Here is a 50,801-nt window from a genome sequence, read left to right as displayed (position 1 = left end):
ATAATCTCTTCCGGCTTCGGTCTCTTGTTTGCCATTCTTGGTCCTCCGTTTCCTAAACATAACGGTGGACCAGTTCAGTTGGGGAGGCTCACGCCTTGATGCCTTATGAATCAAAAGAATGTAAGGCTTCACGACTTCTACCAGCTCTAGGTACCTTCCCTGTGTTGCCAATCTGTCTGCTAGTATGTTCAGCTTGTTCAAAGACGAGGTCGTTGGCCTAGCCGTTTTGTAGAGAAAAGCGGCAACGAATGCCCAAAGAATCAGTATGATAAATGCAACCCCACCAGCACCACTGGCTGAATTATCGGCCCATTTGGCGAAACTGGCTATGGGGCCAGGGTAGTAGCTAGGAACACTTTTGGAGGGCTCTTCAGGCAGTAATAATGCACCGATCAAGGCGAACGAAAACAAAAACCACAAAACTTGCCGCTTCACGTGCAGCAGGAGCCGCAGCTTAGATACTTCGTCAAGCAGAGCAAAACCGGCTGCCAAGAATCCCAAAAATGTCAAAAAACCATCAATAGACATTTCTGCGAACCTCTCTCTTGAATCGCTGCGTCTTTTGCATTTCGATACGTCAGTTGACCATCTGAGTAAGGCCTAAGCTGCAACTACTCAACGGAAAGATGTTTGACCTCCGGCACCCACACGCAGCTTGGAGGGTGTACTATCCGGTATTGGCGCCTTGGCGATATTGGACTTCTTCACTATCCCAAGAACCAGTTAGTCCCCGTTAGTCTGCAGGTTCTCGATCAACTCTTTCGATGGTGCCATCTTCTTGAGGTAAAAGCGTTCCAGCTGATCAACCGATGTCCCCGCGTTCGTCGCCAGCGTGTGTATGTTCACCTTGCCCTTTGACCCTCTCAGCCGGGCTTGCAGGGAGTAGTGACGCAAGGAATAGGGTGAAAATTTCTGATCATCATCAGTCAGCCCAGCATTCTCCAAGATGTGGTTGAATATCCGCCGAGCTGTGTTGATCGCAGTTGTTCGATTTGGGTATTCTGGCATCCAGACATAGGCGTTCTTGTCAGGGCCATTCTCGTCAAATGGGTTCAACATGCCCTGATATAGCGGGACAGCAATCGGCATAGTTACGCTTGTTCGTTTGCCGGTCTTTCCGTCGATTTTCATCTCCAAGTGGGGCGGCTGACCTTTGACTTGGACATCCCTGTGCTTCAACCCGAACAACTCGGATTCGGTGGGGCGAAGGAAGCTGTGAACGATGAAGGTAAACATCCGTGCATGATGTTCTCTAACCTTCACACCGCGGACGACATCACCCCGCTTTGCGCACTCACGTGCCGACCTGATGAACTTCTTGTATTCCGAGTCAGTGAAGGCCAGCCGGGGCGTATCTACTGTCTTCTGCTTGGGCATAACCGGCAAGACGTTCAACACCCCGTCCTCAACCGCGATTGCCAGCACCTTGCGCATGATGATCGTGTGTTTGGCCTTCGTGCTTTCAGCCAAGGGCTTGCCGCGGTTGGCGTCGAGCTTCAGCAGATAGTCCCGAACAGCGCCGGTATTGATCTTCGACACATCCCACTTGCCAAAATACGCGATCAATCCGTCATCTGATCGGTTCAACAGCTTCGCGTCACCCCCGGACCACTTCCCGCCCTTCAGAGCTTGCATCTGGATCAACTGCTTCGCGTAGTGCTCAAAGCTGGTAGACTTCTTAGCAGCGTGGAGAGGGTGCCCACCGCTCTTGAAATTATCGGCGAACTCTACCGCGGCCTCAATGGCCTCAAGACGCACAGTTTCTTTCGTTGATCGCTGTACGTAACGCTTAGCCAGCGGATCCCAAAGCCGAAGCGTCCAGAACTTGCTGTGGCCATTCTTGAAGATAGCCAAGCCTTTTCGAATCTTCTTGAAGCTTTTGAATGCGCTCTTGGATTTCGCCATGTCGTCAGGCCCAGCTACGTAACACTACGTAACTATTCATAGCTGGATGACTGCATCGCAGCTACCACATTTTCACCAACCATTTCAGTGATTTAGTGGTGCCCGGGGGCGGAATCGAACCACCGACACGAGGATTTTCAATCCACTGCTCTACCCCTGAGCTACCCGGGCACGGGAACGGTGTCGACCGTTGGGTGGAGGCCTTCTATGACTTGCCACAGGCGGTGTCCAGAGGCTTTTTGACATTTTTTCAATGCGGACGTTCAGAAAGGGAATCGGCGATTTCGCCATTCTCTTCGGGGTCGTCCTCGCGCTCGGATGGTAAGGCATAGGATCCGTTCAGCCACTTGGCCAGATCCAGATCGGCGCAACGCCTGGAACAGAAGGGGCGGTATTTCGCAACCGTATCGTCACCGCAGATCGGGCAGCTCACTTCAGCACCTCCGTCAGAGGGATGCGTCCACGTTTGCGCTGCAATTCGAAATGGCCCAGCGGGGTCCAGCCCGCCAGAGTGGTTTCCTCGCTGTCCTGCTTGAACGCCGCGCGCAGGGCAGCTTCGAACCCGCGCCGGTCCTTTTTCGGCATCGGCGCCAGATCCAGCGTGACCTGCCCGCCAAGGCCCCGCACCCGCAGCGCACGCGGCAGGATTTTGGCGCAGGCGAAATTGGCCTTCTGACCGGCCGCCGGAGAGGTGTCCGCCCCAGTATTCACATCCACTGCCACCAGTGCACGGGTCGGCTGAATGAACAGCTGCCCGCCGCCGGGAAGCGGTTCGGCAATCCCGCGGGCCATGTCCAGCGCGTCCAGCACACCGTGGGTCTCGAACCCGCCCGGCCGTGTCACCACTTCGGCCGGATCGGTCCAGTCCCGCCAGGCAAGGGTGTGCGGGCCATCGCCTTCGGCAAGGGTTTCCGGCCCGTCACCAACGTCACCCAGAACCTTGTCTGCCAGGCCCGCCATCGCAACGATGTCTTCGGCAATCTCGTCCGCCTCGGCGTCCGCACAGCAGGATCGCAATATCAGGCCGAATGCACTGTCGCCCATCTGGTCATGGGCGATTTCCAACAGCCGGTCGCGCGCGTCTTCGTCGCGAATGCTGCGCGAGATGTTGAGGCCCGGCGCGTCCGGTGTGACGATGGCATATCGGCTTTTGAACAGCGGCCGTGCAGTGACCGGGATCGCCTTGCCCGGCTCGGCATAGCCGGTGACCTGCACAAGCAGTTGAGCGCCGGGCGCCAACCCCTTGACCTGCCGTAGAAAGGCGGGGCCATCGGGGGTGGACAGGAACATGCCGCCCTGCCCCTTGACCGGACGGTCGGCGCGGGCGCGATAGATAGTGCCGGGTGGCGGTGCATCGCCTGCGATCAGAAAATCGTCCAGCCTGCCATCCACCATCAGCGCCGCCGCCTCGCGGTCGCCGATATGGTCCAGAATTATTGTGCGACCCTTCATAACGCCCCCTGATACAGCGGCAGTCCCGCCGCCTGCAACAATCCGGCCGTCTCGGATAGCGGCAAGCCGACGATCCCGGTGAACGAGCCGCTGATCCACGGAATGAAAGCCCCCGCCGGGCCCTGAATGGCATAGGCCCCCGCCTTGCCCTCCCAGTCTCCGCTGGCCAGATAGGCGTTGACCTCCTCATCCGACAAGCGCTTGACCCTGACCTGGCTGACGACCTCGCGCGCTCGTACCTGCTCGCCGCGCCGGACGGCGACGGCGGTAATCACCTGATGGCGGCGGCCCGAGAGCGCATAAAGAAACTCGGCCGCCTGCCCCGCATCCACGGGCTTGCCCAGAATGCGGCGGCCCAGCGCCACGGTGGTGTCGGCACACAAAACGACGTCATCGTGGCCGGCCTGCACTGCCAGCACCTTTTCGCGTGCGATCCGCGCGCAATAGGGCCTTGGCAGTTCGCCCTTCTTCGGCGTTTCGTCGATGTCGGGGGGACGCACCGCATCGGGCCGCACGCCAAGCTGAGCCAGCAGGTCCAGCCGTCGCGGACTGCCCGATCCGAGGATGAACGCCATGTTGGCGGCGTTACTTGAAGCGGTAGTTGATCCGACCTTTGGTCAGATCATAGGGGGTCATCTCGACCTGAACCTTGTCGCCGGCCAGAACGCGGATGCGGTTTTTGCGCATCTTGCCTGCCGTATGCGCGATGATCTCATGGCCGTTTTCCAGCTCGACCCGAAACGTCGCATTGGGCAGGAGTTCCTTCACGACACCGGGAAATTCGAGCGTATCTTCCTTGGCCATGTTGTCTCCATCATTACGTTGCACCCGCAGAATCCGCGGGACGTGCGCTTAAATGAGCGCATTTTCCCCTTAATTCAAGGGCGGAATTGCCTGGATGTCACAGTTTGTGACGGATAAGACGCGCGGTTCCTGCTCGGCCCAGTGGGTCCGGTTCAACACCCGGCCATCTGCGCGCACATGGGCGATCGCCTCAAGATCGACCTCGGCATAGGTCCAGCCTGGCTGGTTCAATACCCCCTCGGCCAGAATGCCGGTTTCCGGAAAGCCCACATCCGGCGGACCAAAGACACCGCCCGCCCCGGTGTTCAGATCCACCGCCTCGGACCAGTCGTTCCGGCCCACAAGCGAGGCCATCACCGCAACGCACTGGTTTTCCAGCGCGCGCGCCATCGCACCGATGCGCACCCGCCAATAACCCGACAGCGCCTCGGTACACGAGGGAACGAGGATCAGGTCGGCCTCCTGCAGAGCCCTGCCCAGAAGCGGGAATTCACTGTCGTAGCAGATCAGAACACCGATCCTGCCCAGCGCTGTGTCAAACAGCTTGAGCGGCCCGCCCGGCGCGATATCCCACTGCTCGCGCTCGAACCGGGTCATGATCTGCTTGTCCTGGTGATCGCGCCCGCCCGCCGGGGTATAGAACCCGGCCCGGTTGACGGGGCGGTTAAAGCCCGCATTCACCGGGGCCGAAGCCCCCAGAATATGCACCCCGAATTCCCGCGCCAGTTTTTGATGAAGCGCGGCGGCATCCTCCATCCGGTCCGATACCGCGTGAATGGATTTCTCCAGATCGCCGGCCACATCGACCCCGTCCAGCGTCGAAAGCTCCATCGCGCCATATTCGGGAAAGACCAGCAACTCGGCACCCTGCCCGGCCGCATCAGAGACCCAATGCGCCAGCTTGTCCTCGTATTGCGCCCAGTTGTCGAACCAATCGAGCGGATAGGCGGCGGTGGCGATTTTCATGGCGGCGTCCCCGATTGCGAATGTCGCGCGACACTAATCGCGGATACCACATGCTGTACAGCCCAGATCAGCGGGCGGTGGTCGGGTCGATAATGGTCACGATCTCGGTGATCTTGTTGGCGGGAAACCCGCTGAGTTCCGCATGCTTGTGAATGGCGTCCTCGTTTTCCGCCAGATAGATGCAGAAGGTCTTGTCTCCGGCAACATAGGAATGCTGCCACTGCACCCCCGGTATCTTGTCCAGCGCCTCGTTCGACTTGGCTGATGCCCCGCCCAGTTCCTCGCCTGACATGCCTCCGACACCCGGCAGATCGCGTTCAATCACATATCTTTTCATGGCAATTCCCCCTCGAAAAGGACAAGATAGCACATTTCCGAGTGTTTGCAGAGCTTGCAAGGGCAATCACGTGCGCGGGATTGCTTTGTCGCCTTGCGCTGAAATTGGACGCCCTCGCCGCTCCTGGGCTAGAGTCACCCACGATGGAACCTTCATAAGCTCCGTTCTGCCTTGCCGTCCGTGACAGCGGCGCACATCGAATGAAGGTTCCGATACTGTCATCGCAAGCGGCAATCTGGGCTGGCGGCACCCGACATTAAGGAGGCTGACATGAAACAACGCGATCTTCAGCATTTGCGCGAGACCGTCCAGATCGCGAAACAAAGCCGCGAGGCCGGAAACCACCCCTTCGGCGCGACACTTGTTGGTCCAGACAGCGAAATCCTCATCCGCAGCGGCAACAGCTACACAAGGGACAAGGGGGTTGGACACGCCGAACTGAACGTCGCGCGTGAGGCCAGCCGCCGCTACGATCCTGAATTTCTTGCAAACTGCACCCTATACACTTCGGTTGAGCCGTGCTGCATGTGCGCGGGGGCCTGTTATTGGGCGGGAATCGGCACCGTCGTTTACGGCATGACCGAAAAACGGCTGGCGGCATTGACGGGCGACAATCCTGAAAATCTGACATTGGATTTGCCCTGCAAAACCGTTTTCAGGGCTGGTCAGCGTCCGGTTGCAACCCGTGGTCCATACGCGGAAATCGAGGATGAAGTAGCGGCGGGGCACAAAGGGTTCTGGTGACAAGAAACCGTGTGCCGCGTAGAAAACAACCTGCACTCAGCCTTCTGATTTCCAGTCCAAGTTGAATATGGCATGTTCTCCGTCAAGCCCCTTGAGCGGGACTGTGACCTGATCGGCAAAGTTGAAATCGGACGCTCCGCCAACCATTATCCTCGTCGCATCTGAAACGCGGATATCTCCCGGCGCGGCAAGCGCGGCGATGCGTGCGGCCTTATTGACCACTGTTCCAAAATGATCGTCTTCAGATGTGAAAAGCTCTCCGGTATGCAGACCGATGCGAATTTGCAGATGCGGCTCGTCGGTTTCCAAGGCATTGGCGCGCTGAATGGCCGTGGCCGTGGCAAGCGCCGCCCTAGCCGACGCAAAGGAGGACATCACTCCATCGCCAAGGGATTTTACAAGATGCCCCCCGCCAGCTTCTATCTGTGTTTCCACCAGCTTCAGATGGCGCGTGACCGTTGCCGCCCACAGCGCGTCGCCAAGAGTTTCGGCAATCATGGTGCTATCAGCAATATCGGTGAACATGATCGTCGCAATTCCGCTTTGACCAAGGCCGGATGACGCGGCAAGTGCAGCATCCAGAAATTCTTCGAAACCGCGCGCTTCATATCCCAATGCCTGGGTATTGTTTACTGGCAACGAGTGATGCACGTGCACAATGCGCCAAAAGCCTTTTTCAAGCGCCAGGATAACGGTAGATCGCATAAAAGCGACACGACCTGAATCGATCGCGTGGACTTCGCCTTCCCATTCGACCCAACCCAGCGATCCGCACTCGAAGCCTCGAACGGTCTGCGGCTTCCACTCAAATCTTGGGACATCGCCGATATAGGTCGCCAAACCACGGCGCAAAGAGTCATCGTGCCAGGTCTCATTTTCGGCGGATCCGAAATACGAAAGCGCCGGGTCGTCCGACAACAGGTTCGATATCATTTCACCATCGCCCCTGCCATAAGCTCTAACCCAACGCCCTACTATGGATTCAAGTTCCTGAGAGGGGCGGATCATGTCAGCCTTTCAAAAAATCGCATTCGCAGGCATCGAGAACGGAACGTTCGCCTTTATGAACCCGAAAAACAGAGCCCGCATTGAATTAGAAACAAAAGCAAACTGGCAGAAATTTAAGACGTAGGCAAATTCTGCGCCTAGAAACAGGAGAAACCGTACGCAGGCCAATGTGGCCTAAGTCAAAGATCTCGCATCCAGAACTGCAATGGTTTCAGTGTCTCGCCTTCGTCTCCCAAGTCCTTCCACGAAAACTGGGCAATCGCTCCCGGTAGCGGCACATAACCCCTCGCGCGCCAGAACGCATCGAGCGGGCGATAGGTTTCCGGTCGCATCGGGTGGTCGGCGGGGCGCTGAACCCCGCAAAAGGCGCATTTGGCATAGCCCAGCTTGCGGGCATGGGCCTCGCGCAGGTCAAAAAAGCGGTGGCCGATCCCCTGCCCTCGGTAGTCCGGCATAAGCACGGATTCAGCGCAATAGAAGATCTGCCCCATATCCAGACCGGCGCCCGCAAAGGCCGCGCCGAAATCATCGGCATGATCGGCCAGCGGCATGCCGGTCGAGGCCCCGACCAGCTTGTCACTGTCAAACGCGCCAACAACGATGGCGCCGTCGCTTTCGGCATAGGCGCGCAGGTAGTCCCGCTCGTAAGCCAGATCGCCGTCATAGAGATAGGGCCAGGCGCGGAACACCGCGATCCGCAGGCGGGCCACGTCGTCGAGCGCGGCCTCGAGCGCCGGGCCGGTCAGAGCCCGGACATCTGTCACCCTAGCCATTCGAAACCTGCTTTACCCAGTCGGCGAGGTTGTAGAACGTGGTGACGCGGGTGATTTTGCCGTCCCGCAGGTCAAAGAACGACCCGGCGGGCAGGCGATAGGTCTGACCGTGCGCCTCCGGCAGGCCCTCGTCGGTTTCCAGATAGGTGCCGTTGACGACGAATTCCGCTGCCGCACGGGTGCCACCCTCGGCATCGAATATCACCATATCGGTCAGGTTTTCCCGATAGCAGCGGTTCATATGGTCGCAAAACGCGGCGAATTTCTCGCGGCCCACGCGGATATGACCTTCGTTCACGTGATGGGCCACATCCTCGGACAGGCAGGCCAGCATGCCATCCACATCTCCGGCGTTGAAGGCGTCGAAATAGCGCTTGACGGTGTCGTTCATGATATCTCCCTGGGCTCGCCCCAACGATCCTTCAGATGCTGGATGATCTGATCGCGGGTCTGTCGATAGTGATGTAACTTCGATTCCCGCGTTTCGCCGAGCCCGGTAGGGTCCATTATTGGCCAATAATCGACATCGAGGTGAAAAAATCGCGTCAGTTCCAGCGCCTTTCTCTGGCTGGCCGGTGACAATGCGATGACCAAGTCGAACGAACTGAGGTCGTCACCCCATTGCTCCATCTCGTCGAACGAGCGCGAGCGGTGGCGTGAGAGCTCTACGTCGATCTCCTGACAGACAGCAATGCAGAAGCCGTCGATTTCCAGATCGTTATGAACGCCGGCGGACTGGACATAGGTGCCGGTGCCATAGAACTTTTTCATGATGCCTTCGGCCATCGGCGAGCGGACCGAGTTGTGGTCGCAACAGAACAGCACCGACTGCGGCAGCGGCCTCACGTGTCAGCCCCCGAAATGCAGCACGCAGATCAGCGTGAACAGGCGGCGTGCCGTATCGGTGTCGATCTCGGCCTTGCCCTCCAACCGTTCCTGCAACACGCGGCTGCCCTCGTTGTGGATGCCGCGCCGGGCCATGTCGATGGTTTCGATCTGGCTGGGCGGCAGTGTCTTGACCGCGTTGAAATAGCTTTCGCAGATCTGGAAGTAATCCTTGACCACCTGTCGGAACGGCCCCAGCGACAGGTGGAACTCGGCAGCCTTCAGATTGTCCTCGGTCTCGATGTCAAACACCAGACGCTTGTCGCGGATGGACAACTGCACACGATAGGGGCCATCCGGGATCGCCCGATCATCCCGCCGGGGCAGGTCAAAGCTGTTTTCCTCCAGCAGATCGAAGATCGCCACCTTGCGCTCCTGCTCGATTTCCGGCGTGGGCGGCGGAAGGTTGCGATCATCCAGTTCGATATGGCTGATGTGACTCATACTTTTGGCACTCGGGCGAAACTGCGTTCCGGCAGGGGTACAACAACGTGAAATAAGGAGCAACTGAATGTCGCCCCGCTGTTCCCGCAAATTTGACCGACACGCACCTAGAGGCCGCTAAGCCAATCGGTTGCCCGGCCTAGCTGTTCAGGCGATTCAACCGCGCCCGCACCGACAATCCATGCGCCTCCAGGCTTTCGGACACGGCCAGCCGTTCTCCCGCCGGGCCGATGGCGCGCAAGGCGTCAGGGGACATTTTGCTGATGGTGGTGCGCTTGAGGAATTCCATCACCGACAGCCCCGAGGAAAACCGCGCCGACCGGGCCGTTGGCAGGACGTGGTTGGGGCCACCGACATAGTCGCCGATGGCCTCGGGCGTATATTGCCCCAGAAAGATCGCGCCGGCATGAACGGTCTTTTGGCTCAGCGCCTCGGGGTCGGCGACGCACAGTTCCAGATGTTCGGGCGCCACCCGGTTGGACAGTTCCGCGGCCTCCTCCAGGTTGCGCACGGTGATCACCGCGCCGAAATCCCGCCAGCTTGCTGCGGCGATGGCCCGGCGTTCGAGCGTCTCCAGGCGCTTTTCGACCGCATCCACCACGGCCTGACCGAAACTGGCATCGTCTGTGATCAGGATCGATTGCGCGCTTTCGTCATGTTCGGCCTGGCTCAGAAGATCCAGGGCGATCCAGTCGGGGTCGTTGTCCTTGTCCGCGATCACCAGAATCTCGGACGGCCCCGCGATCATGTCGATGCCGACCTTGCCAAAGACTCGGCGCTTGGCGGCAGCGACAAAGGCGTTGCCGGGTCCGGTGATCTTGTCGACCGGCCTGATCGCGTCGGTCCCATAGGCCAATGCCGCAATCGCCTGCGCCCCGCCGATGCGGTAGATTTCGTCCACCCCGGAAATTTGCGCCGCCAAAAGCACCAGCGGGTTCACCTGCCCATCCGGCGTCGGCACCGAGATCGCCAGCCGTCCGACCCCCGCCACCTTGGCCGGGATCGCGTTCATCAGCACCGAGGACGGGTAAGAGGCCAGCCCGCCGGGCACGTAAAGTCCCGCCGCCGACACTGCCGACCAGCGCCAGCCCAGCGTCGCGCCCGCCGCGTCGGTCCATTCCTCATCCTGCGGCATCTGCCGTTCATGATAGGCGCGGATGCGCTCGGCCGCCAGTTCCAGCGCCGCCCGATCCTCTGCCGGGACCTGCGCGGTCGCCTGCGCAATCTCTTCCGGGGAAAACCGCAGGCTTTCAGGCGTCAGCGCGATGCGGTCGAACCGCTCGGTCAGCTCGATCACCGCCGCATCGCCCCGCGCCCGCACATCCGCGATGATCGCGGCGACCACCTCGTCCACATCCGGGCTGTCTTCGCGCTTGGCGGCCAGCAGCGTCAAAAAGGCGGTCTCGAAATCGGGCGATGTGGTATCAAGGAATACGGGCATGGCTGAACCTCCGGGCGTTTGCACGGGACATATCGCCCGCGCGCGGCGGCCTCAAGCCTCTGACAGGCACGTGCAGCGATCTGTGCCAGTTCGGCGCCGCTAGAGCCGCTTGGTCATTCTCCGGCAGGAGCCCGCCGGGCCGTGCTGCGCCAATTCGCCCCCGCGCCAACCCCGGCTTTCATAAAATGCGCGGGCCGTAGTGGTGCCGACCAGAAATCCGTTCCTGTGACCGGCTGCGCGCAGCCGATCCTCAAGCCTGTCCAAAAGGGCCGCACCAATTCCATGCCCCACAACCTCGGGCGAAACATAGAGCAGCGAAACTTCCCCTTCAGGTGAAACCGCTCCGACTCCGCAGGGTTGCCCGGCGCGTTCCGCAAGCCAGATTTCGTGATCCCCGTCGAGCCACTTCCGAATATCCTGCGGGGTCTTTCCAGCAGTCCACTCAGCCAAAGCGCCGGGGTCATCCCCGTGATCGGCACGGCACAGCCGGGTGATGGATTGCACTACAATCCGGCTGATGTCGAATACGTCGAAAACCGTGGCGCGGCGCAATGCGATGCCCGCAGCGGGGCTGGAAATCGCCTGCGATATGCCGCGCTTGTTCTGCACTATTCCGGGTGGTGCGGGGCTTGCCCGGACGGGGCGCGATACGGCCGGGTAACATCCCGCAACCGGGCTTCGACGGCTTCAACGTTCAGCCGGATCGCGCCGTCGCCCGCCAGCATCAGCAGGATCTGCCCGGCTTCGTCCTCTGACGGCTCGAACTCGACGGACAACAGCGACAGGATCGTGTCCTTATCCGACCGGTCGATCCCCTGGCTTGCCACCGACATCACCGAATCGAACACCAGCAGCGACTGAACCCGCTCGAACCCCCGCCCGCGCCGTTCCGCCGCGTCGCGGTCTTCCCAGCGGAACCGGTTGAGCAGCAGGGCAAAGCGCCGCTCGGCGGGACGCCACGACAATTCGGTCACCGGAAACACCGCATCCTGCGTCAGCGTGGCGATCACCTGCAGGTCATCGGCATCCTCGGCCCCCAGGTTCAGCGGGGCTTCGCGGCCCTCTTCGAAAGTTGCGTCTGTCATTGGCCCTTGATCCGTTCTATCCGCGCGCCCACGCCTTCCAGCTTGCGCACCACATGTTCATATCCGCGATCCAGATGATAGACCCGGCTCACCACGGTTTCCCCCTCGGCAGCCAGGCCCGCCAGAATCAGCGAGACCGAAGCCCGTAGATCGGTGGCCATAACCGGGGCGCCTTTCAGCGCCTCTACGCCGGTCACTGTCGCGGTGCCGCCATGCACGTCGATCTGCGCCCCCATGCGCATCAGTTCGGGGGCGTGCATGAAACGGTTCTCGAAAATGCGCTCTTCCAGAACCGAAACCCCTTCGGCAGTGCACATCAGCGCCATCATCTGCGCCTGCAGATCGGTCGGAAAGCCCGGGAACGGTTCGGTCACCACATCGACGGCATTGACCCTGCCGTTCCTGCGGGCCACCTTCAGGCCCGTTTCGGTTTCCTCCACCGCGACCCCGGCGGCATCCAGCTTTTCGACGAACGAGCCCACAAGCTCCATCCGTCCACCCAGCAATTCGACCTCGCCGCCACAAATCGCCGGTGCCAACATATAGGTGCCCAACTCGATCCGGTCGGTCACCACCTGATGCGTTGCCCCGTGCAGCCGGTCCACCCCCTGAATCTCGATGGTCGAGGTACCCTCACCCTCAATTTGCGCCCCCATCTTGCGCAGGCAGCGCACCAGATCGACGATCTCGGGCTCGCGTGCGGCGTTCTTCAGCACCGTAGTGCCCTTGGCGAGTGTTGCCGCCATGACCATATTCTCGGTCGCGCCGACCGACGCGAACCGCATCTCATGCACCGCACCTTTCAACCCGGAAGGGGCGCTGGCGTGCAAATAGCCGTCCTTGAGTTCGATTTCCGCCCCCAGCGCCTCGAGCGCCTCGACATGCAGATCCATTGGCCGCGCGCCGATGGCGCAACCGCCGGGCAGCGACACCACCGCCTGCCCAAACCGCGCCAGCAACGGCCCCAGCACAAGGTTCGACGCGCGCATCTTGCGCACGATGTCGTAATCCGCCGTGTGGCTGGTCAGATCGTGGCTCGACATCGCCAGCACCTGCCCGTCCTGCAGCAGCGACACTTCGGCCCCCAGCGACTGCAGCAAAAGGGTCATCGTCTTGATGTCGCTCAGCCGCGGCGCGTTGGTCAGCGTCAGCGGTTCTTCGCTGAGCAAGGTCGCCGGCATCAGCGCCAGGCAGGCATTCTTGGCGCCCGCGATGGGAATCTGGCCATTGAGCGGGCCGTTGCCCGTAACGAGAATCGAATCCATCTGCTCTTATTCCTTGTCCTCACCGGCCTTGTCCTCTGCCGCCGTGCGCGCGCGCGCCTGTGCCTTGCGCCGTGCAAGATTGGCCTTCAGCGCCGCCTTCAGCCGATCTTCGCGCGCGGCAGCGGATTTGCCGTGTTTCTTGGGTGAATTCTTGTCTGACATGACCTTTCTCTACAGGAGGTGAAAAAAACCGTCCAGACACCCTTGCGCCGCGTTTCGTTTGAGTCTAATCACCCGCTCACCGCGCTGCCGTAGCTCAGGGGTAGAGCACTCCCTTGGTAAGGGAGAGGTCGAGAGTTCAAATCTCTCCGGCAGCACCATGAATTCCCCTTGTATCTCAAAAACTTACAGCCCATCAAGGGCTTGCGCTAGATGAGTCCTGCACAGTGACCCTGATCATGCCCGCGCATGGCAAGGGCAAAACGAGTGGAATCCACTACCTCTACCCGAGACAATGATCAATTTCTGTCACCGGCAACGTTGGAAGCGGATCCTCAGAAAAGCTTGAGAAACGCGCAAGATCTTTGGGCGGCACAAGGCGATTACGAGCTAAGTTATTGAAGGTAATGGCAGGGGCAGCAGGGTTCGAACCCGCGACCTACGGTTTTGGAGACCGTCGCTCTACCAACTGAGCTATACCCCTGTGCTAGGCAACCAGATATGCCAGCGGCGCGGCGGACTCAAGAGGCTTTTTTACTTTCCTTGCCGTTTGCAAGCAGGACAAACAAGTTGCGTCGGGCGTCAGGTCGGGTAAACCGTTCCCGGCCTGAACGGAGGACGCGACAGGTGAGTTTACGCAGGAAAATCGCCGACAGCGAAGCAGTGCTGAACTGGCTGGCCCGGCGCATTGCCGGATATATCCGCATGGTTCACCGCAATACCAAATGGCAGCGGATCGGCTATGAAGAACTGGATCAGCTTGCCGCGCAAGGCGAGCCGGTCATCGTGGTGCTTTGGCACCAGCGGCTGGCGCAATCTCCGTATTTCTTCCCGCTCGACAAAGGGCGCATCTGCTCGATCACCTCAGCAGCCCGCGCCGGCTCCATGGTGGGTCGGGTCCAGAAGCTGTTTGGAATGGACACCATCGCCATGTCCAGTCACAAGCGCCACGTTGCGCTGTCGCGCGAAGTACTGGGCAAAATGAAAGAAGGCATTTCCATTGGCATTGCCGCCGACGGCCCGCGCGGTCCGGAACGCATCTCGTCGACCGTGCCTCTGATCTGGGCGCGCACCTCTGGAAAGCGGGTCTTCGGCATCACCTATTCCGCCCGCCACGGGCGCGAAGCCGGCACCTGGGACCGGTTGCTGATGCCCCGCCCCTGGCGGAACGAAGGTGTGTTTATCTGCCGGGAATGGACCGGGGAAGTTCCGCGCAAGGCGACCGAGCATCAAATCGAAGAACTGCGGCTGAACCTTGAGAAACACATGAACGACATCACTGCCGAGGCGGACAGAATGGTCGGGAGAGAACCTTGGAAGCCAGAGCAAAAATCCGGCGGCTGACCGAAGTCGCAGGAGTTGCCTGAATATCCGGCAATCCATGGCGCCCGGTTAGGTCACCAAGTGACTTTGGGGTACGGCTATGCGCCCTTCAATGAAGCCTGTTCACCCGGCTCTGCATCTTGGCGCAGCGTTCGAAAGAGCGATAAACGGCCCAGAAAATCGTCGTAGGTTGGGTCTTTTTCAGAAACGGCATCCGACTCACTCCGGCAACACGGTAACGTGAGAGATTGTGACGTAGCGTCAAGTTTTCGTCTGTGAAGCAGATCACATTGGCATTCCGGTCTGGTTGGAATGAACGTTTCGGTCTTCAATCTTGTCGGCATCGCGGTGACCGGGAAAATCCTCCAACGCGGTCAAGGAGGCCTTACGCCCCGGTGCTCGATCCCCGGGTTTGAAGGTGCTCTCCATTCGATGGAATGGAAGAATACCCTATCGCGAAAGCTTCAATCCGCGCTTTCATAGCGAGTTCTTGAACGGCGTGATCTCCTACAGCTTGCAGGAGGCCCAAATCCTGATCGCAAAATAGAGGGGGCGCTACGACACGAAGCGATCGACGCCTCCCCCTGAAACCTTCATCCAGATGGGCCAAAGGCCAGTCACACACCAGCTGTCAAGCCGGGCCAATCAGGTGGGGCTGATCAACTCATAAATGGGTATATGTAGATTTCAAAAACGGGTCTATATGATCTATCCAATTCTCAGTAGCATGAGTGCCGATCCGCAATCCCGCGCGCTCCGTTACCGGAGCGTCCAGCCACGAGCGACGCCATGACCAAAATCGAAGATTACGCATTCCCCAAAGGGCTTGACCTGTTGCGCCGCTGGCAGGCGGAGGACCCGGAGGCCAGGGCCGAGATGAAAAAGGTCTTTGACGCCGCGATTGCCGGAGAGTTCGATGAAAATTTCGCCGTCCAGGCCGAGCCGGACCGCGTCAACTGCGTAGCTTCGGTGCATATGCTGGCGCTGGCGGTTCTGAACGACCTCTACGGGATCGAAACCCGGGAATACTATCACGAGGACCCGTATCGTTATGTCCGCGCAAATCTGGCGGTCACCCGCCTGATGGGGGTGAACAAGTTCTACATCACTTGGGCGCTCTACGCCTGGACCTGCGAGCCGCTGGGCCAGACCATGATGTATCCCGACAAGTTCCCGCCGGGTGCCGATCCCGATGACATGCTGATCAACAAGGATAATTGGCGCGACCTCGCGACGCCGGATTTCACCACCGGCGTGCCGCTGGCAATCACCAATATCCTGCGGGTGCATGAGGAACTGACCGGATTGCCACCGCTGTTGCAGATCGCCGCGCCCTACAGCCTGGCCGCCGACATCTATGGGCAGGAACCGCTGCTGGCCGATGTGGTGCATGACCCTGAGGAGGTGAACGCGCTGCTTGACCATCTGGGCGATACGGTTCTGGGTCCCTGGATGGATCACCATATCGAAACCTTCCCAAATGGCTGGATTGAATTATCCGACGCCTCGGGGTCGCCGTTCTTCATCGGCCCCGACAACTGCAAGAACATGTCGATCCGCGCAATTCGGCACATGCTGCGCGACAAGCCCTATGCCGACCGGGTGTTCGACAACAACTATCGCGGCGACCACGTGGCGCTGGCGAAAAAGAAAGACCGCAGCTCGCGCCGTCGCGGCGGCAGGGCGGGCGGCGAAGCGGCAGCCCCGGTGCTTTCGCCGTCGGAAAATCCGGCATTGCTGGAACTGACCGAGGCCAAGGTCAGCGTGAATCCGGTCTTCATCATGCGGTTGGCGGCGGATTTCGTGGATATCTCGTTTTATGAAAGGCAGGCGATCGACCGGAACATGCCGCTGACTTCGGGCGTCGGCTCTCCCCAGATCGACCGCAACAGCATCGAGGATCTGGCGGCCGCCAAGACGGACGCCCGGGAAATGGCGCGGGCGCATGTGGCGGCGATCCGCAACGTCTGCGCCAACGTCGATCTGCCCGAAGACAATCATGTCGGGCAGCCCTGGCCGAGCCATATCTATTTCGAGGACGTCAACCTGCATACGCAGTTCGACCTGGTCGAAATCATCCTCGAAGAGGTTTTTAATTCCGAACCGCTCAAACGGCGCGAAGTGGCCGCAGTCTAGGCACTTCGAGATAGGATTGACCGAAGATGCCCGACCGGACAGGCCGGGCGTCTTTGTGTTGCGTCGGCTGCTCAGCGCGTTGCGATTTGCGCGGCGACGACTGCGGCATCCTCGCCTTCGCCGCAAAGCAACGCGGACTAGCGCTTTCGCATGAAATGTAACCCGACAAAATAGAGCCCCGGCACGACAGGGCTTGCACCATCGAGCTGAAGCGGAAAACCGGCGTCGTCAAAGGTGTCGGGCCACGGCAGCCAGTTGCCGGTATCGCGCATCGCCCCAAGCGACGCTTTCGCCAAGGTCGGGCGCGAAACGGGCATGGCCGCCTTCGGCCCCAAGGAAGCGCCCGACCAGAGCGATACTTTTGTTCGCAAGGGTCCGGTAGTGCAGGTCGTGGCCGCCGTTATGTCCGGATGCCAGAACATTGGCAAACAGCCTGGCCTAGGGCGGCAACGTTGCCGCCGCGGTATCGAGGAACCCGGATTCCAGATGCCACCATAGCAGATCGCGACCATCAATCCGGCGCGGCGCCCAGGGCGCCCGCCCGCAGGCGACAACGACCTTGCGGCCGGCATCACTCAGTTCCTCGGCCAGTTGGCACACTGTCTGACCGCGGCCGATGATCAGGACATCGCCCGGAGGAAGGGCCGAGACGTTGCGATATCCGGTGACATCCATCGCCGCCACCTGTGCAGGAAGCGTATCGGCCCCCGGCGGCAGATGCGGTTTCTGATAGGCGCCGGTCGAGATCACCAGATGTCTGGCGCGAAGCGCGGGCTGACCCGAAACGTCCAACTCGAACCCGCCGCCGCTGTCAGATCGCACACCGGTCACATGCGCTCCGATCCGGGCACCGGTTTTTGCGCCATGTACCGGGCACCTTGGCACAGGTCTGTCTAGTCGGTCATTTTGTGAAATTGAAACCCACCTCGCGCGGGAACGCGGATTGTAACCTGTGCGTCAAACGCCATATTGCATGAAACAATGCGACTCCGCGCCCTCTGGTACTTTCTGCACAAGCAGCGTAAAAGGAATGCTGCGCGAAACTTTTGGAGCCCCGCACCGATGAAGGAACATCGTGGCCGCCTGACCAAGGATGGCATCCGCATCTATGAGACGTCCGACTTTGCCGGCATGCACGTGGCAGGGGCGGTTGCGGCCAGAATTCTGGACGATATCGCGGAGCATGTCTTTCCCGGTCAGACCACCGGCGAGATCGACCGGATCATTACCGAGATGGTCGAGAACTTGGGCGCAAAATCGGCCACCATCGGATACAAGGGTTATCAGCACGCAAGTTGCATTTCGGTCAATCACGTGGTCTGTCACGGCATTCCCGGTGACAAGAAGCTGAAGGATGGCGATATCCTGAATATCGACGTGACTGTCATCGTCGATGGCTGGTTCGGTGATACCTCGCGCATGTATGTGGCAGGCAAACTGCCGCGCAAGGCCGAGCGTCTGATCCAGGTGACCCACGACGCACTGTTCAAGGGGATCGAGGCGGTCAGGCCCGGCAATACCTTTGGCGATATCGGCCATGCGATCCAGTCCTATGTCGAGGCGCACCGTATGAGTGTCGTGCGCGATTTCTGCGGCCACGGGCTGGGCCGGGTGTTCCACGCGCCGCCGAACGTGCTGCATTACGGCCGCCCGGGCACCGGTGCGAAGCTGGAAGAGGGTATGTTCTTTACCATCGAGCCGATGGTCAATCTGGGCCGTCCGGAAACCAAGACACTGGCCGATGACTGGACCGCCGTGACCCGCGACAAGTCGCTGTCCGCGCAGTTCGAGCATTCGGTGGGTGTAACCGCAAACGGGGTCGAGATTTTCACCCTGTCACCGGGCGGCAAGTTTCACCCGACCTATTCGTCCTGATCCCGCGCCTGCTCGCGCAACAACGCCAATAGTACGGTTTCGCGACCCCAGGGCGTGACGGCATCGTGGATGAACACGGACGAGCGGAGCGGTTTACGCTCGGGTCCCTGAGTTGTCTCTGCATCCTGATTGAGTGCCCAGAACGGGGCGGTCAAGGCGTGGTCCATGGCTTCATTCTAGCACGAATGCCCTGACAGCCCAACAGTCAGGTCCGACGCGGCAAGGCCTTTCGACAAGCCTTGTTCAAGCGGTTTCGAAGCCGCTCACAAGCGGCTTAGTTCACCCGTGAAGCCGTCAGTTTTTCCACATCAGCGTGATATGGGTGTCGCCATATTTCCGCGCGTTGTGTAAGTCGAACCCGTCAGGTGCGGTCATCGGAGTGTTCTCCTCCCACGCCACCAGCGCGCCGTCGGCCACCCAGCCACCGGCCACGGCGGCGGCCAGCGCCTTTTGCCCCAACCCCTTGCCATAGGGCGGGTCGAGAAAGACCAGATCATAGGGACCGCCGGGGTTTTCCGGCAACCGTGTGGCGTCGCGGCGGATCTGGTTGGTGCGGTCGGCGCAGCGGGTCAGGTCGATATTCTTGCGGATGAGCCCCTGTGCCACCCTCCCGTCGTCGACAAATGTCACATGCGCCGCGCCGCGCGAGAGCGCCTCAAGCCCCAGCGCGCCGGTACCCGCAAACAGGTCAAGCACGCGCAGGCCGTCGAAATCGACCTGGTGGGTCAGGACGTTGAACAAGCTTTCACGCACCCGATCTGTCGTAGGGCGCAGATGCGCCCCCGAATCCCCTCTGCCGACCGAGGCCAGGGCCCGGCCCCGGAACTGTCCGGCGATGATCCTCACGCTTTCAAAAGTGGTTTCAGGTCGACCTCCGGGTTCGCCACCACCGCCGGATCGGCGTTCTTACCCATTTCAATCAGGCGCTTGCCCACCATATAGGCGCGCGGGTCGTTCATTGCGTCGACCGCCACAAGCCGACCGTCGCGATAATACCAGAACGAGGTCGTCAGCCCCTCGCCCTCGCGGGTCACCACCCTATCATAGCCGCTGTTCAGCCCCGCGATCTGCAGCTTGACGTCATACTGATCCGACCAGAACCACGGCTGAGCGACATAGTCCTTTCCCGCGCCCAGCATGTTCTGCGCCACCACTTCGGCCTGGTCGATGGCGTTTGGCACGCTTTCCAGCCGGATGCGCTGCCCCTTGAAGGGAAACGAGGCACAATCGCCCGCCGCCCAGACCGACGGGTCAGAGGTGCGGCCCTGTGCGTCGGTCCTGATGCCATTCTCGATCTCCAGCCCCGCCATCTCGGCCAGCTGAACCGATGGCGTGATACCGACGCCGACCACCACAAAATCCACGTCCAGTTCGGTGCCGTCGCTCAGCACCGCGCCGGTGACCTTACCGCCGGTGCCGACAAGCCGGTCCAGCCCTACCCCCTCGCGGATATCGGCTCCGTGGCCGGTATGCAGTGCGCGGAAATAATCGCTGGTTTCAGGCGCGGCGACGCGTTGCAGGATGCGATCGGCCATTTCGACCAGCGTCACCTGAACGCCACGCTTGGCGCAGACGGCGGCGGCCTCGAGCCCGATGTAGCCGCCACCGACGATCAGCGCCCGCTTGCCATCGGTCACCGACGGGGCCATGGCATCCACATCCGCCAGATCCCGCACCACGTGCACGCCCTCCAGATCGCCGCCGATTGCGGCAGGCAGGCGACGCGGGTCGGAGCCGGTGGTCAGGGCCAGCTGATCATACGAAATCACCTCGTCCCCCAGCGCCACAGTCTTGGCCTGCGGGTCGATGCCGGTCACGCGGGCGCCCAGGCGCAGGGCGATGTTCTGTTCTTCATAGAAGCTTTCGGGCCGCAGAAAGAGGCGCTCCAGCTCCATTTCGCCCAGAAGATAGGCCTTGCTGAGCGGCGGGCGCTGATAGGGCAGCACCGGTTCGGCGCCGATCAGGGTGATTTCGCCGTCAAATCCCTGTTTGCGCAGCATTGCCACAAGGGACGATCCCGCCTGCCCCGCTCCGATCACAACAATTTTGCTCATAGTCCTCCCACCATGCCATTTGTCTGTGGTCACCTTCGATCACACAGCTATATGCCTTTGGGGAACAATCCGTAAATCCATCAAAGAGGAAACTGCAAGATGATTTCTGTTGGCGACAGGCTTCCGGACGCAAAACTCATCCGAATGACCAATAACGGGCCAGAAGACGTTCAGCTTGCCGACAGATTTTCTGGCCGCAAGGTGGTGATCTTCGCTGTTCCCGCCGCTTTTTCGAATCTGTGCGACAAGGTGCATTTGCCCGGCTTCATCCGCGCCAGACCGAAGTTTGACGAAAAGGGCGTGGACGAGATCATCTGTCTGGCCGTCAACGATCCGTTCGTGATGCAGGCCTGGGGAGAAGCCACGGGCGCGAGCGCGGCCGGAATCACCATGCTGGCCGATGCCGATGGCAGTTTCACCAGAGCGGTCGGGATGAGTTTCGACGCGCCGGTGGTCGGCCTGTTCGGCAGGTCGACACGCTATGTCATGCTGGTCGAGAATGGAATTGTCCGGGTGTTCAACACCGAAGCCGAACATGGAGTTTGCGACCGCACATCGGCAGACACGATCCTGGGGGAAATCTGACCCCCCGGCCCCGGAGCAATGATCGGAGCCAATCTTTGCCGGTCGCCAAAGATTTCCTCAAATCGCTTGAGGCCGGCCCGGATTGCCCCGATACTCGCCTCAGCGACATTGGGAGCTGAACACATGAAAAGAAAGCTAATTATCACGGCCATACTGACCGGCAGCCTTGTTGCGGCCTGCGCCCCCGCCCCCACGCCCCAGGCACAAGCGGCCCGGCAACACGAGATCGCCTGTCTGAGCGGGACCCTGGGCGGCGCGCTTATCGGAGGCGCCATCGGCAATCAGTTCGGGGGCGGGTCGGGCAAGGCCATTCTGACTGCGGCAGGGGCCGCGACCGGTGGTGCATCCGGGCAGAGATATTCGTGCTGAAGGGAGATTTGAGATGAAATATGGATTTCCGGCTCTTGTGGCCCTGCTGCTGGCTTCGGGTGCGATGGCGGATCAGGTGGCCGAACTCAACGAGGCTGAGCTGAACGCGATCGACAAGGACAATGACGGCTTTTTGTCGAAGGATGAATTCAACGCTTTTTCGGACTATGCCTTTCAGGCAATGGACGAAAACAGGGACGGCACGTTGACGGCGGCAGAGACGCGGCCCCATCTCGAGATCAAACATTTTTCGGCCATGGACAAGAATGGCGACAATCTGGTGTCCCCTGGCGAATTTTCGGATCAGATGTCACAGGATTTCGTGTCTGCCGACCGGAACCAGAACGGCAAACTGGACTGACCGGCAGAAGCGGCGGCAGGCGGGTTTTCCTGATGGCGCGGGGCTGGCGCGGTCGATCTCGCCAGCATGTGATTTCTTTGTGACCGGCTTCGTCCTACCTGATGGGTCAGTGAAACCAATCAGGGTGCATCATGCAACATCGAATTTCCAAACTCGCCGCCACCGCAATTTTGGCAATGACTCCCTTACTGGCCACCGTGTCCCACGCGGATGCCGACGCCAAGGGCATCCTGCCGGTTGATGGCAACAAGATATGTCAGGGCAACCAATGCCTACGCGTCGATGCCAGCACCGGGCGCATGCAACTGGCCGGGCGCAAGTCGGCCGCCATTCCGGCGGGGATCGACGTGAGCAGCGGAAGCGTCACCACCGCCGAATTCCGGCAGATGATGCAGGTGGCAAGCCTGACATCCGCCCTCGGGGCGGGCCGTCGCTGAAACCTACAACAAAGCGTCCATTTTTCGGGCAAGCTTGGCATCGAGGGAACTCAGCCCCCCGACATCATGCGTCGACAGAACCACTTCGACCGTTCTGTAGACGTTGCGCCATTCGGGATGATGGTTCCATTTCTCAGCCCAGATCGCGGCGCGGGTCATCCAGCCAAAGGCTTCGACGAAGTTGTCGAAGATGAAGGTTTTGGTGATCGCGTCGCGATCTGCGGTCATGGTCCAGCCATTCTTGAACAGCGGGTCCAGAAGCGGGCCTCGAGCTTCTTTGGACAAAAGTTCGGTCATTGCTGTTCCTCCGGGTTCGACTTCCTGAACGGACCGTAGTCGGTCAGGATTTCGATCTCTTCGCCAACCGCCTCGCCTTCGGCTTCAAGGTAACTTGCAACCGCGTTTGCGAAACCGGAATCCGCGATCCAGTGCAGGCTGTGGGTTCGGGTCGGCAGATATCCGCGCGCCAGCTTGTGTTCACCCTGCGCGCCCGCCTCAACCCGGAGCAGCCCGTTGGCGATGGCAAAGTCGATCGCCCTATAATAACACAGTTCGAAATGAAGGAGGGGGTGATGTTCGGTGCAGCCCCAATAGCGACCGAACAAGGTTTCGCGCCCGATGAAATTCAGCGCCGCCGCCACCGGATATCCGTTGCGCTCGGCCAGTACCAGCGCGACGTCGCCGCACATTGTCTGATGCACAAGATCGAAAAAAGCCCGCGTCAGATAAGGCGAACCCCATTTGCGCGATCCGGTGTCCTGATAGAAAATCCAGAAGGCATCCCAGTGCTCGGGGCACAGATCCGCTCCGGTCAGGGTTCTGATCGTGCCGCCGAAATCGCAGGCCTGCGCGCGTTCCTTGCGGATATTCTTGCGCTTGCGCGAGGACAGCGCCCCAAGAAACCCGTCGAAATCCGCATACCCATCGTTGAGCCAGTGAAACTGTTGCGATACCCGGCGCAGTAGCCCCATTTTCGCGCCCGCATCCGCTTCTTGTTCCGTGCAGAAGGTGGCGTGCAGGGACGAGACGCGGTTTTCGGCGGCCAGTTGAACCGCGCCCTGCACCAGCACCGACATGCCGATACCCTCATATCCGGGGCGCACCAGAAACCGCCGCCCCGTGGCCGGGGTGAAGGGCACCGAGATCTGGAGTTTGGGATAGTAGTTTCCTCCGGCCCGCTCATAGGCATGGGCCCAGCTGTGGTCAAAGATGTATTCGCCCTGGCTGTGCGACTTGGCATACATTGGCGCTGCGGCAATCATCATGCCGTCGAGATGGGCGGTCAGGTATTGCGGCTGCCACCCGGTTCCGCGCCCGACCGAGCCGCTTTGTTCCAGCGCCAGCAGGAACCGGTGCGTGGTGAAAGGGTCAAGGGGCCGCCCGCCGCCGGCGGTTTCGGGGCAAGCGCAATCGTCCCATTCCCGGGCAGAAATCTGGGTCAGCGATCCCAGAACCCGAACTTCTATCTGTGCCTGATCCATTTGTCCTCCGCGCCCTCCTGTTATCTGTGGCCGCACAGGGCGGGATCAAGCGGGATGTTGGGCCAGATACCCCTCGAAGGTGATATTGTCGGCAACCTCGCGCGCCCCGGCCTCCTGTTCCGGCGAACGGACTGTCCAGCACAGGACGGGCACGCCGCGCGCCTTCAGTTCGGCCACGCGCGGGCGCCTGAGGTCCCGTACATCGTGGCTGATGAACGAGGCGCAGACCCGGTCAAAATCAGGAATACCGCGCAGATGATCACAGAGATCACGAGAGAGCGGCCAGTCGGACGGGGCATAGTCGCTGGTGACGATACCGCGTGGAATCTCCGGTGCGAGACGCGCCAGTTCCGCCACGCTGTTGGGATTGAAGGACATAAGCGCCACCGGGCCGTCATAGGCGACCAGTGCCCGGATCGCCGCCTGTTCCAGCGGGCCGATGCCGGTGCCCATGGCCCCGTCCTGATCCTTGAACTCGATCAGCAGCGGCACCTGCCCGGCTACGATGTCAAGCGCCTCGGCCAGCGACGGGATTCCTTCGCCCCGGGAATGCAGCAGCGGCACCCGGGCAGCAGCATCTGCGGTGAGCTGGCGAATCGGACCCGGCTGGCCGGTCAGCCGGCGCAGGTCGTAGTCATGGAACACCATCGCCTGACCGTCGGAGGTCATCTGCAGGTCGATCTCGATCCCGTAGCCCGCCGCGATCGCCGCCCGAATGGCGGCGCGGCTGTTTTCGGGGCGGTCCCCGGCCGAATCATGAAGCGCCCGATGGGCGATCGGGCGCTTCAGAAAAACAGGCGGCAGGGCTGGCGTCATCGAATTTCGAAGATGCCTTCGATTTCAACGGCAACGCCCAGTGGCAGGGCGGCGGCGCCAACGGCGGAACGGGAATGACGACCCGCCTCGCCGAGCGCCTCGCCCAGAAAGTCCGAGGCGCCGTTGATCACGTGCGGCTGCGCGGTGAAATCGCCGGTCGAGTTCACGAAACCAGTCAGCTTGACCACGCGCACCAGGCGTTCGATATCGCCGTCACAGGCGGCCTTGACCTGCGCCAGCAGGTTGATGGCGCAAACTTTGGCGGCGGCGGCGCCAGCCTCGATTTCCATGTCATCGCCCAGCTTGCCGGTGATCAGCCCGCTTTCGTCCTTGGATATCTGCCCCGAGACGTAAAGCAGATTATCCACCCGCACGAACGGCACATAGTTTGCCGCCGGAGCGGGCGCGTCGGGCAGAACAACGCCCAGGCTTTCGAGTTTCGCTGCGATGCTCATGAATCGTTTCCTCCAGTTCCGAGTTTGGCGGACGCTAACCGGGAACATGCAGCGCGAAAAGCCCGAAACTCGCCCTTTTGCAGTCCAAATGCTCCATTATCATGCCTTGCGCGGCAGGTGATACGCGCGGAATCACTCATTTTCCAAGCAAATGTGACCGCCGCTTTACGTTCGACGCCGCCCGCGCTAAATGCTTTCGTGTTTCAATTCCGCTTTGCGTCCACTATGTGTCACCAAGAGCGTATCATCCGTGCCGAAGACCGTTTGAAAATCCAACTTTTCCTGGCCTCGCCGTCGTGGAGTACATAAAAGACCGTGTTGACCCGCCTGTTTACGAAATTCCCGCTCGTTCTCGTCGTGGCAGCCGGTCTGACAGCCTGCGCAAAGGCGCCGGACGAAGCCGCGACACGCAGCGGTATTCATGACCCTTACGAGAACACCAACCGGTCGGTCCACGAATTCAACAGAGGCGTCGACAGGTTCCTTTTTCGCCCCGCATCCAAAGGCTATGTCCGGATCATCCCCGAGCCGATGGTGACCAGTTTTAACTCGTTTGCGGAAAATCTGTCGATGCCAAGCAATGCGGTGGATTTCCTGCTGCAGGGCAAGCCAAGGGAATCGGGCATTGCGCTGCTGCGGTTCCTGATCAACTCGACCGTGGGCTTTGCCGGGCTGGCCGATCCGGCCAGCGATTTCAAAATCCCGCATGTAGACACCGATTTCGGTGAAACCCTGCATGTCTGGGGCTTTGGCGAGGGCGCTTATGTGGAACTGCCGCTTTACGGCCCTTCCACGACACGGGACGCAGTGGGCGTGATCGTCAACCTGTTCACCAACCCGATCGACTTTGCTCCGACCCGGCCCGCCGACAACCTAGGACTGTATGCCGAGGTGGTTCGGCGGATGGGCGATCGCGGCCGGTATTCGGACACGGTCGATTCGATCCTTTACGGCAGCGCGGACAGCTATGCGCAGGCGCGCCTGATCTATCTGCAAAACCGCCGCTTCGAACTGGCAACCGATGACGAAGATGCCTATCTGGGATTGTATACCGACCCCTATGCCGAGATCGGACCGGACCCGTCGGACCCGTCACTGGACCCTTATGAGGACCCTTATGCCGAATAACCGGATGAACCGTCGAACCTTTCTGACCACCACCGCAGCGGGCCTTGGCCTGGCTGCGCTGCCACTGCCGGCGCTGGCCCTGACCGAAGCGGGGGCCATGCAACTGGTCAACAGCGTCGTCACCGACATCAACCAGGTGATCGACTCGGGCAAGTCCGAAAAGGCGATGCTGCGCGACTTTGAAAAGATCTTTGTTCAGTATGGCGACGTGCCGATCATGGCGCGCTATGCCCTGGGGGCGGACGCACGCACCGCCAGTGCGGCGCAACTCAAGAATTTCACCCAGGCTTTTCAGGGTTATATCGCGCGCAAATACGGTCGCCGGTTCCGCGAATTCATCGGCGGCGAAGTGACCGTCAAGAGCGCCCGCAAGATCAAGGCGGGATACGAGGTGCGCAGCACCGTCAAGCTGCGGGGCGAAGCCCCGTTCGAGGTGACTTTCCTGGTGTCGGACAAATCGGGCCGCGACAAGTTCTTCAACATGTTCATCGAAGGCGTGAACGTGCTGTTGACGGAACGCACGGAAATCGGCGCGATGCTGGATGCCAGAAAGGGCAATCTGGATCAGTTGATCAAGGATCTGAAAACGGCCGGATAAGTCGCTGCGTTCCGGACCTGAACATACCCCGCGCATCCGACCGGACGCGTGGGGTTTTCTTTGGCCGTCTGGCGGCTCAACCGGTCAGCAGCGCATCTATCTCGGATGTGCTCGCAGCCCCGTTCAGGCTGGTGAAATCGCCCCGCTCCAGCATCGCGCGGGTGCCATCGAGAAGCACCTGTTGCGTGACGCGCGCCAACCCGCCGCCAATAGAGATGCGGGCGGCGCCCAGCGCGCCCATCTGGTTGAGCGTCAGATCGCGCATTGCGCCTGCGGCCAGCAGGTTGACCGGCGTACCGGTGGCAGCCAGCGCACGGGTGGTTTCGGCGTCGACCAGCGGCGCATAGATCACGTCAGCCCCGGCCTTGGCAAATGCCTGACAACGGCGCAGGGCCTCGGCCTGGTCATAGCTTTTGCACAGCCAGCCATCGGCACGGGCGGTCAGCACGATGCCGACCTCTCGTGCCGCCGCAACTGCCGACTCGATCCGGGCCAACGCCAGATCGAACGGATAGGAGCCGGCCCCCGGCAACGCCGTATCCTCGACCGAGACACCGGCCAGCCCGGCCTCGGCGGCCAGCCGCACGGTTTCGGCGACGGTTTCGGGGTCATCGCCGAAACCGTTCTCGAAATCACCGTTCACCGGCACCTCCACCGCAGCGCAGATATCGGCGGCGTGCTGCAGTGCGATGTCGCGCGTCATCTGACCGCCATCGGTCAGGCCCAGCGTGAATCCGTGCCCGGACGAGGTCGTCGCCAGAGCCCGCGCACCCAGCCGCGCCATCACCTTGGCCGAGCCAAGATCCCAGGGATTTGGCATCACCAACGGCTGGCCCGGCACATGCAGGGACCGGAAACGTTCCGTCAATTCGTTGCGGTGCATGGCGTGGCCCCCCTCCGGTTCATTCGACGTCGGCGAGCTTGCCCCCGGCGCGCGCGTTGATCAAGCTGGTTTGCGGCACTCAGTTCCTTCCGAACAGATCCTTGAAAAAATTGTCCACGGCGTTTCCGATCGTGTTGTTCCGTTTTTTCTGGCGCTTGGGTTGCTCGGTGCGGGTGGGCACTTTGGGCAATGCCAACGGCAGCGGCGCCGGTGTCATGCCTTCGGTCACGCGTATCATGGTTTCGGACCAGATCTCGGCGGGCAATCCACCGCCCGTCGTACCCGACAGAGGTGTGTTGTCGTCATACCCCATCCAGACCCCGGTCACGTAATCCGCCGTGAAACCTATGAACCAGGCATCGCGCGCAGCCTGCGTCGTGCCGGTCTTGCCCGCCACCTGCCATCCCGGCAGGGCCGCCCGCCGCCCGGATCCTTCAGAGACCACTTTCTCCATCATCCAGATCAGCTGTCGCGCCGCGTCCTCGCGGATGACCCGCTCGCCGATACCCGACGTGGTGGCCATCAGCGCCTCGTCGTCTCCGATCAGCTTGAGTTCGGTCAGACCATAGGGTTCTACCGACGAGCCGCCATTCAGGATGCCGGCATAGGCTCCCACCATTTCGATCAGGGTGCTTTCCGATGCCCCCAGCGCCAGCGCCGGCCCGGCGGCCAGATCGCTGGCAATCCCGAACTCGCTGGCGACCTGCCGGACGTTATCAAGCCCCGCAACCTCGGCCACCTTGACCGCTGGAACGTTCAGCGAATTCTTGAGCGCTTCGGCCAGCGTCACCCGGCCATAGTGCTTGTTGGTATAGTTCTTGGGGCACCACTGACCCGAACCCGGAATATTGATGCAATAGGGTTCGTCCAATACCGTATCAAGCGGCGAATATCCCAATTCCAGCGCCGTGGCATAGACGAAGGGCTTGAAGGACGATCCGGTCTGCCGCAGCGCCTGCGTGGCACGGTTGAACGCGCCCGACACCCTGGTCTTGCGCCCGCCGACCATTGCGCGAACCGCGCCGTCCGCGGACATGACGACAATCGCCGCCTGCGCCTCGGACCCTTCCTTGAGCTTTTCCTGAAAGACGAATTTCAGCGCCTCTTCCGCCGATGTCTGAATGCGCTGGTCCAGCGTGGTCTTGATCACCACATCCTCGGTGGTGTCGCGGGTGAAAAATTCCGGCCCGCTGGCCATAACCCAGTCAGCGAAATAGCCGCCCGCGCGCGCCTCGGCCGCAGCGGACAGTTCCGCCGGGTTGTCACGAGCCCAGTCCGCTTCGGTGTCCGAGATATAGCCCTGATCCTCCATCAGGCTGATGACCAGCCGGGCGCGATCCTGAGAGCGTTTGAGATTGTTGGTCGGAGCATAGCGTGTCGGCGCGACCAGAAGCCCGGCCAGCATCGCCGCCTCGGACGGGCTGACCTCGGCAGCGGATATGCCGAAATAGCGCTGGCTTGCCGCCTCGAACCCGCGTGCCCCGGCGCCAAGGAAAGCGCGGTTGAGGTAGATCGTCAGGATTTCGTCCTTGGAATATTTGACCTCCATCGCCATGGCATAGATGGCTTCCTTGATCTTGCGCCAAAGCGACCCGCGGCGGCAGTCAGCCTCATAGGCCGCCTCGGATTCCCATTCGCCGGGCACATAGGGAACGCCAAGGCATAACAGTTTGGCCGTCTGCTGGGTGATCGTCGAGCCGCCATGGCCCGACAGCGGGCCGCGCCCTTCGCTAAGGTTGATCCGCACCGCGCTGGCCACCCCGCGCGGGCTGATGCCTATATGACGATAGAACCGCTTGTCCTCGGTGGCGAGGACCGCATTTTTCAGATGCGGCGAGACCGTATCGGAGGTGACGACCCCGCCGAACTGATCGCCACGCCAGGCAAAGACGTTGCCGTCGCGGTCCAGCATGGTGACCGAACCGCGTGCGCGCCCGTCCAGCAGGGTATCGGCCTCGGGCAATGTGGTATAGACCAGCCCGACCGCCAGCGCGACCAGCAGGGTCACGATGGCCCCGATGCGCCATGTCAGCCCCCAGGTCAGGCGGAACACCCAGCGAAAGAAACGCTGGAACAGCCCGACAATTCCGCCCCGCGTCTTTCTGGGCGTGCGGCGGCGGGCGGTCTTGCGAGTCGCCTTTCTGGCGGTTGCCTTTTTCGGCGCAGTCTTCTTTCCGGCCGCCTTGCGCGATGCCTTTTTCTTTCCCGCAGACGGGTAACGCTTGTCAGCCACCAATGCCGGTTTGCGACGCTTGGACTCAGTCATGCTCAACTCTGCCCGATCTTTGCTTTTGCCGGACAATACCCCGCCCGGACGCGCATGTAGAGGTGCGAATTCCGTTAAATTCTCATCGCCAATATGACGCTTTTTTAATCAACAACGTCGTTTTGTGCAAAAATTGTGCAATTTTCCCGGATTTTGCCAACAGTTCACCCCAAATTTCCGTTTCCCAGTCGTGACCGAGCGGTTTTTCTGCACCTGCAAAATGCCGGGTGGGCCGGCGTAACCGAGGGGAAAGACGTGAAACTGATCATAGCGACAATCAAGCCGTTCAAGCTTGAGGAGGTGCGCGAGGCCCTTACCGAGGCGGGTGTGCGCGGCATGATGGTAACCGAGATTAAGGGCTTTGGCTCGCAATCCGGGCATACCGAAATCTACCGGGGCGCCGAATATGCCGTGAACTTCGTACCCAAGATCAAGCTGGAAATCGTGGTGCCCGCCGAAATGGTCGAACAGATCGTCAGCACGATTTCGGCGACCGCCAAGACCGGCAAGATCGGCGACGGCAAAATTTTCGTACTGGACGTCGAACAGGCGATGCGCGTGCGCACCGGCGAAACCGACGCAGACGCGCTGTGAGCGCCGCAACCACTCAGAGGAATTCGACATGAACCTGAAAAACACTCTGCTTCCCGCCGCCGCCCTGGCCGCGCTGCCGCAAATGGGACTGGCGCAGGAGGCCGCGTCGGGAGAGGCCGCCGCACAAACGCAATTCATCCTCAACTCACTGCTGTTTCTGGTCGGCGGGTTTCTGGTATTCTGGATGGCCGCCGGTTTCGCCATGCTCGAAGCCGGGCTGGTGCGATCCAAGAACGTGACAATGCAGCTGACCAAGAATATCGCGCTGTTTTCCCTGGCGGCGATCATGTTCTGGCTGGTCGGGTATAACATCATGTACCCCGGCGAGGGAAACTGGATCATTGATGGTGTGTTCGGCGCTATCGCGCCCAAGGACATCAAGACCGATATCGACGCCGGCGGGTATTCCAACGCGTCGGATTTCTTCTTTCAGCTGATGTTCTGCGCCACGACCGCCTCGATCGTGTCGGGTACCATGGCCGAGCGGGTCAAGCTGTGGCCGTTCCTGCTGTTCGTCGTGGTTCTGACCGGGATCATCTATCCGATCGAAGCCTCGTGGCAGTGGGGCGGCGGCTGGCTGAGTGAACTGGGCTTTTCCGATTTCGCGGGTTCGACACTGGTACACGCGGCGGGCGGGTTCGCCGCGCTGGCGGGGGCGCTGGTGCTGGGGCCGCGCATCGGCAAGTACAACAGGGACGGCAAGGTTGTTCCCATCCCCGGCTCGAACCTGGCGCTGGCCACGCTCGGCACCTTCATTCTGTGGCTGGGCTGGTTCGGGTTCAACGGCGGCTCGCAATTGGCGATGGGCACGCTGGAGGATGCCGACGCGGTGGCGCAGATCTTTGCCAACACCAACATGGCTGCAGCCGCCGGTGCGGTGGCCGTGCTGATCCTGACACAGCTGATGTTCGGCAAGGTCGACCTGACGATGACGCTGAACGGCGCGCTGGCCGGGCTGGTGTCGATCACCGCCGAGCCGCTGGCGCCCTCGCTGTTCCAGTCGCTGATCATCGGCGGTGTCGGGGGTGTGATCGTGGTCTTCGCCGTGCCGATGCTGGACCGGGCAAGGATCGACGACGTTGTGGGCGCCATTCCGGTTCACCTGATTGCCGGGTTCTGGGGCACGTTCATCGTGGCCTGGACCAACTCGGACGCCTCGTTTGTCAAGCAGATCATCGGCTTTGCCGCCATCGGAGCCTTTGTCTTTGCGGTCAGCTATGCGCTGTTCATGGTTCTGAAGATGACCACCGGCCTGCGGGTGGGCGAAGAGGAAGAAATCAACGGGCTGGACATGGCCGAACTGGGGATGGAAGCCTATCCGGAGTTTTCGAAAGGCTGACCGGCACTTTCCGTGACCAACTTGCCCCGGCCCTGCGCCGGGGCTTTTTTCAATGCATCATTTACCCCTTATACTGGCCGCAACTACCTTGACTGCCAGAATTGAAACAAACCAAGGGGTGCGAAATGATCACCGAAAAAGACTATCGGCAATATATCAGCGACTTCAACGGAGCATGTGCAGGTTCAGGCATGACCCATGCCGATTTTTTTGACAAATGGTACGAACCGGACGCGGTCTTTGAATACATCCCAAAGGCAACGGTCAATCGGGGCAAGGAAATGGCCGTGAGCTTTTGGACAGGCGTTTCTGAAAAAATGCAGGAAGAGATTCAGGATCACCTGCATTTCATGAGTGACCCAACGACTATCGCGACAGAGGCGCCTATTGATTTCTATTGCAAACAGGATCTTGAATGGGTTGGTGTCGAACACAAGGCAGGCACATCATTTCGCCTGATGATGGTGGCGTTTTATGACGTGAGCGATCGCAACAAATTCAAATACGTGCGCGTCTATTCGATCTATCACCCGCATTATCAGGTAAAATGACCGCGGGCGGTATTGCCCGCCCGCAATCTGTTACCGAAAGACTAGACCCCGACGTCAACGATAGCCTTCGCCAGAATCGGCACGGTCGTTGCGTTCAGGCCGGCAATATTCAGGCGGCTGTCGCCAACCATATAGATACCATGGTCGACCCTCAGCTTCTCGACCAGTTCGGGCGCCGTACCCAGGCGCGAGAACATACCCCGGTGTTGCGCAATAAAGCCGAAACGGTCGGACCCGCTTAGGCGCTGCAACTCGTCGGCAAGCTGCTGACGCAGGCCCAGCATGGACAGGCGCACCTCTTCCAGCTCAGCGGCCCAGTCGGCACGCAGGGCGTCATCCGCAAGGATCGTGGTCACCACCCGCGCGCCGTGATCCGGCGGGAAGGAATAGTTCTGGCGGTTCAGGAATGCCAGCGTGCCCTGATTCAAGGCCGTCTGCCCCGCGTCAGCGCTGATGGCCATCAGCAGGCCGGTGCGTTCACGGTAGACGCCAAAATTCTTGGAACAGGACGCCGCGATCAGGCATTCTTTGACAGAAGACGCCACCAGCCGTGCGCCCTGCGCATCCTCTTCCAGACCGTCGCCAAAACCCTGATAGGCGATGTCGATCATCGCCACCAGACCGCGCGCATTGATCAGGTTCACGACCTCCTGCCACTGCACCATGTTCAGATTGGCCCCGGTGGGGTTGTGGCAGCAGCCATGCAGCAGCACGACGTCGCCCGCATTGGCGGTTTTCAGATCTTCGATCATGCCGTCGAAATCGACGCTGCGGGTTTCACCATCGAAATACCGGTACTGAACCGTCTCTATCCCCAGATAGTTGAGGATCGACAGGTGGTTCGGCCAGGTTGGGTTCGAAACGAAGACCCGGGCCGAGGGGTTGGCCATACGGATCATCTCGAACGCCTGACGGCAGGCGCCTGTGCCGCCCGGCGTCGCCACGGCGGCGATATTGCCGCGAGGCACGGATGAGCCCAGGATCAGGCCGATCATTGCGTCGGCATATGCCGGATCACCCGCCAGACCGGTGTAAGCCTTGGTTTCCTGTTCTTCCCAGACCCGCTGTTCGGCGGCCTTGACGGCGCGCATGACCGGGGTCACACCTTCGGCGTTCTTGTAGACACCGACGCCCAGATCGATTTTGTCATCGCGGGGATCTTCGCGATACATCTGCATCAGCATCAGGATCTTGTCCGCGGGTTGCGGTTTGAGATGTTCGAACATCAGGTCTCTCCGGTTGCGACGGGCAGGGTCGGGAAGGCACCCCATTCAGCCCAGGAGCCGTCATAAAGCGAGTGGTCTTTCTTGCCCATGCGATCAAGCGCAAGGCTGAGAATCGCGGCGGTAACGCCCGACCCACAGGTGGTGATGGCGGGTTTGGACAGGTCCACCCCGGCGGCCTCGAACACGGCGCGGCAGTCTTCGGGCGATTTCATTGAGCCATCCTTGTTCAGCAGGTCGCCGAACGGCACATTGCGCGAACCGGGAATGTGGCCCGAACGCAGCCCCTCGCGTGGCTCGGCCTCGGTACCGGCAAAGCGCGCGGCCGAACGGGCGTCGATAATCTCGTGATCGCGCAGCTTTGCCGCAGCCGACACCTGCGTGACATCACGCACCAGATGGTTCTGTACCCGCACCGTCATGTGCCGGTCACGGATAACAGGGGGCAAGTCTTCGATCTCGTGCCCTTCGGCCTGCCATTTGGGCAAACCGCCATCCAGCACCGCGACATTCTCCTGCCCCATCAGGCGGAACAGCCACCAGACGCGGGCCGCCGACATCATCCCGGCACCGTCATAAACCACCACCTGATGGCCGTCGCCGACGCCCATCGCGCGCATGCGGGACATGAACTTTTCAACCGGCGGCACCATATGCGGCAGGTCCGAGCGGTGATCGGAGATATCGTCGATGTCAAAGAATCGCGCGCCGGGAATGTGGGCTGCGTCATATTCGGATTTCGCATCCCGCCCCTGCTGCGGCAGATACCAGGACCCGTCCAGAATCCGCAAATCCGGGTCTTTCAGATGTGCGGCCAGCCAGCCGGTGGATACAAGGGTTTTCGGATCGTCCTGCATCTAAGCCCCTCCTATGCGCGCAGGAAATTCCCTATACGTGCACGCGCGCGGGTTCAAGGCAGGATGACCGTGGTTGCGCAACCGAAACTTGATTCAGCGCGGTTTTCTGGAAGCCGGCTGCGTTCCGCCCGGGATTCCGTGGGCCTGCCCGATCCCGGCTGCGGCATCACATGCCCCAGGATTCTATCTGGAGGCCATTCGCCGCAAGAAAGGATGGTGGGTGATGAGAGACTCGAACTCCCGACATCTTCGGTGTAAACGAAGCGCTCTACCAACTGAGCTAATCACCCGTCAGGGGGGGATGTAGCCAAGCCGGAGGGCGTGCGCAAGAGGGGACGCGCAAATTCTGTGCGCCAATCCGTCTCAACCTTCCGTCCGTTGCCACCAGTCTTTGGGTTTCAGCCGTACGGCCCTGCTGCTGCGCTTGTCCAGCCACAGGGCAAGCCTTCGAAACCGCGACACCGCCAGCCGCAGCCACCAGCGGTTCCGCCTTTGGCTGAAATCGCGGTTGAACGGGCAGACCCGCATACAGATTGCACAATCGGATTGCAGTCTGGCCCAATAGCCGAAACACGCATGGGCGTCCGACGTCCACTTCCGCACGCCCTGAATTGCCGACCTGTCGTCCGGCGCGCTGACCGCTTTCGGTCCGTAAGGCAGGGCCTTTACCGGGCAGGCCTCGGCGCATTGGGTGCAGATGTCGCAAAACGCCGCGATCCCCCGCGGTTTCGGCCTGTCATGCGACAAAGGCAGATTGGTGAAGATCTTGGAGAACCGCAAACGGGGGCCGAATTCCGGGGTGATCACCATCTGGTTGCGGGCATATTCCCCCAGCCCCGCCTTGACCGCATAGGGAATGACCAGCCCGGTGTCGTTCATCGAGGCGACCGCCTCGTAACCCATGTTACGAATATAGGCCGCAAGCTGGATCACGATCGCGGCCTCGTGCGAATATTCCCGTCCGGTCGCGGCCCCGGCCAGTGCCGAAGGATAGGTGGCGACCAGTTCCCGATCCATCTGATGGCCCAGAACGATGACACTGGTCAGCCCCTCGGGCAGAGCGTTTTCTGCCCCGGAGAAATCACGGACATCAACGCGCGCCGAATAAAGCCACCGCTCGTCCATATCGGTGACCCCCACCAGATCAGCGCCAAAGAACCGCCCGATCCGCCTGATTTCCGCGCTCATCATCGCCGGGTCGTCGATATCGACGCGCGCCTCGGCCACAGGCGTGTCGCAGGCTATCGGGGCCTGAAACCCTTCGCGTCTGCCGTCGGCGGCGCTGCGGTTGCTGATGATGTCCGAGATCAGCCAGCTTGCATTACGCAGCGCGAAATCCTTTTGCCGGAACCCGTCGCCCTTACGGTACGCAGCCTTCATCCGATAGCTGGCAAAGAACCCGTCCGTCTGTTTGCTGCGCACGGAGTCGTCCCAGAAAGCACGGGTGAACATGTCGTTGATCTGAGAAAACGGCTCGAATGCCCCGGTCGTCTCGATCCCCGCTTCGGCATCGCTTTCGCCATACCGGTCGCACCATTCGCGGCGCTTTTCGTCACTTGTTCCCGAATTCGACGGCCAGACCACACCAACCTACCTTCCACGAGCGTTCATCCGGCCACTCAACCACCTGAACGGCGGGATTGGCAAGTGAGTTACCCGCCGGGGCTCGGGCAGATTTCGAACTGAACTCCTTTCCCTGTCGACCGGGTTCTCATTCTTCGGGTGAATACCAGATGGGCGACGTATACGCGCGTTCCACAAGCGAAATGGGAACCTCGGGGCCGAAGGTGGCTTCTTCGAAAAGGGCCTTGTCATAGGCCGTCCAGCTCGGCGTGGGAATTTCGAAGACGCGCGCGCAATGGCACGCTTTTTTTGCCGGGTCGAAATCGGGGTCGGTCCGGACAGCGAAAAGTTCCGGCGCACCGATGGTGTTTGTCCGGGTCATGTTCGCCAATGGCAAGCGGCATCAGGTCTGTTCGAACTCGTCCGCATTTTCTGAGACCCGAGTTCTGGCCCTGGGTGGCACCAAGTAGCGAATGTTCCGTAGCATCTAAAGCCGCAACCAAATTCCTGGGGCATGAAGGCGACGCATCTGGTCATTACCGTTGCTGATTTCGTTCCGGGTGTCGTTCCGCAGATGCCTCAGATCGCCTTCACCTTCACTCTAGTGCGTTGTTTTTTCTGGCGACCCCGGCAGGATTCGAACCTGCAACCTGCCCCTTAGGAGGGGGCTGCTCTATCCAGTTGAGCCACGGGGCCGCGCCGCCCCTCTCTAACGGTCTTTTCCGGCCTTGTCATGGCCTTTGAGGACAGTTGTACAAATCAATGCGTTCGCGCTAGCATCGGGCAAAACACACAGCGCAGGTATCCATGTGACTACAGAAACAAAACGCCCGCTCACCCTTCGTGATGTCTCGGAAGCCTCCGGCGTGTCCGAAATGACGGTCAGCCGGGTGTTGCGGAACCGGGGGGACGTATCGGACGCCACGCGCACGCGCGTCCTGGCCGCCGCCAAAGAGCTTGGATATGTCCCCAACAAGATAGCGGGGTCGCTGGCCTCGAACCGGGTCAACCTGGTGGCGGTGATCATTCCGTCGCTGTCGAACATGGTGTTTCCCGAGGTGCTGACCGGCGTCAATCAGGTGCTGGAAGACACTGAATTGCAGCCGGTGGTCGGCGTCACCGACTATCTGCCCGAGAAAGAGGAAAAGGTGCTGTACGAGATGCTCTCGTGGCGGCCTTCGGGCGTGATCATCGCCGGGCTGGAGCATACGGAAGCTGCCCGCGCCATGCTCGATTCGGCCGGCATTCCGGTCGTCGAGATCATGGATGTCGATGGCAAGCCGGTGGATGCCATGGTGGGCATTTCTCATCGCCGCGCCGGGCGCGAGATGGCGCAGGCGATCCTGAAGGCGGGGTATCGTCATATCGGGTTCATGGGCACCAAGATGCCGCTGGACCACCGGGCAAGAAAGCGGTTCGAAGGATTTACCGAGGTTCTGGGCAAGAACGGGGTCGAGATCGAGGATCGCGAATTCTACTCGGGCGGCTCGGCGCTGGCCAAGGGGCGCGAGATGACGCAGGCCATGCTGGAGCGCTCGCCGGAGCTGGATTTCCTGTATTATTCCAACGATATGATCGGTGCTGGCGGATTGCTGTACCTGCTGGATCAGGGCATCGATATTCCGGGGCAGATCGGTTTGGCGGGCTTCAACAATGTCGAACTTTTACAGGGCCTGCCGCGCAAACTGGCGACGATGGACGCCTGCCGGCTGGAGATCGGGCGCAAGGCCGCCGAGATCATCGCCGCGCAGCTGGAAAACCCCGATGCCGAGATCGAAACGCGCGTCACGCTGACCCCCAAGATCAGCTATGGGGACACGCTGAAGCGGCGCTGATCCCATGGCGCTGCAACAGCTGGAGAACCGCGTGGCGCGGGCGCTGTTTCTGGACCGGCACGCCTTGCTGGAAAAGCCCAGTGGCCCGGCCAGAGGAGAGGCGTTGCTGGATCTGATCCGGCGGCTGGGCTTTGTTCAGCTTGACAGCATCAACACCGTCGCGCGCGCCCATGACCTGATCCTGTTCGCGCGGCGGCCCGCCTATCGAACGGATGATCTCAAACGGCTCTACGAACGCGACCGGGAGTTGTTCGAACACTGGACACATGACGCCGCAGTGATTCCAATGGCGTTCTATCAGCACTGGCATCTCCGGTTCGAACGAGATGCCGACTTGCTGCGGGCGCGGTGGAAGAACTGGCGCCGAGACGGCTTCGAGCAGCGGTTCGAAGACGTATTGCAGCATATTCGCGATCAGGGCCCGGTCAGTTCCTCCGATGTGGGGGCGGATGAAAAGAAGGGATCGGGCGGATGGTGGGACTGGCACCCGTCCAAAACCGCGCTGGAATATTTGTGGCGTTCAGGTGCGCTGACCGTTGTCGGACGGAACGGGTTCCAAAAGCGCTATGACCTGACCGAACGGGTGATCGAGACGCATCTCTGCCCGGGCCGTACGCCCTGCGACGCCGAGGGTACGGTAAACTGGTTGTGCAACGCGGCGCTGGACCGGCTGGGCTTTGCCACGTCGGGCGAGCTTGCCGCGTTCTGGGGCACCGTCACCTCTGGCGAAGCCAGGGCGTGGTGCGACGCAGCGACGGGGCGCGGTGATATCGAGCCGGTCGAAGTCGAAGGATCGGACGGGCGGTTGCGCAAAGTTTTTGCCCGGCCAGATGTCCTGGAACAGGCGGCGCGGCTGACGGCCGCTCCGGGGCGGATGCGGGTACTCAGCCCGTTCGATCCCGCCCTGCGCGACCGCAAACGGGCCGAGCGGCTTTTTGGATTTCACTATCGGATCGAGGTTTTCGTACCGGAATCCAAGCGGGTCTATGGATACTATGTTTTTCCCCTGCTCGAAAGTGACCGGCTGGTGGGACGGATCGACATGAAAGCGCATCGGGACAGCGGCGAATTGCGGGTCCGCGCCCTGTGGCCCGAGCGGCAGGTCAGATGGTCGGAAGCCCGCACCCGGAGGCTGGAGGCGGAACTGGACCGTGTGCGCCGTCTGGCCGGAGTGGAACGGGTGGTTTTTGCGGACGGATGGCTGCAGGAGCCCGGATAGACGCAGCGGTTCAGGTCAGAAACCCGCGTTCTTTCACCAGGGCTTTGAGCTCTTCCAGCGAAGCGTCGAGCGGCTGATCCGACGTATCCAGCCGCGCCAGGGCCTTGCCGTACAGCGCCTCGCGGCTGGTGAGGATCGATTTGAGCTGCTCCATCGCTTCCGGGTTGCCCGCCATCGGCCGCTCGTCGCCCTGGGCGCGGACGCGTTCCATATGTTCGACGGGCGAGGCGCGCAGCCAAATGGTGTGGAAGTGGTCGAGCAGCGTGTTGTAGGTTTCGGGTTCGGCGACGATCCCGCCGGCGACGGCCAGAACCATTGCGTCATGGGTTGCGATGATACGGTCAACCGCCTGCGCTTCGAGCTTGCGGTATCCTTCCTGCCCGTAAAGCGCCATGACCTCGCCAACGGGCATGCCCGCCTGCTCTTCGATCCGCTCGTTGAGCTCGACAAAGGGCAGGTTCAGTGCGGCCCCGAGCATCGCGCCAAGCGTCGATTTTCCCGCGCCGCGCAGGCCGACGAGGCATATTCTGTTGGCTCTGAGCAGTTCAACGGGGAGCGGGGTGAGTGTTTTCAGGACCTGCTGCTGCACCTCGGCATTGGCGGCGCGAAACATGTCCGCCACGCGCAAAGCTTCGGAATTCCACGGGTCATCCTCGCCCACCAGCCACTCGATCCGGTGATCGAGCGCGCTGGCGACGCGTTGCAAAAGACCGATCGAGATGTTGCCTTCGCCCGCCTCCAGCTGCGCAAGATACCGTGGCGACACGCCCGAGATTTCCGACAACACACGGCGGGGAATGCCACGGGTTTCACGCGCCTTGCGCACCCGTTCACCGACCCGCGCAATCAATGCCTCGACCGAGATCTCGACCAGATCAGCGCCGCTTTGCGCTGTGGTTTCGCCTCTGAAATTGGTGATCTCGGTCATTCTGCCTGCGTGGTCGTTTATGTGAAATAATGCACAAATTACGACGCCAGGCGGTCATGGGCAATCAAAAAGGCCGAAATGTACCGGTTTTCAGACCGGTTTTGTACAATCAGTACGTCTCGACATGGTATCGCCCTTCGCCGCGCATCCGATCGCGCAGGTCAGCCCAGTCCAGACCCAGACCGCGGGCGATATCCTTGAGCGCCTCTTCGACCCCCTGCTCCATCGCCTTGAGGCCGCAGATATAGATATGGCCGTTCGGGTTCTTCAGCAATTCGCCAACTTTTTCGGCCTCGTCCCGCAGTTTATCCTGCACGTAATGCTTGGGCTCCCCCTCTTGCCGGGAAAAGGCAAAGTGTTTGGACATGAAGCTTTCGGGCACTTTCTTGAGCGGTCCGAAATAGGGCAGCTCCTGCGGGCGTCGGGCGCCGAAGACCAGCATCAGCGACCCTTCGAGCGACGGATACTCGCGCTGCCGCCGCATGGTGAAGGCGCGGAACGGGGCCGAGCCGGTGCCGGTGCAGATCATCAGCAGATGCGCGTTGGGATCGGAAGGCAACAGAAATGTCGAGCCGAACGGACCGGTCACGGTGACCGTGTCGCCGGGTTTCAGATCGCAGACATAGTTCGAACACAGCCCCTGTTCCTCACGCTTGACGGTCAGGGACAGGTTATTGAAGTTGGGCCGCTCGCCATCGCGGGGGCTGGAAACGGAATACAGCCGGGGCAGATGGGCGTTGCCGTTGTCATCCGAACCGGGCGGAATGATCCCGATGCTTTGCCCTTCGAGAACCGGAAAGGGCAACGGGCCAAAATCCAGGATGATGTGGCGGACATCGCTGTCGCTGTCTGCGGCGGTAAGGCGGAAATTGCCGGTGACCCTGGCTTCGGCGGGTTTGCCGAGACCATACATGTTGATGGCGGGTTTCGAGGCCGATGGCGGTGCCTTGGCCTTGCCCCCTGCCCCTTTATGCGCCTCGGCCAGCAAGGCGGCGATGGCGTCATCCAGCGCCTCCAGCCCGTCGTCGCCCGTCATCTCTTCCTGTTCGGGCAGGTCCATCCAACCGTATTGATCTTCCAGCGAATAGGGCTGTGTCACCACGCGCCAGTTGTCGATGGAGCCGGTGGGGCAAACGGGAATGCAATCCATGCAGAATTTGCACTTATCCGCGTCCACCACGACATTCATGTCGTCATGTTCAATGGCCTGCTCGGGGCAGGTCATCTCGCAGGTGTAGCAACGGATACAGATTTCGGGGTCGATCAGGTGCTGCTTGAGCGGCTGGTTCATGGACTCTCGCGTTTCTTGGTCAGGATGACGTCGGGCAGAACCAGCGTGTCGATCAGGGCCATGCACAGCCCGACACAATCGGAACAGCCGACACAGGGGCATTGCAGCGCGGATACCTGACCGGCGAGCATTTCGAGATTGGGTGTCTCTGCCTTGGAGCGGTCGATCTGCATTGCGGGTCTCCCCTTCTGAACAAGCCGGGTTCCAGAGAAACGGGAAAATGCTGACTCCGTCAATCCGGATATCGTCACATTTTGTTACCGTTAATGGCACCCGGCCCGGGTTTTCGTGTCATGCCATGTGCAGTTTCACATATTCAAAGTCACCTGGGCGATTGTCGATGCCCACTTTGGGCGGCGCGATCCAGCGGGCGTATTGACCCGGCTCGTAACAGGGTTTCATCAGCGACTGGATGAAATCGCCATCGGCATGGGTTGGCAGCCAGTCAGGCAGGCCCTTGTCATATTCGGCACCGCTCACAAGCTTGCCCGTGGGATCGAACAGCTTGTCGGAGAAAACGCCGATCTTGCGGTTGAATGCCTCATGCGGCAGCGTGAGCTGGAAATCGATGCCGGATTTTTCGATGATCTTGTTCCAGCGCCCGACGCCGCCTGCGGCATCCTTGGTATAGTCGTCGCGCAGGCGCATGTTGATCGCGGTGAGCGCGGGCACCTCTTTCTGCACCGCCTTGCCGTCTTCGAGATCCCAGACGGTATAGGTGTCGGCCTGCAACTGGTGATCGTCGGTCAGGCGATTTTCCATGTAGCGCCCCTTGATGCCCGCGTTGAAGGCATTGGCGGCGTTGGTCGACACCTCTTGCCCGAACAGGTCGAGCGACAGGGTATAGTGCAGGTTCAGCTTTTTCTGCACCGTCGGCAGGTCGATCACGCCCAGCGCCCTGATCCGGCCCACGTCATAGGGATCGTCGATGCCGTTTTCCTTCATCACCTCGCAGGTTTTCTGGATGATCCGGCCAACGCCGGTTTCGCCCACGAACATATGGTGCGCCTCTTCGGTCAGCATGAAGCGGCAGGTGCGGCTGAGCGGGTCGAAGCCGGATTGGGCCAACGATTCAAGCTGCATCTTGCCGTCGCGGTCGGTGAAATAAGTGAACATGAAGAAACTGAGCCAATCGGGCGTTTCCTCGTTGAAGGCGCCCAGCATCCGTGGCGCTTCCTCGCTGCCCGACTGGCGGCGCAGCAGGTCGTCTGCCTCTTCCCGGCCGTCGCGGCCGAAATACTTGTGCAGCAGATAGACCATGGCCCAGAGGTGGCGACCCTCTTCGACATTGACCTGAAACAGGTTGCGCATGTCGTAAAGCGACGGGGCGGTCAGCGCCAGCAGGCGCTGCTGTTCCACCGAGGCCGGTTCGGTATCGCCCTGGATCACGATCAGGCGCTTGAGCAGGTTGCGGTATTCGCCCGGAACCTCCTGCCAGGCGGGTTGGCCGGCATGTTCGCCGCAGGGGATCATCCGTTCCTCGACCTGCGGGGCCAGCAGCACGCCCCAGCGGTATTCGGGCATTTTCACGTAGTCGAACTTGGCCCACCCCTTGGGGTCGACGCTGACAGCAGTACGCAGATACACCAGCGATTCCTGAAAGTCCTGCGGGATCAGCTTGTTCCACCAGTCGATATAGCCGGGGTGCCATTTTTCCAGCGCTTTCAGCACTTTCCTGTCCTGGCTCAGGCCCACGTTGTTGGGGATCTGGGTGTCGTAGCTTACGTTGATCAGGTCAAGCATGTCTTTCCTCCGCCGGGGGTCGCGGCCCCTTACACACGTTCCATATCATATTCGCCGCGCAGGCCGGTGCCGTAACGCTGCAATGCGCCTTCGGGTCCGACCGCGTTGGGACGCTGGAAGATCCAGTTCTGCCAGGCGGTGAGGCGGCCGAAGATGCGGGTTTCCATTGTTTCGGGACCGGCAAAGCGCAGGTTGGCCTCCATCCCGGTCATCGCGTCGGGCGAGAAACTGGCGCGTTCCTCCATGAAGATGCGCACCTCGTCCTCCCAGTCGATGTCGTCATAGGCATAGGTAACGAGGCCCAGGTCCTCGGCCTCTGCCGCTTCCAGCGGCTGGCCGATATGATCCCTGAGCCGGTCCAGTGCGTCCGGATCGCCCCAGAACCGTGTGGCGAGGCGGGACAGGTCATTGCCCATCGGATAGGTCCCGAAATTGCTGTCGCCAAGGGTGATCGTGGCGAGGGGGCGGTTGTCGCCCTCGAACTCGTCCAGCATCATGTAGGAGCGGTCCACGGCCCAGAGCAGTTCGGCCAGTACTCCGGCAAAGCAGGAGCCGTGTTCGACAATGGCGACCAGACTGCGCGATGTCATGTCGACACGTTTCAGCACGCGCTTCCAGTATTTCAGAATCTCGTTGGCAAGCCAGTGACCGGCATTGTCCAGAAGCAGTTGTTCATGGGCCAGCACGCGGGCCGGATCGCCCCGGGTCTGGAACACGACCAGCCCCAGTTCGCGTTCGTTCAGCCGCAGATGCAGGATGGCGTCGTCGAGTTCGCGGGCGAGACGCAGCATCCATGTCTCCGCCCCCTGCGCCAGAACGGCGTCCATGTCGGCGGGGGCGTCTTCCTGTGTCCCGTTGATGATGATCGTGGCGTGGCCCGCGCTACGGTCGACCGCAACCTCGACGCTGGAATAGGTGACCGAGCCGTCCTCGCCAAAAGTCCGGTTCAGGGGCGGGAGCGCGATGCCCTTTGGCGCCGAAGGTTTGGCCGAGGCGGCGGCGAATTCGCGGGCACGGTCCTGTACCACCTCGTCGAATTTCGAGTTGGGGGCAATCTCGTCGACCAGTTTCCAGTCCACCGCGCGCTGGCCGCGCACGCCTTCCTCGACCGAACAGAAGACGTCGGCCAGATCGCGACGCACCTTGCGCTTGTCGGTCACGCGGGTCAGGCCGCCGGTGCCGGGCAGCACCGCCAGCAGCGGCACCTCGGGCAGCGCCACCGACGAGGCGCTGTCATTGGTCAACATGATATAGTTGCATGCCAGCGCCAGTTCGTACCCGCCCCCGGCGCAGGAGCCCTTGACGGCGGCGATGTATTTCTGACCCGAGTCCTCTTCTGCCGCTTCAAACGTGTTGCGGGTCTCGTTGGTGAATTTGCAGAAATTGACTTTGTGCGCGTGGCTGGCGCCGCCCAGCATCCGGATATTGGCCCCGGCGCAGAACACGCGATCCTTGCCGGACTGCATCACCACCACCTTGACCTCGGGATGTTCGAACCGCATCCGCTGCACGACATCGGCCAGTTCGATATCTACACCCAGATCGTAGGAATTCAGCTTGAGTTCGTAACCCGGAAACAGGCCGCCCTGCTCGTCCACATCCATGAACAGATTGGCGATTTCACCATCGTACTCGACCCGCCAGTGGCGGTATTTCGAGGGGTCGGTCTGGAAGTCGATGCGTTGGGTCATTCCGGGCTCCTCAATCGGGCGATGGAGTGCAGTTTATTGCGCCTTGCAAGGCGCGGCAAGTAGAATTAGGCAAAATAATGCATACATTGCCTTCTTATATTTCAAGATATTAAATTCATTAGGCAAAAATACTCCTTTCGTCGCTCAAATTTTATGCATTATCTTGCATAAACCGAATTTGCCACCGATTCCCGATGCACCGCCGCACCATTGCCGAGGGCCTGATGCCGAGAATCATGCTCCGGCCCCGGCACCTTTGCAAATGGTCCCACGCCATTCCGGCAAGACGGGCGGCGGCCTGCGGGCGGTGCATGCGGACTTTCAGGCGGGCATTGGCGAACTGGATGCCGGCCTGTACGAAATGCCGCTCGACAGAGTTCGGCGGCAGGCTGGCCCAGACCGGCTCCCACACTTCATGGACCTCCCAGAAATACCCCCGGTCCAGCAAATCCCACCCGGCGCGCCACGCGTCCGACGCGGCGATCTGATCAACGCTCATATCCGGGGCAACGCTATCGCGGAGCGACGCGAACACACCCTCGGGGGGCCGGGCGGTCAGACCGGGAACATAAGGCGCCATGTCGCGCACGATATCCATCGTCAGGCCGGAACGACTGTGGCGGCTTCGATCCGCACGAGGCGGGCGCAGTATTCCGCCACCGCCTCCAGCGTTTCTCCGGGCGCCTCGTGATGCGGGGCGTGGCGGCAATCGAGGATCACGGTATCGACGGGGCAATAGGTGCGGGCCTCGATCTCGTCGATCTGCGCCAGGGTGCCGTATTGATCGCCGCGCCCCTGGATCGCGAGGATGGGCACGCGGATATAGTCGATCACCTCGGCCACGTTCCAGCCGGTGAATTCCGGGTTCAGCCAGACATCGCACCAGCCGCGAAACGCCCCTTCGGGGTCGCGGTGATAGCGCGCCATCCGGTCCCTCAGGTCAGTGGTACGGAATGCGTCTCGCGCGCGGGCGATCTCGGCCAGACCCATCGGCTCGGTGAAGAAATGCGGGGCCATCAGGATCAGACCACGGACACGGAAATCCTCGACACTGCCTGCATAGATCGCGGCGATGGTGGCACCGTCGGAATGGCCGAGCAGGATGCAGCGCCCGATCCCCGCCTGATCGAGGACATGCGGCAGCACATCGAGCGCTTCGTCCGTCATGAAATGGACCGGGCGCGGCAGGCTGGCCGGATCGGACTGGCCATAACCCTGCCGGGAATAGACCAGCACGCCAAGCCCGGTGCGGTCAGCCAGGGCCTGCGGAAAATCCCGCCACAGCGCGACGCAGCCCAGCCCTTCGTGCAGCAGGACGATGGTCGGCGCCTCGCCCGGCGGCGGGCCGGAACAGGCATATTCAAGCGCGACACCATTTACGATCATCGGCTGCGAAGGCATCTGGGCCCATTCGGCCATCACCCGTCCTCCCGCAGCTTGAAGCGCTGGATCTTGCCGGTGGCGGTCTTGGGCAGGTCGTCGACGAAATCGATCCAGCGGGGGTATTTCCATTTGCCGACCTTGTCCTTGACGAAGTCGCGCAACTCGTCGGCCAGCCCGTCCTCGCCCGCCTGTTTGAGCACGATATAGGCCTTGGGTTTTTCCAGCCCGTCACCATCGCGGGCCGCGACGACCGCCGCCTCGAGCACGGCGGGGTGCGAGATCAGGGCCTGTTCGACCTCGAAGGGCGAGACCCAGATGCCCGAGACCTTGAACATGTCGTCGGTGCGGCCGCAATAGACATAGCGCCCCTCGGGCGTCAGTTCGTATTTGTCGCCGGTGCGGGTCCATTCACCCTCGAAGGTGGCGCGGCTTTTGTCGCGCTTGTTCCAGTACCCGTCCGCCGCCGACGCACCGCGCACCAGAAGCTCGCCCAGCCCGCCGGGGCCGATATCGGCGCCATCCTCATCAACCAGCCGCACCTCATATCCCGGCACCGGGCGGCCCGAGGTGCCGTATTCGACGTCTCCCGGCGCGTTGGACAGAAAGATGTGCAGCATTTCGGTGGACCCCACGCCGTCGAGGATATCGACCCCCCAGAGCCGCTTCCAGCCGCGTCCGATCTCTTCGGGCAAGGCCTCGCCCGCCGAGATGCAGCGGCGCAATTGCACATCCGGCACGCCCCGGCTTTCCAGCAATGCCACGGTGGCGGCATAGAGTGTCGGGACGCCGCAAAATACGGTGGGTTTTTCGGCGGCGATGATGTCGATGACGCCCTCGGGTGTCGGGCGGCCATGGAACAGGATGGTTTCCGCCCCGACCGACATGGGAAAGGTCATCGCGTTGCCGAGGCCATAGGCAAAGAACAGTTTGGCGGCCGAGAACACCACGTCATCCGGTTCGATCTGCAGCACCTGCGCGCCATAGGTGTCGGCGGTGGCCCTGAGGCTGCCATGCACGTGGCGCACCCCCTTTGGCTGGCCGGTGGAACCGGAGGAATAGAGCCAGAAGGCGGTGTCGTCATCCGAAGCCTCGACCGTTTCGGCGGGCGTGGCGCCCTGCATGAAGTCATCGAAACTCTGCGTGCCGTCAGGAGCGGTGCCGATCACCACAACATGGGTCAGATGGGGCGATGCCTGGGCGGCGGGTTGCACCACGGGCCAGAGTTCTTCGGAAACGAACAGGCAGGTGGCGCGGCTGTCGTTGAGAATCGCGTCATAGACCGGGGTGGCCAGCAAAGTGTTCAGCGGCACGGGAATGACGCCCGCCTTGAGGCAACCCCAGAACAGCTGCGGAAACTCGATCTGGTCCAGCACCAGCATGGCGGCGCGGGCCTCGCGCGGGATGCCGGCGCGGGACAGGGCACCGGCCACGCAGGCCGAGGCGTCGGCCAGTTCGCCATAGCTCAGGCGGCGCCTTTGCCCTGCGGCCTCGCGATAGGCGGGACGGGCTCCGTCGCCCGTGTTCACATGCCTGTCCACAAAATAGTGCGCGGCGTTTCCGCTCATGCTTGGCTCCTCCCGGTGATGTCCTCGGGAAATGCGCGCGGGCGACCGGATCGGCCGGCCCACGCGCACCCTCTCCCCCTAGGGTGGCAATAATGCACTTTAAACTCACTTATGCAAGATAATGCCTAATCGAATATTGCAATCGTGCATTTTACTGCATGAGGAGGCGTGCGGCCGGTCAGCCCGGCAACAGAAACAGCGTGATCGCCGGAAAGGCGACCAGAATGATCACGCGGATGATGTCCGAGGCAACAAAGAACAGAACCGCCTTGTAGGTGTCGATCATGCGCGTGGTCCGGTCCATCGCGTTGATGATGAACAGATTCATGCCCACCGGCGGCGTGATCAACCCGACCTCGACCACGATCAGGACAAGGATGCCGAACCAGATGGCGACATATTCGGCCTCGATGCGGTTGGCCATGCCGCGGGTGACGCGGATGCCCAGCTCCTTCATCTGCTCGCGGGTCAGTTCGGCGCCAGATGCGACGGCCTCCTGAATCGAGGCCAGCATTTCCGCGCCCATGCCCTGCGGCACGCCGGCGTTGAGAACCTCACGCGCGGCCTCGGCCTGCATAGCCGCAAGCGAGACGAAATCGAAATCCATCGCCGAGATCACCGGAAAAAAGATTGGGATCGTCAGCAGGATCATCGACAGGCTGTCCATCAGGCAACCAAAGACGAGGTAGAAACACAGGATCAGCGCCAGCACGATCCACGGCGAGAAACCCTGGCTGACGACATAGTTCGACAGCTCCTGCGGTACCTGGGTGAGGGCGAGAAAGCCGTTATAGAACCCCGCCCCCAGCACGATGAAAAAGATCATCGCGGTGGAACGCGCCGTGACGGTAAAGCTTTCGGCCAGCGACGCCAGCGTCAGGCCGCCATTGAAATAGGCGATGACGCCGGTGCCGAGCGCGCCCACCGCCGCGCCTTCGGTCGGTGTGAACCAGCCCAGATAGATGCCCCCCACGACAAGCCCGAAAACCAGCAGGACCGGCCAGACCCGGATCAGCGCCGCAAACCGTTCGGTATAGGGCACCGGCGGGCGGGTTCCCGCGCTTTCGGGATAGAGGCGGACATAGACCGAAATGGCGATGACATAGCCCACCGCCGCCAGAATGCCGGGGATGAAGGCGGCGAGGAACAGTTTTGCGATATTCTGCTCGGTCAGGATGGCATAGATCACCAGAACGACCGAAGGCGGGATCAGGATGCCCAGCGTCCCGCCCGCCGCCAGCGTCGCGGTCGAAAACCCGCCCGCATACCCGTATTGCTTGAGTTCGGGCAGCGCCACGCGGCCCATCGTGGCCGCCGTCGCCAGCGACGAGCCGCAGATCGCGCCGAACCCGGCACAGGCGCCGATCGAGGCCATGGCCACCCCGCCCCGCTTGTGGCCCAGCCAGCCCTCGGCGGCCTTGAACAGCGCATTCGACATGCCGCCCAGCGTCGCGAAATGCCCCATCAGCAGGAACATCGGCACGATGGTCAGCGAATAGCTGGAAAAGGTCGTGTAGGTTTCGTTCTTGAGGCGGGCAAAAGCGACCTGAGTGCCGTCGGTGACGAGAACAAGACCGACAAATCCCACCAGAAACATCGCGAGCCCGATGGGCACGCGCAGAAAGATCAGCGCCATCAGCGCCGGAAACGAGGCAATCCCGATCTCAAGCGTGGTCAATGGGTCGCCTCCATCTCGTCCAATATCAGGACACGGCCGGTAAAGAACTCATAGATTCGGATGCAGGCCATATAGACCCCGACCACCGCGGCCGCGAAAGACGCGACGAAACTGAGCGCATAAGCCCACCAGATCGGGAATTGCAGCAGGAAGGTGGTTTCGTGATATTCCCTCTTGCTGAGCATCCCGTCGAACAGTTTCCAGGCAATCAAGATCAGAACGGCGGCAAAGACGATCTCGGTCACCATGCGCAGGAACCGGTTCACGCGCGCGGCAAAAAAGTTGGTGAGAATATCGACCGAAGCATGTCCTGCGGTGATCTGGCAGAGCGGCATGAAACAGAAGATGGCAAAGGCGACGCCGGCCTCGACCAGTTCGAAATCGCCATTGACCGGACCGATGCCGATGCCGATGGCCCAATCCGAAAAGCCGGGCGCGAGGCCCTGCATGAAATCGCCGTGGAAAATGCCGTTCAGCGAGCGGCCCAGAATGGACACGCAGGTCAGCAGGATCAGGACGCTCAGAACGATCCCGCCGATGATGGCCAACGTTCTGGCCAACCCCATCATCAATTTATGCATTGGTCCTCGATCTTTTGCGGAGGCCGTTGAATCGCGGCGCCGGGGCGCCGCGACCGATTGCGAATGACCGGATCAGTTGGTGTATTCCGGCGTGTATTTCTCGATCAGCATCTGCGCCTCGTCGAGCAGCGCCTGACCATCCTTGCCCTTGGCCTCCATGTCGGCGATCCATTCGTCATAGATCGGCTGCGCCAGGGCGCGCCATTGTTCGACACCGGCTTCGTTGACGGTAATGATGTTGTTGCCCAGATCCTCGGCCACAACCCGCGCCGGGCCATCGGCATCGGCCTGGGTGCCACCCGCGAAGACCGAGAATTCAAGACCCGAATTGTCGTCGATCACCTTTTTCAGGTCATCTGGCAGGCTGTCATACTTGGCCTTGTTCATTGCCAGAACGAAGGTCAGCGTATAAAGCGCGCGGCCCTCGAACTCGGTGTGGTTCTCGACCAGTTCGGGCACTTTCAGCGCAGTGGTCACCTCCCACGGGATGGTGGTGCCGTCGATCACGCCCTTGGACAGGCCCTCGGGCACCGCCGGAACGGGCATGCCGACCGGGGTCGCGCCCAGCTTGGTCAGCAGCGAGTTGACCGAACGCGAGCCGCCGCGGATCTTCATGCCCTGCAGATCGTCGGGGTTTTCCACCGGATCGGCGGTATGGATCATGCCGGGGCCATGCACCCATGTGGCAAGGATATGGACATCCTTGAACTCGTCATCCTTCATGT

Annotated in this window: 59 protein-coding genes and 5 tRNA genes (1 of these 64 running past the window's edge); 16 read left to right on the top strand and 48 right to left on the bottom strand. The window is 61.1% G+C overall.

Features of this window, described 5'->3' with window-relative positions; all coding sequences use genetic code 11:
* The 9 genes from ACR0AO_RS10555 to ACR0AO_RS10515 all read right to left on the bottom strand — a co-directional run.
* The coding region (locus ACR0AO_RS10555) for a hypothetical protein (protein WP_480603156.1) at positions 1–528 on the bottom strand (528 nt) is incomplete at its 3' end.
* 195 nt (positions 529–723) lie between these two features.
* Positions 724–1,905: a tyrosine-type recombinase/integrase gene (locus tag ACR0AO_RS10550; protein WP_480603154.1), complete on the bottom strand. Its 1,182-nt coding sequence runs from the start codon at positions 1,903–1,905 to the stop codon at positions 724–726.
* 96 nt (positions 1,906–2,001) lie between these two features.
* Positions 2,002–2,076 (bottom strand) — tRNA-Phe (locus tag ACR0AO_RS10545).
* A gap of 79 nt (positions 2,077–2,155) precedes the next feature.
* Positions 2,156–2,338 carry a DNA gyrase inhibitor YacG gene (locus ACR0AO_RS10540; protein ID WP_480603151.1) on the bottom strand — a complete coding sequence of 61 codons (183 nt, stop codon included), beginning with the start codon at positions 2,336–2,338 and terminating at the stop codon, positions 2,156–2,158.
* Entirely contained in the window at positions 2,335–3,357 is a 1,023-nt protein-coding gene (locus ACR0AO_RS10535; RefSeq protein WP_480603148.1) for a ribonuclease E/G, read from the bottom strand. The genes ACR0AO_RS10540 and ACR0AO_RS10535 overlap by 4 nt, the downstream gene beginning before the upstream one ends.
* On the bottom strand, positions 3,354–3,932 hold the full coding sequence (locus tag ACR0AO_RS10530; protein ID WP_480603146.1) for a Maf family protein: 579 nt from the start codon (positions 3,930–3,932) through the stop codon (positions 3,354–3,356). The genes ACR0AO_RS10535 and ACR0AO_RS10530 overlap by 4 nt, the downstream gene beginning before the upstream one ends.
* Positions 3,933–3,942: 10 nt before the next feature.
* A complete protein-coding gene (gene infA, locus ACR0AO_RS10525) occupies positions 3,943–4,161 on the bottom strand; it encodes a translation initiation factor IF-1 (RefSeq protein WP_005978431.1) in 219 nt (72 codons plus the stop codon).
* Between the two features lie 69 nt (positions 4,162–4,230).
* A complete protein-coding gene (locus ACR0AO_RS10520; protein ID WP_480603143.1) occupies positions 4,231–5,127 on the bottom strand; it encodes a carbon-nitrogen hydrolase family protein in 897 nt (298 codons plus the stop codon).
* Between the two features lie 67 nt (positions 5,128–5,194).
* Positions 5,195–5,464 carry a DUF4242 domain-containing protein gene (locus tag ACR0AO_RS10515; RefSeq protein ID WP_480603141.1) on the bottom strand — a complete coding sequence of 90 codons (270 nt, stop codon included), beginning with the start codon at positions 5,462–5,464 and terminating at the stop codon, positions 5,195–5,197.
* 270 nt (positions 5,465–5,734) lie between these two features.
* Here ACR0AO_RS10515 and ACR0AO_RS10510 point away from each other — a divergent pair, with 270 nt between their 5' ends.
* Positions 5,735–6,208 carry a nucleoside deaminase gene (locus ACR0AO_RS10510; RefSeq protein WP_480603139.1) on the top strand — a complete coding sequence of 158 codons (474 nt, stop codon included), beginning with the start codon at positions 5,735–5,737 and terminating at the stop codon, positions 6,206–6,208.
* A gap of 36 nt (positions 6,209–6,244) precedes the next feature.
* Here ACR0AO_RS10510 and ACR0AO_RS10505 read toward each other — a convergent pair whose 3' ends face one another.
* The 10 genes from ACR0AO_RS10505 to ACR0AO_RS10460 form a co-directional block, all read right to left on the bottom strand.
* Positions 6,245–7,216 (bottom strand): nuclear transport factor 2 family protein, encoded by a 972-nt coding sequence (locus tag ACR0AO_RS10505; RefSeq protein ID WP_480603138.1) that lies wholly within the window; start codon positions 7,214–7,216, stop codon positions 6,245–6,247.
* A 179-nt stretch (positions 7,217–7,395) separates the two neighbouring features.
* A complete protein-coding gene (locus ACR0AO_RS10500) occupies positions 7,396–7,989 on the bottom strand; it encodes a GNAT family N-acetyltransferase (protein WP_480603136.1) in 594 nt (197 codons plus the stop codon).
* A complete protein-coding gene (locus ACR0AO_RS10495) occupies positions 7,982–8,380 on the bottom strand; it encodes a ketosteroid isomerase-related protein (RefSeq protein WP_480603133.1) in 399 nt (132 codons plus the stop codon). The genes ACR0AO_RS10500 and ACR0AO_RS10495 overlap by 8 nt, the downstream gene beginning before the upstream one ends.
* Positions 8,377–8,835 (bottom strand): arsenate-mycothiol transferase ArsC, encoded by a 459-nt coding sequence (locus ACR0AO_RS10490; protein WP_480603131.1) that lies wholly within the window; start codon positions 8,833–8,835, stop codon positions 8,377–8,379. The genes ACR0AO_RS10495 and ACR0AO_RS10490 overlap by 4 nt, the downstream gene beginning before the upstream one ends.
* Before the next feature lie 3 nt (positions 8,836–8,838).
* Positions 8,839–9,318, bottom strand: a complete 480-nt coding sequence (locus ACR0AO_RS10485) for a UPF0262 family protein (protein ID WP_480603130.1) — start codon at positions 9,316–9,318, stop codon at positions 8,839–8,841.
* Positions 9,319–9,457: 139 nt separating this feature from the next.
* Positions 9,458–10,759 carry a histidinol dehydrogenase gene (hisD, locus tag ACR0AO_RS10480; RefSeq protein WP_480603128.1) on the bottom strand — a complete coding sequence of 434 codons (1,302 nt, stop codon included), beginning with the start codon at positions 10,757–10,759 and terminating at the stop codon, positions 9,458–9,460.
* A 99-nt stretch (positions 10,760–10,858) separates the two neighbouring features.
* Positions 10,859–11,368 carry a GNAT family N-acetyltransferase gene (locus ACR0AO_RS10475; protein WP_480603125.1) on the bottom strand — a complete coding sequence of 170 codons (510 nt, stop codon included), beginning with the start codon at positions 11,366–11,368 and terminating at the stop codon, positions 10,859–10,861.
* Positions 11,368–11,844: a DUF2948 family protein gene (locus tag ACR0AO_RS10470; protein WP_480603124.1), complete on the bottom strand. Its 477-nt coding sequence runs from the start codon at positions 11,842–11,844 to the stop codon at positions 11,368–11,370. The genes ACR0AO_RS10475 and ACR0AO_RS10470 overlap by 1 nt, the downstream gene beginning before the upstream one ends.
* A complete protein-coding gene (gene murA / locus ACR0AO_RS10465; protein WP_480603122.1) occupies positions 11,841–13,109 on the bottom strand; it encodes a UDP-N-acetylglucosamine 1-carboxyvinyltransferase in 1,269 nt (422 codons plus the stop codon). Before murA ends, ACR0AO_RS10470 begins: the two co-directional genes overlap by 4 nt.
* 6 nt (positions 13,110–13,115) lie before the next feature.
* Positions 13,116–13,271 (bottom strand): hypothetical protein, encoded by a 156-nt coding sequence (locus ACR0AO_RS10460; protein ID WP_480603120.1) that lies wholly within the window; start codon positions 13,269–13,271, stop codon positions 13,116–13,118.
* 83 nt (positions 13,272–13,354) lie between these two features.
* Here ACR0AO_RS10460 and ACR0AO_RS10455 point away from each other — a divergent pair.
* A tRNA-Thr gene (locus tag ACR0AO_RS10455) sits at positions 13,355–13,429 on the top strand.
* Between the two features lie 247 nt (positions 13,430–13,676).
* Here the strand turns inward: ACR0AO_RS10455 and ACR0AO_RS10450 are convergent.
* A tRNA-Trp gene (locus tag ACR0AO_RS10450) sits at positions 13,677–13,752 on the bottom strand.
* A gap of 143 nt (positions 13,753–13,895) precedes the next feature.
* On the opposite strand from ACR0AO_RS10450, the gene ACR0AO_RS10445 reads away from it, so the two are divergent.
* Together ACR0AO_RS10445 and ACR0AO_RS10440 are read left to right on the top strand one after the other, a co-directional pair.
* Positions 13,896–14,612 (top strand): lysophospholipid acyltransferase family protein, encoded by a 717-nt coding sequence (locus tag ACR0AO_RS10445; RefSeq protein WP_480603118.1) that lies wholly within the window; start codon positions 13,896–13,898, stop codon positions 14,610–14,612.
* Positions 14,613–15,380: 768 nt separating this feature from the next.
* A complete protein-coding gene (locus ACR0AO_RS10440; RefSeq protein WP_480603116.1) occupies positions 15,381–16,727 on the top strand; it encodes a uroporphyrinogen decarboxylase family protein in 1,347 nt (448 codons plus the stop codon).
* A gap of 137 nt (positions 16,728–16,864) precedes the next feature.
* Here ACR0AO_RS10440 and ACR0AO_RS10435 read toward each other — a convergent pair whose 3' ends face one another.
* The gene (locus ACR0AO_RS10435) at positions 16,865–17,044 is read right to left on the bottom strand and encodes a hypothetical protein (RefSeq protein ID WP_480603114.1); all 180 of its coding nucleotides are present in this window, start codon (positions 17,042–17,044) and stop codon (positions 16,865–16,867) included.
* 121 nt (positions 17,045–17,165) lie between these two features.
* The gene (locus ACR0AO_RS10430) at positions 17,166–17,558 is read right to left on the bottom strand and encodes an NAD(P)-binding domain-containing protein (RefSeq protein WP_480603112.1); all 393 of its coding nucleotides are present in this window, start codon (positions 17,556–17,558) and stop codon (positions 17,166–17,168) included.
* A gap of 231 nt (positions 17,559–17,789) precedes the next feature.
* On the opposite strand from ACR0AO_RS10430, the gene map reads away from it, so the two are divergent.
* Entirely contained in the window at positions 17,790–18,602 is an 813-nt protein-coding gene (map, locus tag ACR0AO_RS10425) for a type I methionyl aminopeptidase (protein ID WP_480603110.1), read from the top strand.
* Here the strand turns inward: map and ACR0AO_RS10420 are convergent.
* From ACR0AO_RS10420 to ACR0AO_RS10410, 3 genes are all read right to left on the bottom strand, one after another.
* A complete protein-coding gene (locus ACR0AO_RS10420; RefSeq protein WP_480603109.1) occupies positions 18,590–18,769 on the bottom strand; it encodes a hypothetical protein in 180 nt (59 codons plus the stop codon). The two genes, map and ACR0AO_RS10420, sit on opposite strands and share 13 nt — an antisense overlap.
* Before the next feature lie 127 nt (positions 18,770–18,896).
* The gene (gene rsmD / locus ACR0AO_RS10415) at positions 18,897–19,448 is read right to left on the bottom strand and encodes a 16S rRNA (guanine(966)-N(2))-methyltransferase RsmD (RefSeq protein WP_480603107.1); all 552 of its coding nucleotides are present in this window, start codon (positions 19,446–19,448) and stop codon (positions 18,897–18,899) included.
* Positions 19,445–20,656, bottom strand: a complete 1,212-nt coding sequence (locus ACR0AO_RS10410) for an NAD(P)/FAD-dependent oxidoreductase (RefSeq protein WP_480603105.1) — start codon at positions 20,654–20,656, stop codon at positions 19,445–19,447. The genes rsmD and ACR0AO_RS10410 overlap by 4 nt, the downstream gene beginning before the upstream one ends.
* A 99-nt stretch (positions 20,657–20,755) precedes the next feature.
* Between ACR0AO_RS10410 and ACR0AO_RS10405 the strand changes: the two genes are divergently transcribed.
* The 4 genes from ACR0AO_RS10405 (at position 20,756) to ACR0AO_RS10390 (ending at position 22,408) form a co-directional block, all read left to right on the top strand.
* Positions 20,756–21,241 (top strand): redoxin family protein, encoded by a 486-nt coding sequence (locus ACR0AO_RS10405; protein WP_480603103.1) that lies wholly within the window; start codon positions 20,756–20,758, stop codon positions 21,239–21,241.
* A 123-nt stretch (positions 21,242–21,364) separates the two neighbouring features.
* Positions 21,365–21,610 carry a glycine zipper 2TM domain-containing protein gene (locus ACR0AO_RS10400; RefSeq protein WP_480603101.1) on the top strand — a complete coding sequence of 82 codons (246 nt, stop codon included), beginning with the start codon at positions 21,365–21,367 and terminating at the stop codon, positions 21,608–21,610.
* A 13-nt stretch (positions 21,611–21,623) separates the two neighbouring features.
* A complete protein-coding gene (locus ACR0AO_RS10395; protein ID WP_480603099.1) occupies positions 21,624–21,971 on the top strand; it encodes an EF-hand domain-containing protein in 348 nt (115 codons plus the stop codon).
* 131 nt (positions 21,972–22,102) lie between these two features.
* A complete protein-coding gene (locus tag ACR0AO_RS10390; RefSeq protein WP_480603097.1) occupies positions 22,103–22,408 on the top strand; it encodes a hypothetical protein in 306 nt (101 codons plus the stop codon).
* 3 nt (positions 22,409–22,411) lie between these two features.
* Here the strand turns inward: ACR0AO_RS10390 and ACR0AO_RS10385 are convergent, their stop codons facing one another.
* Genes ACR0AO_RS10385 through ACR0AO_RS10370 form a run of 4 tightly spaced genes read right to left on the bottom strand, consistent with a single transcriptional unit; the run spans position 22,412 to position 25,160 of the window.
* Positions 22,412–22,705 (bottom strand): 4a-hydroxytetrahydrobiopterin dehydratase, encoded by a 294-nt coding sequence (locus ACR0AO_RS10385; protein ID WP_480603095.1) that lies wholly within the window; start codon positions 22,703–22,705, stop codon positions 22,412–22,414.
* Positions 22,702–23,889 carry a GNAT family N-acetyltransferase gene (locus tag ACR0AO_RS10380; RefSeq protein ID WP_480603093.1) on the bottom strand — a complete coding sequence of 396 codons (1,188 nt, stop codon included), beginning with the start codon at positions 23,887–23,889 and terminating at the stop codon, positions 22,702–22,704. Before ACR0AO_RS10380 ends, ACR0AO_RS10385 begins: the two co-directional genes overlap by 4 nt.
* Positions 23,890–23,934: 45 nt before the next feature.
* Complete coding sequence (locus ACR0AO_RS10375; RefSeq protein ID WP_480603091.1) at positions 23,935–24,705, bottom strand: glycerophosphodiester phosphodiesterase family protein; 771 nt, start codon at positions 24,703–24,705, stop codon at positions 23,935–23,937.
* Entirely contained in the window at positions 24,702–25,160 is a 459-nt protein-coding gene (locus ACR0AO_RS10370; protein ID WP_480603089.1) for a RidA family protein, read from the bottom strand. The genes ACR0AO_RS10375 and ACR0AO_RS10370 overlap by 4 nt, the downstream gene beginning before the upstream one ends.
* A 318-nt stretch (positions 25,161–25,478) precedes the next feature.
* Here ACR0AO_RS10370 and ACR0AO_RS10365 point away from each other — a divergent pair, with 318 nt between their 5' ends.
* Entirely contained in the window at positions 25,479–26,288 is an 810-nt protein-coding gene (locus tag ACR0AO_RS10365; RefSeq protein ID WP_480603087.1) for an MlaA family lipoprotein, read from the top strand.
* Complete coding sequence (locus ACR0AO_RS10360; RefSeq protein ID WP_480603085.1) at positions 26,278–26,886, top strand: MlaC/ttg2D family ABC transporter substrate-binding protein; 609 nt, start codon at positions 26,278–26,280, stop codon at positions 26,884–26,886. The genes ACR0AO_RS10365 and ACR0AO_RS10360 overlap by 11 nt, the downstream gene beginning before the upstream one ends.
* Positions 26,887–26,962: 76 nt before the next feature.
* On the opposite strand, the gene ACR0AO_RS10355 is transcribed toward ACR0AO_RS10360, so the two are convergent.
* Together ACR0AO_RS10355 and ACR0AO_RS10350 are read right to left on the bottom strand one after the other, a co-directional pair.
* Complete coding sequence (locus tag ACR0AO_RS10355; protein ID WP_480603083.1) at positions 26,963–27,769, bottom strand: isocitrate lyase/PEP mutase family protein; 807 nt, start codon at positions 27,767–27,769, stop codon at positions 26,963–26,965.
* A gap of 79 nt (positions 27,770–27,848) precedes the next feature.
* The gene (locus ACR0AO_RS10350; RefSeq protein ID WP_480603081.1) at positions 27,849–30,035 is read right to left on the bottom strand and encodes a transglycosylase domain-containing protein; all 2,187 of its coding nucleotides are present in this window, start codon (positions 30,033–30,035) and stop codon (positions 27,849–27,851) included.
* Between the two features lie 255 nt (positions 30,036–30,290).
* Here ACR0AO_RS10350 and ACR0AO_RS10345 point away from each other — a divergent pair, with 255 nt between their 5' ends.
* From ACR0AO_RS10345 to ACR0AO_RS10335, 3 genes are all read left to right on the top strand, one after another.
* Entirely contained in the window at positions 30,291–30,629 is a 339-nt protein-coding gene (locus tag ACR0AO_RS10345) for a P-II family nitrogen regulator (protein WP_480603079.1), read from the top strand.
* A 28-nt stretch (positions 30,630–30,657) separates the two neighbouring features.
* Positions 30,658–31,968 (top strand): ammonium transporter, encoded by a 1,311-nt coding sequence (gene amt / locus ACR0AO_RS10340; RefSeq protein ID WP_480603077.1) that lies wholly within the window; start codon positions 30,658–30,660, stop codon positions 31,966–31,968.
* A gap of 125 nt (positions 31,969–32,093) precedes the next feature.
* Positions 32,094–32,519, top strand: coding sequence for a hypothetical protein (locus tag ACR0AO_RS10335; RefSeq protein WP_480603075.1), 426 nt, complete (start codon positions 32,094–32,096; stop codon positions 32,517–32,519).
* A gap of 41 nt (positions 32,520–32,560) precedes the next feature.
* Here ACR0AO_RS10335 and ACR0AO_RS10330 read toward each other — a convergent pair whose 3' ends face one another.
* The 6 genes from ACR0AO_RS10330 to ACR0AO_RS10305 form a co-directional block, all read right to left on the bottom strand.
* Positions 32,561–33,745, bottom strand: a complete 1,185-nt coding sequence (locus ACR0AO_RS10330; RefSeq protein ID WP_480603073.1) for an amino acid aminotransferase — start codon at positions 33,743–33,745, stop codon at positions 32,561–32,563.
* Positions 33,745–34,599 (bottom strand): 3-mercaptopyruvate sulfurtransferase, encoded by an 855-nt coding sequence (gene sseA, locus ACR0AO_RS10325; RefSeq protein ID WP_480603071.1) that lies wholly within the window; start codon positions 34,597–34,599, stop codon positions 33,745–33,747. Before sseA ends, ACR0AO_RS10330 begins: the two co-directional genes overlap by 1 nt.
* A gap of 214 nt (positions 34,600–34,813) precedes the next feature.
* Positions 34,814–34,889 (bottom strand) — tRNA-Val (locus ACR0AO_RS10320).
* 73 nt (positions 34,890–34,962) lie between these two features.
* The gene (locus ACR0AO_RS10315) at positions 34,963–36,096 is read right to left on the bottom strand and encodes a 4Fe-4S double cluster binding domain-containing protein (RefSeq protein ID WP_480603179.1); all 1,134 of its coding nucleotides are present in this window, start codon (positions 36,094–36,096) and stop codon (positions 34,963–34,965) included.
* Between the two features lie 214 nt (positions 36,097–36,310).
* Positions 36,311–36,544 (bottom strand): DUF3604 domain-containing protein, encoded by a 234-nt coding sequence (locus tag ACR0AO_RS10310; protein WP_480603069.1) that lies wholly within the window; start codon positions 36,542–36,544, stop codon positions 36,311–36,313.
* A 237-nt stretch (positions 36,545–36,781) separates the two neighbouring features.
* Positions 36,782–36,858 (bottom strand) — tRNA-Arg (locus tag ACR0AO_RS10305).
* A 113-nt stretch (positions 36,859–36,971) separates the two neighbouring features.
* Here ACR0AO_RS10305 and ACR0AO_RS10300 point away from each other — a divergent pair.
* Positions 36,972–37,997, top strand: coding sequence for a LacI family DNA-binding transcriptional regulator (locus ACR0AO_RS10300; RefSeq protein WP_480603067.1), 1,026 nt, complete (start codon positions 36,972–36,974; stop codon positions 37,995–37,997).
* A 4-nt stretch (positions 37,998–38,001) separates the two neighbouring features.
* Positions 38,002–39,216: a winged helix-turn-helix domain-containing protein gene (locus ACR0AO_RS10295; protein WP_480603065.1), complete on the top strand. Its 1,215-nt coding sequence runs from the start codon at positions 38,002–38,004 to the stop codon at positions 39,214–39,216.
* A gap of 10 nt (positions 39,217–39,226) precedes the next feature.
* Here ACR0AO_RS10295 and ACR0AO_RS10290 read toward each other — a convergent pair whose 3' ends face one another.
* The 11 genes from ACR0AO_RS10290 to ACR0AO_RS10240 all read right to left on the bottom strand — a co-directional run.
* Complete coding sequence (locus ACR0AO_RS10290) at positions 39,227–40,144, bottom strand: helix-turn-helix transcriptional regulator (protein WP_480603063.1); 918 nt, start codon at positions 40,142–40,144, stop codon at positions 39,227–39,229.
* A 109-nt stretch (positions 40,145–40,253) separates the two neighbouring features.
* Positions 40,254–41,435 carry a benzoyl-CoA 2,3-epoxidase subunit BoxA gene (gene boxA, locus ACR0AO_RS10285; RefSeq protein ID WP_480603061.1) on the bottom strand — a complete coding sequence of 394 codons (1,182 nt, stop codon included), beginning with the start codon at positions 41,433–41,435 and terminating at the stop codon, positions 40,254–40,256.
* Positions 41,432–41,608, bottom strand: coding sequence for a hypothetical protein (locus ACR0AO_RS10280; protein ID WP_480603059.1), 177 nt, complete (start codon positions 41,606–41,608; stop codon positions 41,432–41,434). Before ACR0AO_RS10280 ends, boxA begins: the two co-directional genes overlap by 4 nt.
* A 118-nt stretch (positions 41,609–41,726) precedes the next feature.
* Complete coding sequence (gene boxB / locus ACR0AO_RS10275) at positions 41,727–43,178, bottom strand: benzoyl-CoA 2,3-epoxidase subunit BoxB (RefSeq protein WP_480603057.1); 1,452 nt, start codon at positions 43,176–43,178, stop codon at positions 41,727–41,729.
* A 29-nt stretch (positions 43,179–43,207) separates the two neighbouring features.
* Positions 43,208–44,869: a 2,3-epoxybenzoyl-CoA dihydrolase gene (boxC, locus tag ACR0AO_RS10270; RefSeq protein ID WP_480603055.1), complete on the bottom strand. Its 1,662-nt coding sequence runs from the start codon at positions 44,867–44,869 to the stop codon at positions 43,208–43,210.
* Positions 44,870–45,020: 151 nt separating this feature from the next.
* A complete protein-coding gene (locus ACR0AO_RS10265; RefSeq protein WP_480603053.1) occupies positions 45,021–45,467 on the bottom strand; it encodes a DUF309 domain-containing protein in 447 nt (148 codons plus the stop codon).
* Positions 45,468–45,469: 2 nt separating this feature from the next.
* Positions 45,470–46,288, bottom strand: a complete 819-nt coding sequence (locus tag ACR0AO_RS10260; protein ID WP_480603051.1) for an alpha/beta fold hydrolase — start codon at positions 46,286–46,288, stop codon at positions 45,470–45,472.
* Positions 46,288–47,817, bottom strand: coding sequence for a benzoate-CoA ligase family protein (locus ACR0AO_RS10255; protein WP_480603049.1), 1,530 nt, complete (start codon positions 47,815–47,817; stop codon positions 46,288–46,290). The genes ACR0AO_RS10260 and ACR0AO_RS10255 overlap by 1 nt, the downstream gene beginning before the upstream one ends.
* Before the next feature lie 178 nt (positions 47,818–47,995).
* Positions 47,996–49,495 carry a TRAP transporter large permease gene (locus ACR0AO_RS10250; RefSeq protein ID WP_480603047.1) on the bottom strand — a complete coding sequence of 500 codons (1,500 nt, stop codon included), beginning with the start codon at positions 49,493–49,495 and terminating at the stop codon, positions 47,996–47,998.
* Positions 49,492–50,076 (bottom strand): TRAP transporter small permease, encoded by a 585-nt coding sequence (locus tag ACR0AO_RS10245; protein WP_480603046.1) that lies wholly within the window; start codon positions 50,074–50,076, stop codon positions 49,492–49,494. The genes ACR0AO_RS10250 and ACR0AO_RS10245 overlap by 4 nt, the downstream gene beginning before the upstream one ends.
* Positions 50,077–50,148: 72 nt before the next feature.
* Positions 50,149–50,801 carry the 3' portion of a TRAP transporter substrate-binding protein gene (locus ACR0AO_RS10240; protein WP_480603043.1) on the bottom strand. The gene runs 406 nt beyond the window's last position, so 653 of the gene's 1,059 nt are visible here — the last part of the coding sequence; the start codon falls outside the window, past its right edge; the stop codon is at positions 50,149–50,151.

This window comes from Ruegeria sp. AF8 (assembly GCF_056541825.1).
Note: the sequence above shows the minus strand (reverse complement) of the source record. Positions and strands in the feature narration are given on the sequence as shown.

Excerpts from the sequence above, each read along its gene's own strand:
- ACR0AO_RS10550 (WP_480603154.1), bottom strand. The coding sequence starts at position 1,905 with ATGGCGAAATCCAAGAGCGCATTCAAAAGCTTCAAGAAGATTCGAAAA.
- ACR0AO_RS10535 (WP_480603148.1), bottom strand. The coding sequence starts at position 3,357 with ATGAAGGGTCGCACAATAATTCTGGACCATATCGGCGACCGCGAGGCG.
- ACR0AO_RS10530 (WP_480603146.1), bottom strand. The coding sequence starts at position 3,932 with ATGGCGTTCATCCTCGGATCGGGCAGTCCGCGACGGCTGGACCTGCTG.
- infA (WP_005978431.1), bottom strand. The coding sequence starts at position 4,161 with ATGGCCAAGGAAGATACGCTCGAATTTCCCGGTGTCGTGAAGGAACTC.
- ACR0AO_RS10520 (WP_480603143.1), bottom strand. The coding sequence starts at position 5,127 with ATGAAAATCGCCACCGCCGCCTATCCGCTCGATTGGTTCGACAACTGG.
- ACR0AO_RS10515 (WP_480603141.1), bottom strand. The coding sequence starts at position 5,464 with ATGAAAAGATATGTGATTGAACGCGATCTGCCGGGTGTCGGAGGCATG.
- ACR0AO_RS10510 (WP_480603139.1), top strand. The coding sequence starts at position 5,735 with ATGAAACAACGCGATCTTCAGCATTTGCGCGAGACCGTCCAGATCGCG.
- ACR0AO_RS10505 (WP_480603138.1), bottom strand. The coding sequence starts at position 7,216 with ATGATCCGCCCCTCTCAGGAACTTGAATCCATAGTAGGGCGTTGGGTT.
- ACR0AO_RS10500 (WP_480603136.1), bottom strand. The coding sequence starts at position 7,989 with ATGGCTAGGGTGACAGATGTCCGGGCTCTGACCGGCCCGGCGCTCGAG.
- ACR0AO_RS10495 (WP_480603133.1), bottom strand. The coding sequence starts at position 8,380 with ATGAACGACACCGTCAAGCGCTATTTCGACGCCTTCAACGCCGGAGAT.
- ACR0AO_RS10485 (WP_480603130.1), bottom strand. The coding sequence starts at position 9,318 with ATGAGTCACATCAGCCATATCGAACTGGATGATCGCAACCTTCCGCCG.
- hisD (WP_480603128.1), bottom strand. The coding sequence starts at position 10,759 with ATGCCCGTATTCCTTGATACCACATCGCCCGATTTCGAGACCGCCTTT.
- ACR0AO_RS10470 (WP_480603124.1), bottom strand. The coding sequence starts at position 11,844 with ATGACAGACGCAACTTTCGAAGAGGGCCGCGAAGCCCCGCTGAACCTG.
- murA (WP_480603122.1), bottom strand. The coding sequence starts at position 13,109 with ATGGATTCGATTCTCGTTACGGGCAACGGCCCGCTCAATGGCCAGATT.
- ACR0AO_RS10460 (WP_480603120.1), bottom strand. The coding sequence starts at position 13,271 with ATGTCAGACAAGAATTCACCCAAGAAACACGGCAAATCCGCTGCCGCG.
- ACR0AO_RS10440 (WP_480603116.1), top strand. The coding sequence starts at position 15,381 with ATGACCAAAATCGAAGATTACGCATTCCCCAAAGGGCTTGACCTGTTG.
- ACR0AO_RS10435 (WP_480603114.1), bottom strand. The coding sequence starts at position 17,044 with ATGCCCGTTTCGCGCCCGACCTTGGCGAAAGCGTCGCTTGGGGCGATG.
- map (WP_480603110.1), top strand. The coding sequence starts at position 17,790 with ATGAAGGAACATCGTGGCCGCCTGACCAAGGATGGCATCCGCATCTAT.
- ACR0AO_RS10420 (WP_480603109.1), bottom strand. The coding sequence starts at position 18,769 with ATGGACCACGCCTTGACCGCCCCGTTCTGGGCACTCAATCAGGATGCA.
- ACR0AO_RS10410 (WP_480603105.1), bottom strand. The coding sequence starts at position 20,656 with ATGAGCAAAATTGTTGTGATCGGAGCGGGGCAGGCGGGATCGTCCCTT.
- ACR0AO_RS10405 (WP_480603103.1), top strand. The coding sequence starts at position 20,756 with ATGATTTCTGTTGGCGACAGGCTTCCGGACGCAAAACTCATCCGAATG.
- ACR0AO_RS10400 (WP_480603101.1), top strand. The coding sequence starts at position 21,365 with ATGAAAAGAAAGCTAATTATCACGGCCATACTGACCGGCAGCCTTGTT.
- ACR0AO_RS10395 (WP_480603099.1), top strand. The coding sequence starts at position 21,624 with ATGAAATATGGATTTCCGGCTCTTGTGGCCCTGCTGCTGGCTTCGGGT.
- ACR0AO_RS10390 (WP_480603097.1), top strand. The coding sequence starts at position 22,103 with ATGCAACATCGAATTTCCAAACTCGCCGCCACCGCAATTTTGGCAATG.
- ACR0AO_RS10385 (WP_480603095.1), bottom strand. The coding sequence starts at position 22,705 with ATGACCGAACTTTTGTCCAAAGAAGCTCGAGGCCCGCTTCTGGACCCG.
- ACR0AO_RS10380 (WP_480603093.1), bottom strand. The coding sequence starts at position 23,889 with ATGGATCAGGCACAGATAGAAGTTCGGGTTCTGGGATCGCTGACCCAG.
- ACR0AO_RS10375 (WP_480603091.1), bottom strand. The coding sequence starts at position 24,705 with ATGACGCCAGCCCTGCCGCCTGTTTTTCTGAAGCGCCCGATCGCCCAT.
- ACR0AO_RS10370 (WP_480603089.1), bottom strand. The coding sequence starts at position 25,160 with ATGAGCATCGCAGCGAAACTCGAAAGCCTGGGCGTTGTTCTGCCCGAC.
- ACR0AO_RS10360 (WP_480603085.1), top strand. The coding sequence starts at position 26,278 with ATGCCGAATAACCGGATGAACCGTCGAACCTTTCTGACCACCACCGCA.
- ACR0AO_RS10355 (WP_480603083.1), bottom strand. The coding sequence starts at position 27,769 with ATGCACCGCAACGAATTGACGGAACGTTTCCGGTCCCTGCATGTGCCG.
- ACR0AO_RS10350 (WP_480603081.1), bottom strand. The coding sequence starts at position 30,035 with ATGACTGAGTCCAAGCGTCGCAAACCGGCATTGGTGGCTGACAAGCGT.
- amt (WP_480603077.1), top strand. The coding sequence starts at position 30,658 with ATGAACCTGAAAAACACTCTGCTTCCCGCCGCCGCCCTGGCCGCGCTG.
- ACR0AO_RS10335 (WP_480603075.1), top strand. The coding sequence starts at position 32,094 with ATGATCACCGAAAAAGACTATCGGCAATATATCAGCGACTTCAACGGA.
- ACR0AO_RS10330 (WP_480603073.1), bottom strand. The coding sequence starts at position 33,745 with ATGTTCGAACATCTCAAACCGCAACCCGCGGACAAGATCCTGATGCTG.
- sseA (WP_480603071.1), bottom strand. The coding sequence starts at position 34,599 with ATGCAGGACGATCCGAAAACCCTTGTATCCACCGGCTGGCTGGCCGCA.
- ACR0AO_RS10310 (WP_480603069.1), bottom strand. The coding sequence starts at position 36,544 with ATGACCCGGACAAACACCATCGGTGCGCCGGAACTTTTCGCTGTCCGG.
- ACR0AO_RS10295 (WP_480603065.1), top strand. The coding sequence starts at position 38,002 with ATGGCGCTGCAACAGCTGGAGAACCGCGTGGCGCGGGCGCTGTTTCTG.
- ACR0AO_RS10290 (WP_480603063.1), bottom strand. The coding sequence starts at position 40,144 with ATGACCGAGATCACCAATTTCAGAGGCGAAACCACAGCGCAAAGCGGC.
- boxA (WP_480603061.1), bottom strand. The coding sequence starts at position 41,435 with ATGAACCAGCCGCTCAAGCAGCACCTGATCGACCCCGAAATCTGTATC.
- ACR0AO_RS10280 (WP_480603059.1), bottom strand. The coding sequence starts at position 41,608 with ATGCAGATCGACCGCTCCAAGGCAGAGACACCCAATCTCGAAATGCTC.
- boxB (WP_480603057.1), bottom strand. The coding sequence starts at position 43,178 with ATGCTTGACCTGATCAACGTAAGCTACGACACCCAGATCCCCAACAAC.
- boxC (WP_480603055.1), bottom strand. The coding sequence starts at position 44,869 with ATGACCCAACGCATCGACTTCCAGACCGACCCCTCGAAATACCGCCAC.
- ACR0AO_RS10265 (WP_480603053.1), bottom strand. The coding sequence starts at position 45,467 with ATGGATATCGTGCGCGACATGGCGCCTTATGTTCCCGGTCTGACCGCC.
- ACR0AO_RS10260 (WP_480603051.1), bottom strand. The coding sequence starts at position 46,288 with ATGGCCGAATGGGCCCAGATGCCTTCGCAGCCGATGATCGTAAATGGT.
- ACR0AO_RS10255 (WP_480603049.1), bottom strand. The coding sequence starts at position 47,817 with ATGAGCGGAAACGCCGCGCACTATTTTGTGGACAGGCATGTGAACACG.
- ACR0AO_RS10245 (WP_480603046.1), bottom strand. The coding sequence starts at position 50,076 with ATGCATAAATTGATGATGGGGTTGGCCAGAACGTTGGCCATCATCGGC.